The organism is Spirosoma lituiforme (assembly GCF_054776635.1).
This window is the reverse complement of the sequence record NZ_BAAHBO010000002.1, coordinates 461098-518768: the sequence shown is the minus strand read 5'-3', so window position 1 is coordinate 518768 and position 57671 is coordinate 461098. Positions and strand designations below refer to the sequence as shown.

The window sequence follows — 57671 nt, the reverse complement described above, 5'->3', positions numbered from 1 at the left end:
TGCCGTAGGTTAGCAGGAAGAGAGAAAGAAAGCTGAAAGAAATTTTAAACATGCTTAAGGGGGTGTCTTGCCAAATGAATGAAGTAAGCTTTTGTCTTAAAGCTTAACGGATACTCAATTTTACCGTAATCGTTGATTTGCCCGGTCAATTTACGAAACAAACCCGTCATTCTGAATCGGCCTGGCTGTAGTCATTATCGCGCAAAGCTTATCGTAATGAACATTGCCGAGCTATTGAGCCTTACTTACTACAGCAGCCCAGCCTATTCGGTGGGCTGGTTATGAATAATACAACCAAAAACGAAACGATGAGTAAAATAGCCCTAGTGGTTGGCGCCAGTGGCATTGCCGGCAGTAATCTAGCCCAGGAACTGATTCGTCAGGGGTGGATAACGTACGGCCTGGCCCGCAACCCTAACCGCGAAATCGAGAATTTACGTCCGGTTGCCGCCGACCTGCTTCAACCGGATAGCCTGCAAAACGCGCTGGCCGACATTAAGCCGACGCATGTGTTTTTTACGAGTTGGATGCGCCAGGAAACCGAAGCTGATAACATCCGGGTCAACAGCGCTATGGTGCGTAATTTGTTAGCGGCCCTGCAACCCCAGAAGTCCATTCAGCACGTTGCGCTGGTTACGGGGCTCAAGCATTATCTGGGACCATTCGATGCTTACGCAAAGGAAGGGTTTCTGCCGCTAACGCCATTGCGCGAAGAGCATCCCCGGCTGGATATCGAAAATTTCTACTATGCGCAGGAAGACGAGGTCTATGCCGCAGCGTCGCAAGCCGGGTTTACCTGGAGCATTCACCGCCCCCACACGGTCATCGGCAAAGCCGTTGGCAACATGATGAACATGGGAACGACGCTGGCCGTGTACGCCACGATCTGCCGCTATCAGGGACGGCCCTTCCGGTGGCCTGGCTCGGAAGCTCAGTGGAACGGCCTCTCCGATGTGACGGATGCCCGCGTACTGGCCAAACACCTTATCTGGGCGTCTACTACCGAAGCCGCTCAAAATGAAGCCTTCAACATCGTAAATGGGGATGTCTTCCGGTGGAGTTGGTTATGGCAACGGATCGCAGATTGGTTTGGGATAGAAGCGGTAGGCTTCGAGGGAACCATTCAGCCATTGGAGGCCGAACTGGCAAAGGATGGACCTCTCTGGCACGAAATCGCTACCAGGTATAACTTGACGGAACCCAATCTGGACCGGATGGCATCGCCCTGGCACACCGACCTTGACCTGGGCCGCCCCATCGAAGTGATGACTGATATGTCGAAAAGCCGCAAGCTTGGCTTCACCGTCTACCAGCGGACAGACGAATCATTTTTTGACTTATTCGAGCAATTGCAGAAAGACGGGTTACTGCCTAATCTGAAGAATCTGGGTGATTGATAGCCTACCGCATTGGTGTCTGTCAGGCAAACGTGTTCGCACGCAGCCCGTGTCTCCACCATAGCTGTTAGCGTAACGTGAGAGGAATGTCCGTGGGTCGTGTCCTCACGGCCCATCTGTTCCGTAGGTAATTCTGGCTGGCCGCAACGGCAGACTGGCATAAGTGGTTTGCGCGGGTACTCTATTGTCGGTATCCGCACAAACCATGGCGTACCCGCGCAAATTTATTAACCACAGCGAGATAGATAAAATAGAGTTGTAAGGTACTATACATTAGTCGTTTATGCTTTTTATTTTCTGTCTCGCTTTGGTCATTACTTAACTCCCGATTCGTATCCAGACTATGTAACCTCTCAAACATTTTAGTTAGTCAGCTCTTTATATATTAAAATTCAATTAAAGAGATGATTAAGATAGGGTACCACTCGTCGCACGAGCAGTTTAAACCCAGTGAGTTACTAGCCCGAATTCAACAGGCCGAGCAGGCAGGGTTTACAGCCGGTACCTGCTCCGACCATTTCCACCCCTGGAGCGACAAACAGGGCGAAAGCGGTTTCGCCTGGAGTTGGTTAGGCGCGGCTTTACAGGCCACTTCGCTTAGCTTCGGTGTGGTGAATGCACCGGGCCAGCGGTATAATCCGGCCATCATTGCGCAGGCTGCGGCTACGCTGGCCGATATGTTTCCCGAGCGTTTCTGGATTGCCGTGGGCACAGGCCAGTACCTGAACGAACACATTAATGGCGAACGGTGGCCATCCAAAGCGGATCGTAATACCCGGCTTAAGGAGTGCGTCGACATTATGCGTGCCCTCTGGAATGGCGAAACCGTAACCCACCGGGGACTGGTTACCGTAGATGAAGCCCGCTTATACACCCGTCCCGCTATCAAACCATTGATCGTCGGAGCCGCCGTTACCAGTAAAACCGCGGAATGGGTAGGGAGCTGGGCCGATGCACTAATCACTACATCGCGCCCGCATGAAGAGCTTAAAGAAGTCGTTGATGCGTTCCGGCAGGGAGGTGGTGCCGGCAAACCCATGTTCCTGAAAGTTCAGCTGTCGTACGACCCCGACGCCAAAAAAGCGGAATCGAGTGCGCTCGAGCAATGGCGGGGCAATATCTTTCCCAACAGCGTTATGACGGAATTGCGAATGCCCAGCTTCTTCGATGATGCGGGTGACCTTGTCGATGTCGCTTCGTTCCGCAAACTGGTGCGCATATCGGCCGACCTCAACCAACACGCCGACTGGTTACTGGAAGATTTGTCGCTTGGTTTCGAACAGATTTCGCTGCACAACGTCAATCGCCAGCAACAGGGTTTCATTGACGACTTCGGTGCGCAGGTTCTTCCCCAGCTTTACGAACAAAACGCTTAGTCCCGACCAGACAATTACATTGGACTGCCTGACCTGCTCTCCTGAGTAATTCGGGCGAACGCCATCAACACTCAACTTGAATGAAAAACAACAATACGAACGAACAGATACGACTGAATCAACAGTGGAAAAAAGAAGAAAACTGGTACAAATGGGGCCCTTATCTCAGTGAACGTCAGTGGGGAACAGTCCGGGAAGACTATTCCGCCGAAGGTAATTCCTGGGAAGCATTTCCCCACGAACACGCCCGGATGCGTACGTACCGGTGGGGCGAAGACGGACTGGGCGGCATCTCCGACGAAACGCAGACACTATGCTTCGCGCTGGCGCTCTGGAACGGGCAGGACGATTTTTTGAAGGAACGCCTGTTTGGGCTGTCTAACGGCGAAGGCAACCACGGGGAAGACGTCAAAGAACTTTACTACTACCTCGACAACACGCCGACCCACAGCTTCATGCGGATGCTCTACAAGTATCCGCAGACGGCTTTTCCCTACAAAAAACTAACCAGCCAGAACAAGCGCCGGAAGGTAACGGAGGGAGAATACGAAATTCTTGATACGGGTTTGTTCGACAACAACCAGTATTTCGATGTGCAGGTGGAATACGCCAAAAAAGGCGTTGATGATATACTGATTCGGTTAACGATTACCAATCGGTCGAGCAAAGCGGCTCCGTTACAGTTGCTGCCTACATTATGGTTTCGGAACCGGTGGTCGTTTCGGGAAGAAGAAACCCATCCCCAGATTGAGCGGGTAGAGTCGAAGCAAAACGGGTTAAGTCAGGTGCGTGCTGTTCACGAACGGTTGGGTACCTACACGCTCAGTTTTCAATCGGCTGATGCGGTTCTGATGACCGAAAATGAAACGAACATGGAGCGGGTTTTCGGTCGTGAAAATACATCGCCCTTTGTTAAAGATGCGTTTCACGATGCCATCACAACGGGCCACCTGGAGCCATTTAGCGAACAGCCAACGGGTACTAAATGTGCGCCCGTTTATAACCTTACCGTTAAAGCCGGCGAGACGATTGTGGTGCCGCTTCGGCTCCATAAAGATGACCTGACGGATCCACTGGGCAATGACTTCACGGCCACGTTTGCCACCCGGCAGCAGGAGGCCGATGCATTCTACGCTCCCCTGACAGCCGAAAATTCGGCCGATGATGCCCTGATCAAACGGCAGGCGTGGGCCGGACTGATGTGGTCGAAGCAGTACTATCACTATAATGTTCGGCGCTGGCTGGAAGGCGACCCGGGTTCGCCCATTCCGCCCAGCGAACGCTGGCGGGGCCGCAATTCCGACTGGCAGCACCTCGATGCGGAGCACATCATGATCATGCCCGACAAGTGGGAGTATCCCTGGTTTGCGGCCTGGGATCAGGCTTTTCAGGCCATTGCCGTTGCGCCCATTGACCTGGAATTTGCCAAGCACCAGCTGTATCTGCACGCCGACCCTCGTTATCAGTCTCCCGATGGTCGTCTGCCTGCTTACGAGTGGGACTTTTCGGCTAATAATCCGCCCCTTCGTGCCGCCATCAGCTGGTTGTTCTACGCCCAGGAACTGGAAATAACGGGCAACAAAGACTATGAGTTTTTGCTGACGATGTTCAAACGGCTGCGTCCAAACTACGAGTGGTGGAATAGTCAGGTCGGCGGAAAATACGATGGCTTGTTTCAGGGCGGTTTTCTCGGACTCGATAACATTAGCCTCTTCGATCGGAACGATGATATTCCGGCGGGCGGAACGCTGGATCAGGCTGATGCTACCGCCTGGATGGCTACCTATACGCTTTACATGATGCGGATCTGTGTCGAGCTGGCCAAGCATGACCCGGTTCAATTCGAGCCGCTGTGCTGTTACTACTTCGATTACTACATCCGCATTAACAAAGCGCTGCAGGAAGTGGCAAAACTCTGGATCGATGATACTGATCCGGACACGAATAACGGCTTTACGTACGACGTGCTGCATCTGCCCGATGGCAAGGAAATTCCTATTCTGCTGCGGTCAATGGTAGGTCTTTCCCCCCTTTTCGCGGTGATGTCACTCGATCGGGAATCGGCTCGTGCGTTGCCGTCATTCTATCAGAAAATCCAGTCCTATCAGGCCAATCCAGTTTCCGATAATCCCTGCTATTGCGTACTGGAGAACAAGGAAGAAAACGATACGATCTTTTTCAGTCTGCTCTCTGCCGACCAGCTGAAGCGACTGTCTGCGTTTATTTTTTCGGAAGATGAACTGCTGGCACCCGGCGGCATTCGATCGCTGTCAAAAATATACGAGAAGCCGTACACAATGACGGTGAAAGGGAAAAAGCACGAGATTCATTACACCCCCGGCGAATCGGATACCAACATGTATGGTGGCAACTCCAACTGGCGCGGTCCCGTCTGGTGGCCCATGAATTTCTTCATTGTGAAAGCACTACAGGAGTTTGGTAACTACCACGGTGAGAACGTGCAGGTGGCTTTGCCCTTCGGCAGCGACAACCAAGGGTCGTTAACGGATGCCGCCCAGTTTCTGTCCGATCGTTTGTGGCAGATTTTCCGTCCTGATGAAAACGGCCGGCGTCCGTATAATGGGTCGGACACGATTTATGCAGAAGATCCGAACTTTAAGGAGTTGATCCTGTTCTACGAACACTTTGATGGCGATACATCTCGTGGTTTAGGAGCGAGTCACCAAACAGGGTGGACTGCCCTGGTGGCCTGTATTTAACCAGGGGACTTCCTGGCTTTAGTCGAAACCGAAACGCTATGAAATTTGATGCCAATACAATTTTTCTGAATGATCTGGATTGGAGTCTGGCTTTCGAGATTATTGTCAGGACGCTGACTATGTTTACGTTCATCCTGATATTCCTGCGATTATCGGGTAAGAAGGGCATACGTCAGCTCTCCATCTTTGAAGTAGCCATCATCATTGGGCTGGGGTCGGCAGCGGGCGACCCCATGTTCAACGCCGACAGTGCTATTCTACCGGCTCTGCTGGTCTTCGTTACCATTCTGCTTTTTTACCGCCTGATTACCTGGCTGGCCTCCCGGAGCGAACGTTTCGAGAGTATTCTGGAAGGAGACCCCCTCTACGTGATCGAAGAGGGGGTTTTTGTGCTGATAGAGTCCAGCGATCAGACGTACGCCAAAGACGAGTTTTTTGCCGAAATGAGGCAGCAGAACATTGAACACGTAGGGCAGATCAGAATCGCCATTCTGGAAAGCAACGGGACTGTGAGTTTCTTTTATTACGCGGACGAAGACGTCAAACCAGGGTTGCCCATTCTACCGAAGATATACCAGAGAAAGCGGAACCTGCTGGCCCACCAGGGGCAATACGCCTGCACGACCTGCGGTCAGGTACAGGACTTGCCACCGGGTACACATACCTGCCCGCGCTGTCAGGAAACCGAATGGGTGGAAGCCATTCAGACGTTACGAATCGCGTAATCAGAATAAAGCATGGGTTCCGAGTCATAATTTTGCGCTGACAAATTAATGACTTCGTTGTGCTAAAAAGCCTGATAGACCAGTTGCTTCCCGGCAGTCAGTTTAATCTGGCGCACCGCCCCGGTTCCTTCAAATCCGTAACCCATTCCTACAATGTGAGCGGGGTGCTTTGGGGGGGGTAACTGATATGCCAATCGATCGTTGACGTAAAAATGAAGCCCTCGTGTATTGCCCTCGCAGCGCACCTCTACCCAATCGCTGAACGAGGTACCAAAGGGTGATAAATTCGCCGATTGACCGCTGACCAGTGTATCGACAGCAAAAAGCGTCAACGAAGCGATACACCCGCTTCGACTTAATGGAATACTGATGGCACTGGTTTCGGTGAAAAGGGCAATAGACGTGCGCTGACAAATACCGGCCCCTTGCCCGTAGTTGTTTTTAAGCTGACAGCTGAAACTGAAATCGTTGACATTTACGGGTTTAAAATTACCCACGTTGTAAAAATGAACGGCCGGAGGGTCAGGCTGTAAGGCAATCTCATTGGCCCGAATGGTTTCTGTCGACACGCTCAGTTCCGTTGACTTATCCGGTAGAGAGGCCGGTAAATAAACGGGTACAGGCTTACGATCAATTAAGCGAAGCCATCCCTGGGTAGGGATCAGCAAAGCGTGTTTACGCACTACCTTATTACCCACCAACAGGCGGGCTTCGTACGTGCCCGGATAATAGTAGAGCGACGTAAATTCGTGAGCCTGTCTGGCCACCCGTTGCCGCCGGGCGGGATCCCAGCTTTGTTGAATAGCCACCGAATCAGTTGGAGCCGCCGAGGCATCGTAGGTGAAGACTACCGAATTGGGAATACTTCGGGTGATGGGGCGGCTGGAAAATGTATAAGCCGGAGGCTGATCTGGCTGGCGGGTATAATGAATCCCGGACATAATCAGTAATCCGGTTCCGAATAAGCCACTAACCACCTGGCTCACCTGTCGCCAGTTAACCCGACGCACTGGTTGGGGCTTTGCGTTCTGTGGCTCGGTAGGCGGAGTGATGGCCGGAAGCTGATCGACATACTGACGGAAGGTACGCCAATCGGTGTATCCTATAAATTGAGCCAGGGTGTTCAGCGTCGTCACACTGGGCAAATGATCATAGCGAACCCGTCCCCACAATCGGCGTAGCGTACTGGCACTTAGCCGGACCTGTGTCTGGTCGGCAATGCGCTCGCTCAGCACCTCGAAGTCGGCGTTTTGCCAGTCGTCACCGGAGCCCCAGTTCAGCCTGGCTTCAATCTGACGTCGGCAGTGTTGCCAGTAAGGATCTTCTGTTTGCATTCAGAATCAGTATGATACGATTTGATACAACTTGAACAACCGTTGATTAAGCGTCTCCCGGTGAGCTTTTCTATGTTTGGCCTAAGTCAATAATGGCTAAAGATAAATAATAACCGATAAGCCCCCATGAACCGTATTCTGCTGATGCTAGTGCCTAGTATCTGTCTTTGTTTATTCAATATATGTGCCACGATAGCGCAGTCGCCAAAGCTCGCTAAAAAGACGTCCGGTAGCGTTAACATACCCATGGAGGCCGCCTATTGGACATTCGATTCCAGCCAGGTCGAATTTAGTACGCACCGATCGGTAAAAGCCGTTCGGGGTAAAAACAAGACGCCTTATCAGATCTTCCTCAACGACCACCAATTTACGGATGGCACCATTGAGTTTGACGTTGAGTTGCTGGGTGTTGGCTTTCCTGGTATTAATTTTCGTATGTCGGCAGATCGGAAGAACGGCGAAAACGTATACATCCGCGCCTTTGGTCCGGTACCGCCCGAACTGCGCACGACCCTGCAGTACGCTCCTATCGTTGATGGGGTGAGTATGTGGGATCTTTACGACGACTACCAGACGGGTGCTGTTATTCATCAGTCTGGCTGGAACCATGTCAAACTGGTTGTTTCCGGGCGTCAGATGCGTGTCTATGTCAATGACATGAGTCGGCCAAGTCTGCAAATTTCTCAGTTAGATGCTTCGACAGATAGGGGAGGCATCTCGCTTAGCGGCAATGTGATCTATGCCAATCTCAGAATCGAGCCTGCTACGCCGGTAAAACAGTCATTGCAGGACGACGATAACCTGGTGGCTGCTGATACGCGCTACTTAAGGCATTGGCACGTGAATGGAGCCATCGACTTGCCTTTTGGCAAAGAGCCGGTCTTCCCACTTCCCAGCATGTATGGCACCCGAAATACAACCGACATTCCGGATAGTACAGCCAATTGGATACCTATTCAGGCCGATCGGCGGGCGATGGTCAACTTGTCCACCCGCTACGGCGGAGTGCCGAATGATGGGCGTCGGCTGGCCTGGCTAAAGACGACACTGTACTCGGATCAGGATCAGCAAAAGACGCTACAGCTCGGTTTCAGCGACGAAGTGTGGATGCTGGTGAATGGACAAATCGTTTATGTCGATAAAAATTATTTCGGCACACCCAATGCCAAGAACGAAGGTCGGTGCACGCTGGAAAACGCTAGTGTTCCGTTGGCGCTGAAAGCTGGTAAGAATGAAATTCTGGTTGGGGTAGCGCATTACTTATATGGCTGGGGCCTGATTGCCCGCCTGGCCGATACCAGCGGAATTCGATTTACCAGCCATAAGTAGAGCGAAGCGGACAACGGCCCATTGATTGGTCAGGCGTTTAGCGCCATAATCAACGTTAGTATCCCAATGATCAGACACAACGGCGAATAATAGGCTGTGTCATTTCGGCCGAATGCCGTGTGTCTGATCGTTTTGAAAAAGCCAACGTACCTGAAGTCGCCAATGGACCTCAGCAGAAAAAGCCCGGCAATAAGCCACAACCCATACTGATCAAGCCATATCGGAAGAGGCCACCCAAGCCGGGCTGCTTTCTGTATGATGAATAAGCCAATGGCCAGCAACCCAATGGCCACAATAAACGTAGGGCCAGCACCGGGCATGACGGCTGCTGTCTGGTCATCCTTCGTGGGGAAAACGGCCTGACTGGCCCAGCGGCCGCCAAACCCCCAGTAAGCATGAAGGACGGACAAAAAAAGAAAGATGGCGAAAAGTAAACTTCCGATCAACAGGTTCATTTGTTTGCAGGGTAAGGCCAGCGAAAGGTGACCATAGCCGGGCAAATAAGACTGGCTGGTCACGGCTGAAAGGTCAGCCCAAAATAAGTGTATTAAGTTATTTTTTTAGTCTATTAATGGGATTTTTTGCGCAAGTCGGCATCAAAGGTTAAGGGTGTTGCGCTTCAGACGAGCAGAAACCATAAAGTACAATAACTATTCTGGCCTGACCGAAACAGTTCCGATAACAAAAAGTTAAAAAAGCATAGAGCTTACGTTACATAGGCGGCTTTTCGTCTTGCGTTTACATCCGGCTCCAGAACACGCTCAACAAATGAATGCTAGAACAACGTACCTCATCGACGGGGCTGGTCGACGCTGGTTTTTGAAACAGTCGACCGCACTGGCAGGCCTGTTTGTCGTGCCGCCCCTGCGCTTGTCCGCTACTCCGGTCACCGAAGAAAATGCCGAATTGCTGCCAGCGGGTAAGCGGTCCATTACGCTCAAGGTAAACCGCAAAACATACAAGGTAGATGTGGAGCCGCGCGAAACGCTGCTGGATGTCCTGCGCGAACGCCTTGATTTGATAGGGACTAAAAAAGGGTGCGATCATGGCCAATGCGGAGCCTGCACCGTGCACGTCGACGGCCGGACGGCAAATGCCTGTTTGCTCCTGGCGGTGATGCAACAGGGTCGCGACATAACGACTGTAGAAGGGCTGGCACCGGGCAAAGATCAGTTACATCCTCTGCAAACGGCCTTTCTGGAACACGATGGCTTTCAATGTGGCTTCTGTACGTCGGGTCAGCTTATGTCGGGGGTGAACACCATCCGGGATGGGCACGCAAAATCGCGCGAAGAAATCAGCGAGTGGATGAGTGGCAATATCTGCCGTTGCGGAGCGTATGCTGGCATTGTCGATGCCATAGAATCAGTACAAAAAGGAGGACAGCGCGCATGAAAAATTTTGATCTAGTGCAGGCCAACCAGCCCGCCGACGCGATAAAGCTCGTCGGTACGTCACCCGCCAGCCGGTTCATTGCGGGCGGAACGAATCTGGTCGATCTGATGAAATACGGGATCGAGAGTCCCGATACGTTGGTCGACATTAGCCGGTTGCCACTGGACACAGTAGCCAAAACGGCAACGGGTCTGCGCATCGGTGCGTTGGCCCGGAACAGTGACGTAGCCGCTAATAAACTAATTACCGACCAGTTTCCTTTGCTGGCGCAGGCGCTACTGGCGGGGGCCTCCCCCCAGCTTCGCAATATGGCGACGATGGGCGGAAACCTGATGCAACGGACCCGCTGCTATTACTTTTATGATACCAGTACGCCCTGCAACAAACGGAATCCGACGCCCAACGCCGGACCGAGCGGCTGTGGAGCTATTGGTGGATTCAACCGGATTCATGCCATCCTGGGGACTTCTTCCAGTTGCATTGCCACGAATCCCAGCGATATGAACGTGGCCTTGAGTGCGCTCGATGCCGTTGTGCAGATCCAGGGGCCAAACGGTAACCGGTCGGTGCCACTGATCGATTTTCATCGCCTGCCGGGCAATACACCACAGCGCGACAACGTGCTGGAAACCAACGAACTGATTATCGCTATTGATTTGCCGACTCCTCGTATGGCGGGTAAATCACACTACCAGAAAGTACGTGATCGGGCTTCCTATGCCTTTGCGCTGGTATCGGTGGCTGCCCGGCTGTCTGTTGACAATGGGATGATTCGGGACGTTCAACTTGCGCTGGGCGGAGTGGCTCACAAACCCTGGCGAATGCCCGAGGTTGAAAAACAGGCCGTCGGTCAGCCTGCTACCGAAGCCACATTTCGGGCGATAGCCGGACAACTGCTGGCGGGAGCAAAACCGCAGAACGACAACGGATTCAAGATTAAGCTGGCCGAAAATACCATCGTTCGCTCCCTACAAACGGTGATGTAATATTCGGTGACAGGATTAACTGGATAGACAGGATTTTTCGATTTAACGGGCTATGAAGTAAATCCTGTCCATCCAGTTAATCCTGTCAAAAACCACTCAACAGTATGGCAAAGAAACTCATTGGTGATCCGATTAACCGGATCGAGGGTAAAGAGAAAGTAACCGGCGTAGCCCGCTATTCGGCTGATATAAAACGGCTTAACCTGGTGCACGGTGTGCTGGTTATGAGCACGGTTGCCCACGGACGCATCCGGCAGATTGATACGAGTGCAGCCCTGAAGGTCCCCGGCGTGGTAGGCGTCATGTCGCACGAGAACGCGCCTAAAATAGGGGGGATGGATAAAAATAAAAATTCGACCCAGGCTACTGACCGCGTGCTGCACGTGTTTCAGGACAACCAGGTGCATTACAACAATCAGCCGATTGCGGTCGTGCTCGCCGAAACGTTCGAAGCGGCTACCGAAGGGGCTGACCGAGTGCGCGTAACCTACGATGTGGAGGCTCTCAAACCCGAATTGCCCGCTAACATGGACAAAGCCGTTAAGCCCGAACGACTGCCTCGTGGCGACGATCAGGTGGATACGCAACGGGGAGACATGAAGGCGGGCATGGGTGAGGCAACGGTTCGCTTTGAAGAAACCTATCGGACACCTACCCAAACCCACAATGCCCTCGAACCGCATGCGCTGGTGTCGTACTGGGAAGGTGACAAGCTCACTATGTACTCAGCTACGCAGGGGGTGTCATCGACGCAGAAGCGGGTCGCTGAGCTGTTCGGCATACCCAAAGAAAACGTGCGGGTTATCTGTCAGTACATCGGCGGGGGCTTTGGCAGCAAGGGTACCGTTTTCTCGCAGAATATGCTGGGGCCACTGGCCGCTAAGTTCATCAAGCGGCCTGTTAAGCTGGTGCTCAAACGGGAACACATGTATGGCATGGTGGGATCGCGCTCGGCCACGGTGCAGCGGTTTTCGCTGGGAGCCAAAGCCGATGGGCAATTTACGGCGATGGGGCATTACACGATTGCCCAGACAGACGATTTCGATGACTTCGCCGAACCCGCTGGTGTCATCAGCCGTATGCTTTATGCTGTTCCGAATCAGGAGACGACGCACAAATTTATTCGGGCCAACATTGGCCTGACCTCACCCATGCGGGCACCGGGCGAAGCACCGGGAGTATTTGTTCTCGAATGCGCCATTGATGAAATGGCCTCGCTGCTGAAGATGGACCCCCTGGCGTTGCGGCTAAAAAACTATGCCGAAACGGACCCGCACCGGAATTTGCCGTATACGAGTAAATCGTTGCGGGCGTGTTACGAACGGGGAGCCGAGCAGTTTGGCTGGTCGAAGCGAAACGCCGAGCCCCGGTCCATGCGCGACGGGAATCACCTGATCGGTATGGGGATGGCGACGACCGTTTATCCCGTTAACCGGGGTGAGTCATCGGCGAAAGTACAACTGAACGCAGACGGAACGGTACGGGTCGAAACGGCGACGCAGGATCTTGGCACCGGTACATTTACGATCATTACCCAGCTGGTCGCCGAAATTTTCGACATCTCGCCCGATCTGGTCACCCTGGCCGCAGGTGATACGCGTTTCCCGGAAGCCGTGGGATCGGGGGGCTCACGCACCACCGTTACAACGGGTTCGGCCGTAGTGCAGGTTGCGAAAGAGGTATTGACGAAGGCCAAAAAGATGGCCCTGAACGATACCAAGTCACCGCTTTACGCCACGCCTGAGTCGGAGATTATGATCGAGAAAGGCCGGCTTTACCGAAAGTCGGACCCACGCAAGGGTGAATCGTTGAGCAGTCTGCTGAAACGAAACGGTAACAAACCGCTGGAAGAAATGCAGGAATCGAAGGCGGGTGCGGAGAAGAATAAATACTCGACGTACGGGTTTGGCACCATCTTCGCCGAAGTACGAGTTGATGAAGCGCTTGGCGAAGTGCGCGTATCCCGGCTTCTGTCGGTGGTATCGGCGGGAAAAATCGTTAACGAGAAAACGGCCCGCAGCCAACTGTTGGGGGGCATGATTTGGGGACTGAGCATGGCATTGCACGAAGATACCCTGCGCGATCCTCGCACGGGCCGCATCATGAATCCCAATCTGGCCGAATACCACGTTCCGGTCAACGCCGATATCAAAGATATCGAAAATATTTTCATTGCCGAGGACGACGAACTAGTCAATCCGGCGGGGGTAAAAGGCATCGGCGAAATGGGGGTTGTGGGGTGCGTGTCAGCCATTGTCAATGCCATTTACCATGCTACCGGCAAACGCCATCGCGACCTTCCCGTCACGCCGGACAAGGTGCTGGCATAGCTGCGTTGCCTTACCAATCAGTAGATAAACGGAACATACTATAAGCGAACGCTGAACGTATAGCCTAACGAGTAGGGTTAACTGACAGAGAGAGGGCTACGCTTCTCGCCCGCCCACTTTCTGCTCAGTATACCTAATCCTCTTTGCATGGCAAATTTTCAGACCGTTATCTTCATCTTCACTATTTTGATCGGCTTGTCGGCCATTGCCGATAAAATCAAACTTCCTTACCCGATTTTGCTGGTGGGTACCGGTCTGGTCATGGGATTTGTGCCCTTCCTGCCCAATCTGGCCTTGGATCCTGAAGTCGCACTGGTCATTTTTTTGCCGCCACTGCTCTACGATGCTGCTTCCAGAACAGCCTGGCAGGAGTTTACCCGGTCCATCAAACCCATTGCTACCCTGGCCGTTACGCTGGTCTTTTTTACGACAACGGCTGTGGCGGTGGCGGCCCATTACGCCATTCCGGGCTTCAGTTGGCCCATGGCTTTTGTATTAGGTGCCATCGTGTCACCCCCGGATGCGGTAGCGGCCAGCAGCATCATTAAAGGGTTGGGATTGAACAAGCGGGTTATTGCCATTCTGGAAGGAGAAAGTCTGCTCAACGATGCCTCCGCCCTGGTAGCTTATCGCTATGCCGTGGCGGCTGTCATGACGGGCAGTTTTGTGCTTTGGCAGGCCAGTCTGCAATTTCTGGTGCTGGCTGGGGGCGGACTGCTGATCGGTGGTGTGCTGGGCTGGCTGATAACCGTGGCGCTCCGGCGAATACACAGTGCAACGATTCAGACCAGTCTGACTTTGCTGGCTCCTTACGTAGCATATCTGGCCGCCGAGCATGTGCATACATCGGGGATTCTGGCCGTCGTTAGCGCCGGACTCCTGATCACTCGCCTTACCCCGGAGGTTTTTTCGCCACAGGCCCGCCTGGAATCCAGGGCTGTCTGGGACACGGCTATTTTTCTGCTCGAAGGGGTCGTCTTTATTCTGATTGGCTTGCAGTTGCCGGCTATTGTGGCCGATTTACGCGACTACGGGGCAAAAGAGCTGTTTATCGACAGCGTTATCATCAGCGCCGTTACCATCATTATCCGAATCCTCTGGGTGTTTTTCAGTACCTATTATCCTCACCTGCTGGGTTGGTCGAAGGGGTCTGATTCAACCGATTCCGATACCAGTGAACAACCCAACGAAGTCGACTGGCGGAACGTGATGATTGTGGCCTGGACCGGAACGCGGGGCGTTATTTCCCTGGCAACGGCGCTGGCGCTTCCGCTCACACTGGCCAACGGACAGGTATTTCCCCAACGACCGCTGATTCTTTTCTTGGCCTTTGTCGTTATTCTGGCTACGCTGGTATTACAGGGGATGACCCTGCCCCTGCTGATTCGGCTGTTGGGCGTTGAGGCTCAGAACAATCAGGCGCGGGAAGATCAGGCGCTGGAGTTCCTGCTGGCCAGCCGGGCGTTGACGTATTTGAAGGAAGAGTTTCCAACGACCCTGCCTATTCCATTAAAACAAACGCTTGCCCGGCGGTATCAATTGCTGGTCAACGAACTGGGTGCCGTACTCGATAGGGGGGGCGATTCGGAACAGCCGTCGTCTGGTCAACAGACAACCGAAGAGCGATCACTAGTCAGTGAACTGCGCGCAGCTGAACGGACGCTCGGTGAATACCAGCAGGCTTTACTCGTTGAACTGGCCCGGGAAAACCGCTTTAGTGACGAGGTGCTCCGAACGGCTGAACGTCGACTGGATCTGGAAATGGCTCGGCTGGATGCGTCCGAACAAGCCGCCGGAGAATAGGGGGTGGTCAGAACTTCAACGGCAATGGACTGCTTATTTTCTGGCTGCTTTGGCTGCGTTCTGAATCAGTAAGCTGGCTAATTGGGAGGCTAGCTGGTTTGGAATCGAATGCCCCATTCCGTTGATCAACGTAAACGAAGCACCCGGAATCTGCTCTGCTACGTCCCGGCCTGCATCGACCACAACGAGCGGGTCTTCACTGCCGTGAATGACGATTGTGGGTGCCTTAATTGTTTGGAGCTTAGCCACGCGATCGGCGTAGAAACCCGCCAGCGAAGCCGCGCTCTGACGACTGGTACCCGCCGGATAATAAGATCGCTTGACATCTGCTTCCACCTGTTGCTTTAGCTGGTTCGGCGTAAGCGAGTACGTAGTTCCCGATAGGACAAATCGGGTCTGGACCTCTTGCCCGATGTAGGCCGCGGTATCTGTTGGGGGGGCGGGAGGGGGGATCTGCGCAAACAGAGCTGGCTTAGCTACCAAAGGAAATGTTGCTTTGCCGCCACCCGACATAATACTGGCCAGGGATAATGCATGGTCGGCGTGGTTGTAAGCGATTCGTTGGGCAATCATGCCCCCCATAGAGGCACCAACCAGATGAGCCTTTTTAATTTCCAGCGCATCCAGTAAGCCCACGGCATCGGTTGCCATGTCATCGAGGGTGTAGGGTAGTGGGGGCCTTTGCCTGCTCTGTAGCGCTTTCGAAATAGCGGTCCAGTCCGGCTGTCCTGCCTGCTCTAGTCTGGTCGACAGACCAGCGTCCCGATTATCGAATCGGATAACACGGTAGCCCTGCTGAACCAGTTGCTCACAGAGTTCAATGGGCCACATGGTAAGCTGAGTGCCTGTACCGGAAATCAGTAGGAACGTTTCCGCGTTTTTTGGGCCAAAACTTTCGTAAGCCAGACGAATACCGTTGGCCTGAACCTGACCTGGCTGAGCGCTCACCGTGGTTGATGTGGAGGCTAGGCCTGTCAACAGTAAACAGATAATTAACCACGGGCTGAGCTTACTATTCATGGGCGTTAAGGCTGCTTACGAGAAGACTCTTTGAGGTGATCTGTTAGTTTAATGGCTATCTGATTCAGTTAGGTATATACATTAGGTACCATGCGCATCAAACTTTCCAAAAAACAAGATAAGTTCAAGATAGTGCTATGTAACGAATTAAAAAAGAGGTTCTATAAAGTAGTCATTGGCTTTTGTGTGCTTATTACACATTGACTACTCCATCCTAATCGCTCATGAGAAAAACTGTACTGCTACTGGCCTGTCTGAACGGCCTGCTAACCGGCGCGGGAGCGCAAACTACGCCCCCCAAACGGCCACTCCCCATCATTGACGTGCATGTACACGCCATGAAAGTGAACCCAAGTTTCGCCGTGGAGATGTGTCCCTGGTTTCTACGGGACATGCCGGGTGGCGATCCTAATCAGCAAATGCGTGCTTTCCTGAACACCGAGTGTGCGGAACCCCTGCAACCGGCAAAATCCGACCAGGAAATGCAAACGGCGGTGCTGGGCACGATGGCACGTCTCAACATGACGATCGTTGCCTTTGGCGATCCTGTGATTCTGCGAAAATGGAAAAAAGCTGCTCCGGGCCGCGTCATTGCGGGTATAGGCGTCAGTTCGCCCAACGAGATGACCGTACAGGCCTTCACCGATTCACTTTCGTCGGGATTTTACCAGGTGATGGGTGAAGTTGCTCCGCAGTATCAGGGCCTGTCGCCCAGCGACATGAGTCTGGACGGCTATTTTGCTGCTGCGGAAAAGTTGAACATACCCGTCGGCATCCACATGGGAACGGGCGGCAACGGCATGGCGAACCTGTCCCAGTCGAAATACCGGGCCTCCTTGGGAAGACCTTTCCTGCTGGAAGATGTACTGGCTCGTCACCCGAAGTTAAAGCTGTGGGTGATGCACGCGGGTTACCCCATGATCGACGAGATGATTGCTCTGATGGGAGCCAATGCGTATGTCTATGTCGATCTGGCGGGTTTTATCTGGAGTTACCCGCAAGCTGAAATTCACGCCTACCTGAAGCGACTGGTGCAGGCGGGTTTCGGCAAACGGATTCTCTACGGAACGGATTTACTGGTGTGGCCCAAGCTTATCGAAACCTCCCTGAGCGTCATTGAAAACGCCGACTACCTCTCGTTCGATCAGAAGCGTGACATCTTGTTCAATAATGCGGTTCGTTTCTTTCGGCTGGATGCCAGTAAGTTCAACTAGTGAAATAAATCAAAGAAAAGACCAATACTGCATACTATGTCCATGGTTCGTGAGGATACGAACCGCTCATGCGTCAGCCAATTTTCTTCTGACAGGTGGGCCGCGAGGACACGAACCACGGATGCAGTCTTTCGCAGAGTTAAACAAAACGCCGGGCCACAGTTTATGAACTGCGGCCCGGCGTTTTGTTTAACTGTATCTATTGTCAGTCGAAAAAGAATTACCGCTGGTCTGGCTGATAAATCTTGACCATTCCGTCGCCTTCACTGCTCACAATCAGCATGGTGCGCCCGTTGGGGCTGTTAGCCGCCGACACAAACAGGACGCCTTCCGGGGCGTCGCCCGTTTTGAAGAGTTGCAAAAACTGCGGGGCTGATGGGTTACTGACGTCATAAACCGCCACGGCATCGGCCCGCTCCATGCCGACAAAAGCAATCGGCTTGTTGTTGATCAGCCCTACTGTAACGCCCTCCGGCTCTATGCCTTTATCGTCCGACCGATCATCGTCGTACAGGTTAGCCGCAATGACTTTTTCTTCCAGGGTTTTGCCTGCTTCGTACACCCGCTGTCCGGTTGCCGCATTATAAATGCTGAACCCCCGACCGCCAAATCCGACCAATTCTTTGTACACGCCGTTGCTGTTACCGGCCGTATTGGTTACCCGCAGGCGGCCAAAATTCGCGTTTTGTTTCAGGGTAGCTGCGTTCGGGAAAATGGTGGCATCGAGCGCAAGGTTTCCAATACGAACCTGCTCATCGAAGGCTGTGTACTCGCGGGCATCACCTTCGTCAGCCGTGATGACGTAGTTGGCATTGTTGGCGGAGAAGTACGAAATCGCGTCGGGCAGAAAAAAAGACTTGACGGGACCCGTTCGCAGGCTGATTTGGTTATCGCGGTCGCTGGGATCGATGGCGTTACCGGCCTGGCTGAACTCCTTTGTGCCGAAGGGTACGATGCGCCGGATACTACCCGCAACGAGATCAATTTCCGCCATGCCGTTGTTTTCCTGAAGCGTTACCCAGGCGGTTTTCGAGTCGGGTGAGATGGCTACGTATTCCGGCTCAACATCCTGGGCCAACGATGCGTTTGGGCCGAATACCCGAAAGCCCCCGGCTGCCAGCTGCGTCTGTGACCCCGCAAACGATTCGAAGGTGAGGGTGCGTACACTATAATTGTCGGCTACGTTAATAATCGACACCGAGCCAACGGGGTCCGTTTTGTAGTCGGCAGATGGCTCTCCTTCGTTGGCGGTAACGATATAAGCCCCGTCGGGACTAAACGTAACCATGTCTGGCAAAGCCCCTACCGGAACCTGCTTGATGGTTGCCAGCGTGCTGGTGTTGACCACAAGAACGCTGCCGTTCTGCTGTTTGTTGGTGGCCTCCAGCGCCACCGCCAGCTTGCCCCCGCTAACGGCCACACTGTTGGCCCCCCCGCTCAGCGACGAAACGTTGATGGCCGATTCTTTTGTCACCGCTGGGTACGCTGACAGGTTCAGAATATCTACTTTCGGGGCTGCTTCGTTATTAACCACGAACAGCCGTTTACTGATGGGATCGTAAGCCGCGATCTGGGCGGAGGCCGTTCCGCCCAGATCGGCAGAGGCTATTTCTTTGAACGTTGCGGGATCTTCAGAAACCGGGTTCAGGCGGTGATCGTCAACGCAGCTTTGCGCTAACAGGGCCAGTAGTACAACGGTAGCTAGTCTTCCAGTATTCATCATAGCATTAAAATGAAATTAAAGAGCAGCGAAAGTAACGGGATGATGAAGACCGGACCGACCGAATCCGTAAGCATAATAATTATTTAACGAAGAAGCCCGAAAGATCGCCAGGCTTATCCGGGCCAGGTCGCCCCGGTGCACCGTGTTGGTTTGGCCCGTTTAGACAACTGGGTAAACGCTGTTATCAATCTATTAAGAATGATCGACTGGCCATCTCGGCAAGTAGCTCCAGGTTACCTTTAGTGAAAATATGGCCTGTATAGTAGCCTGGCCGCTTTCGTCCGGTAAGGTCAACAACGGCTTCTCCGTATGTAGATTGCCGGAGTTTTTATTACGTCAATGCAAAAACAACTACTTTCCGTTCTTACCTTCTGGATTGGCTGGACTACGCTGGTCAGTGCTCAGTCAGGTACAGTTTACTCGCCAGCACAGGCGCACTCGCACAACGATTACGAACAGACTATCCCCTTCTGGCAGGCGTATGACCAGGCGTTTGGCTCCATCGAAGCGGACATATACGCCCGGAATGGACAGCTGTATGTAGCCCACGACTCGGCCAATATTACCGCCGACCGGACGCTTGACGCGTTGTACATTAAACTCATTGTCGAGAAAGTACGCGCCAACAAGGGCAAGATATACGCTGATACCAACTACGGCCTGCAATGGCTCATCGACCTGAAAACCCCGGCCCGCTTATCCTTACCGCTGCTGGTCCGTGCGCTGAGTGCTTACCCGGATATTTTTGGGGCTGGTGGCGTGGTAAAAGTGGTGGTCAGTGGCAACGTACCCGCACCGGACCAATTCAGCCAGTATCCCGACTGGCTTCAGTTCGATGGACGCCCCGAGATGGCTTATACACCCGAGCAGCTTGCGCACGTGGGTCTGATCAGTCAGGCATTTCCGTATTACACCCGCTGGAACGGAAAAGGGTTGATTGTGAAGAAAGAACGGGCCAGGATCCAGGCTATTATTCAGCAGGTTCACCGGCAGGGTAAAAAAATTCGGTTCTGGGCAACTCCGGATAACATTAACACGTGGAAAACGCTTATGAACATGGGAGTCGATTACATCAATACCGATCAGATTGCTGCCCTCGGGCACTTTTTGAAGCAACGCCAGACGGCTGAGTATCAGAATCCCACCCCGTATACGCTGTACCAGCCAACGTACCGGAACAATGATTCCCGCAGCCGGGTTAAAAACGTGATTTTACTGATTGGCGACGGGATGGGCCTCGCCCAGATTTACGCGGGCCTTACCGCAAACCGGGGTGACTTGAACCTGGCCAAACTGCTGAATATCGGGTTTTCCAAAACCAGCGCGGCCGATACTTACATCACGGATTCGGCGGCCGGTGCCACGGCCATGGCGACGGGGCACAAAACGAATAACCGAGCCATTGGGGTCGATTCGACGGGAAAAGCCCTCCCGGCCATTCCGGCGCTGATCAAAAAATGGAACATGGTTAGCGGGGTAATTTCGGCAGGTCCGGTGACCGATGCGACGCCAGCGGCTTTTTTTGCGCATCAGCCCGACCGTATGTTTGAGCGGGAGATTGCGGCTGATTTCCTTCAGGATCCGGTTCAGATTCTGATCGGGGGTGGTTACCGGCACTTCAAGGATCAGAACATCCTGGATACCCTACAGCAGCAAGGATACCAGATCGGTACAACCTTTGACCAACTGGACCGTCTGAAACGCCCGTTTGTGCTACTCGACGATCAATCGGTCGTTGCCGTTAACAAGGGGAGAAAGGACTTTTTACAACGAAGCCTCCAGAAAACACTGCACGAGCTGGCACCGAATAAAGCAGGGTTTTTTATCATGGCAGAAGGCGCTCAGATCGATTACGGTGGACACGCTAATAACATGCGGTATGTGGTGGAAGAAATGCTGGACTTTGACCGCACCATTGGGGATGCGATCCGTTTTGCCGACGCAAACGGCGAAACGCTGGTCATTATCACCGCCGATCACGAAACGGGCGGACTAAGTCTGCTGGATGGCGATCTGAAGCGCGGCTACGTGGATGGGAACTTCAGTACCAACGACCATTCGGGTATTATGGTGCCTGTTTTTGCCTACGGTCCGTACTCGCTGGATTTTCGGGGCGTTTACGAAAACACCGACATTCAGCATAAAATTATGGCCATTCTACAGAAGTACCAGGCTGGTCAGGGCAAGCACGCGAGTGCTGTTATTCACTGATTGTGAAGACTATTGCTCTAGTTTATTTTATCGTTCTTCTAATCTTAAATTGGTTGTGTAATCTGATTGCAGTTGGCACGTGTAGGCTCTTTACTGTGAAAAAGAGAAGCAGAAAGGGACCCGTATGCTTATTGATCCATATATCTAATTCAAAATAATTCAGGCCATCGGCCCGGTTACTAAAAAACGTTTTCTACATTTGCCGTGCTAACAAGCACAAGCTTTAGGGGTGCCCAACCGGGCTGAGAGATCACCCTTTGAACCTGAACAGGATAATACCTGCGGAGGGAAAAGCGAGAATGCAACTTTTTTGTGACAGCGTTTCGTGCGGTTTCTCCGTCCGGCCTGTTGGTTGCCATTCGGTAGTTTCTTTCCCCGTTTTCTTCGTTGGGTTTTCTCCTGTAGCGGGTGTCTGTAGCGCAACTACGCACACGTCTATGACCGTATTCGTCAATAACCAGTCTGTTGACACGCAACCGACGGCTTCGCTCAAAAGCCTGCTCGCCGAATTGGCCCTTGTCGACAAAAAAGGCATTGCTGTTGCCGTCAACAACAGCATCATTCCCCGCACCGACTGGGAACAGGTTGGCCTGTCCGGCAGTGACAAGATCACGATTTTACAAGCTACTCAGGGAGGATGACCATGAACCAGAAAGCCGAGCAATTACCAACCGGGCAAACCATTACGCGGCAGCCGCTAACGGGGTCCCGGAAAATTTACGTACCGGGTCAACTGCACGACATTCGCGTCGCCATGCGCGAGATTACGTTGTCGGATACGATCGCACACGGCGGCAGCCGCCATGATCGAACGCCCAATGCGCCCGTCACAGTTTACGATACCAGCGGGCCCTACACGGACCCTGCCGTCGAAATTGACCTGGAGCAGGGGCTTCCCCGCCTGCGCGAATCGTGGATTCTGGACCGGGGCGATGTCGAACAACAAACGGCGTTTTCGTCCGGTTACGCCAACCAGCGACTAGCTGACCAACGGCTGGATGCGCTGCGGTTTGCGCACATCCGCCATCCGTTGCGGGCCAGGGAAGGCCGTAATGTCACGCAGTTGTACTACGCCCGGCAGGGGATCATTACCCCCGAAATGGAATACATCGCCATTCGGGAAAACCAGCGCATCGACACCCTCAATGATGATTCTGGCCTCTGGCAGCAGCATCCGGGCAATAGCTTCGGGGCTAACACACCGAAAGGATACATCACCCCCGAATTTGTCCGGCAGGAGGTAGCGTCCGGGCGCGCCATCATTCCCGCCAACATCAACCATCCGGAAATCGAGCCGATGATCATTGGCCGTAATTTTCTGGTCAAGATCAACACCAACATCGGCAACTCGGTTGTCTCGTCGAGTATCGAGGAAGAAGTAGAAAAAGCCGTGTGGAGCTGCCGGTGGGGTGGCGATACGCTGATGGATTTATCGACGGGGAAGAATATTCACGAAACCCGCGAATGGATCATCCGCAACTGCCCGGTACCCGTGGGAACGGTGCCCATTTACCAGGCGCTCGAAAAAGTGAACGGCAAAGCCGAAGCGCTGACTTGGGAAATCTTTAAGGACACGCTCATTGAGCAGGCCGAGCAGGGCGTCGATTACTTCACGATTCATGCCGGGGTGTTGCTGCGGTACATTCCGCTAACGGCCCGCCGGGTAACGGGAATCGTGTCGCGGGGGGGGAGTATCATGGCCAAGTGGTGTCTGGCCCACCACAGGGAGAATTTACTGTACACCCATTTCGAGGAAATATGTGCCATCATGAAGGCCTACGACGTGTCGTTTTCGCTGGGTGACGGCCTGCGACCCGGTTCCATTGCCGACGCTAACGATGCTGCGCAGTTTGCCGAACTGGAAACGCTGGGTGAACTCACCAAAATAGCCTGGAAACACGATGTACAGGTTATGATTGAAGGGCCGGGCCACGTGCCGATGCACATGATCAAAGCCAACATGGACAAGCAGCTCCAGCACTGCGACGAGGCCCCGTTTTATACACTTGGGCCGCTGACAATGGACATTGCTCCCGGCTACGATCACATCACATCGGCTATTGGGGCGGCTATGATTGGCTGGTTTGGTACGGCCATGCTGTGCTACGTGACCCCCAAAGAACACCTTGGTCTGCCTAATAAAAAAGATGTGAAAGACGGCGTGATCACGTATAAAATTGCGGCTCACGCGGCCGATCTGGCTAAAGGACACCCCGGTGCGCAATACCGGGATAATGCCCTGAGCAAAGCCCGGTTCGAGTTTCGCTGGGAGGACCAGTTCAATCTGGCCCTTGATCCGGATACGGCGCGGGAATTTCATGACGAAACACTACCCGCCGAGGGGGCTAAAACGGCTCATTTCTGTTCCATGTGCGGTCCCAATTTCTGCTCGATGAAGATTACGCAGGATGTACGCGACTATGCTGCGCAAAACGGGATGGTCGATGAAGACGTTCTTGAGAAAGCCATGCAGGCCAAATCGAAGGAGTTTGCCGAGCAGGGTAGTCAGCTTTATCTATAGAATGAACATCAGTCCCCTACACTACATTGTTACCCAACCCGCGCAGGCCGATACGGCTTGCCGGGCCGGGGCCGACTGGATACAGCTTCGGGTGAAGAACCGGACGTATGCCGATTGGAAAGCGCTTGCGCTGGAAACCCTGGCCGTATGCCGCCAGCATAAGGCCCGCCTGATCATCAATGACAACCCGTACTTGGTAGGCGACATTGGAGCGGACGGTGTACACCTGGGGCAGGAGGATATGCCCGTTGCTAAAGCCCGTACGTTGCTGGGTGCGACATGTCTGATTGGCGGGACCGCCAACACGGTAGAAACCATTCGGGCCCACCACCGCGACGGCGTCGATTATGTTGGGCTGGGACCGTTTCGGTTCACCTCGACCAAGGAAAAATTGAGCCCTGTTCTTGGGCTGGACGGGTACCGGCGTATCCTGATCGCACTGACTGGTCAACACATTTCGCTTCCTGTCATTGCTATTGGCGGAATCACCATCGACGATGTGCCCGCCTTAATGCAGCTTGGCTTTCAGGGAATTGCGGTGTCGTCGGCTATCACGAATGCACCGGACCCTGTTGCGCAAACGCGCCTGTTTTTAATGCATCTGGCTTCTTTAACCGCTGAACTCAACGGGAATGACTACACAACCGCTAACGATTGCCGGTAAAACGTTCGGGTCCAGGCTATTCACGGGCACGGGTAAATTTGGTTCGGCCCGCCTGATGGAAGACGCGTTGCTCGCTTCGGGGACGGAGCTGGTGACGGTGGCCCTTAAACGGATTGATGCCTACAATGATCAGGATGACATGCTGATGCATCTGGCTCATCCACAGATGAGTCTGCTGCCAAATACGTCCGGTGTCCGTACGGCCAAAGAAGCGGTATTTGCGGCTCAGATGGCCCGCGAAGCGCTGGAAACAAACTGGCTGAAACTGGAAATTCACCCGGATCCAAAATATTTATTGCCAGACCCCATCGAAACGTTAAAAGCCGCCGAAGAATTGGTAAATCTTGGCTTTGTGGTGCTGCCGTACATCCATGCCGACCCTGTTTTGTGCAAACGGCTGGAAGAGGTTGGGGTGGCCGCCGTGATGCCGCTGGGCGCTCCCATCGGCACGAATAAAGGCTTACGAACCCTCGATTTTCTGGAGATCATAATTGAGCAGAGCCGGGTTCCGGTAGTGGTCGATGCGGGGCTGGGTGCGCCCTCCCACGCGGCTGCGGCCATGGAACTGGGAGCCGATGCTGTACTGGTTAACACCGCTATTGCGGTCTCCGATAACCCTGTGCAGATGGCGCAGGCGTTTAAACTGGCCGTTGAGGCTGGCCGACTGGCCTACGAAGCCCGGCTGGCCCGCCCGTCTGCGCTGGCTCACGCCAGTAGTCCGCTCACTGCTTTTCTGGATGAATGATGACGAGGAACACCTGGTTTGACACGCACGACTGGAACGCTATCCAGCACGACATTTACGCCACCACCGCCCGGCAGGTTGAGCGGGCACTGGGCAATACCCGGCGCACCCTCGATGACTTCAAGGCCCTGATCTCGCCGGCGGCCCAACCGTATCTGGAGCCAATGGCGCAACTCAGTCACCAGCTCACGCAAAAACGGTTTGGTAAAACGATTCAACTGTACGCGCCCCTGTACCTTTCCAATGAATGCCAGAATATTTGTACTTACTGCGCGTTTAGTCTCGATAATCGCATTAGCCGTAAAACGCTGACCGACAGTGAGATCAGGCAGGAAGCGGGAGCATTGAAGGAATTCGGGTATGACCATGTGCTGCTGGTAACGGGGGAGGCAAACCAGACCGTTGGTGTCCCTTACCTAAAAAATGCCATCCGGTTGTTGCGACCCTACTTCGCCCATATCTCGATGGAAGTGCAGCCGCTGGACCAGCCGGACTACGAAGAGCTAATTTTGGAAGGGCTGAACACCGTACTGGTTTACCAGGAGACCTATCACCAGGAAACCTACAAAACGCATCACCCGAAGGGTAAAAAATCGAACTTCCTGTACCGGCTCGAAACCCCCGACCGGCTTGGCAAGGCAGGCGTTCATAAGGTCGGTCTGGGTGCCCTGATGGGCCTTGACGACTGGCGGACCGATAGTTTTTTCACGGCGGCTCACTTGCAGTACCTGGAACGTACGTATTGGCAGACGCGCTACAGTATCTCGTTTCCGCGCCTGCGCCCGATTGATCAGCTGCAGAACGATATCATTACTTCGAAATCCTTTGATCGGTGTATGTCTGATCGGGATCTGGTACAGTTGATCTGTGCCTATCGTCTGTTCAATGAAGAAGTTGAGTTATCCCTGTCCACGCGCGAAACGCCCCGCTTCCGCGATCACGTGTTAAAGCTGGGCATTACGGGTTTGAGTGCCGGGTCAAAAACCAATCCGGGCGGCTATGCCGTCGAACCGCAGTCGCTGGAGCAGTTCGAAATTTCGGATGAACGCAGCCCGGCAGAAATGGTAGCCGTTATCCAGCGGCAGGGCTACGAGCCCATCTGGAAAGACTGGGATCAAACACTGATGGGGATATGACGGAGGGAGAACGGAACCGGTACGACCGGCACATCCGGTTGCCCGAAGTGGGTCTGACCGGTCAGCAGCAGCTGAAACAGGCCCGCGTAGCGATCGTTGGAGCCGGTGGACTCGGCTGTCCGGTGGGGCAGTACCTGACGGCTGCGGGTGTGGGTACGATGGGCATAATTGATGGCGATGTAGTAGAGGAAAGCAATCTGCAACGGCAGATTCTTTTCTCCCCCGAGCATATCGGACAGCGGAAAGCGGATGTCGCTTCGCTTGTTCTGGCCCATCAGAATCCTTATGGTCAAGTGGTGAGCCACCCTGTTTTTCTCCATGCTAAAAATACCCTGTCGATCCTGAGCAGCTACGATATTGTCGTGGATGGGTCGGATAATTTTGCGACGCGCTACCTGGTGAATGATGCCTGTGTGTTGCTGAAGAAGCCACTCGTATTTGGATCGATTTATAAATTCGATGGACAGGTGAGCGTTTTCAATTACGAAGACGGGCCCACCTACCGTTGTCTGTATCCTGAACCGAGCGATCTGGAAGCCTGTGGCGAGGTGGGCGTGCTGGGTGTATTGCCAGGCCTGACCGGTTGCTTGATGGCAAACGAAGTGATCAAACTCATCACCGGTATCGGTGATTTGCTTAGTGGTACACTGCTGGTCTTCAACGCGCTGACGGTTTCGTTCAATACGTTTTCGTTCCCGGCAAATCCGGCGAACAAAGCCATCACGGCGTTACCTGAATCGGTGATAGCGTGTGCAGATACTATTCCGGAGATCACGGCGCAGGATCTGCAAACGTGGTTGTCCGTAACTGACGCGCCCGTGCTGATTGATGTCCGGCAACCGGATGAGTACGAGCGAGCCAACCTGGGCGGGCTGCTGATACCGCTGGCGGAACTAGTCGGTCAGCTACAGTTGATTCCGACGGATTGTCCCGTTGTGGTGCACTGCCAGTCTGGCGGGCGGAGCCGACGAGCCGTCGAATTACTAATTGCTCATGGCTATAAGAACGTCGTCAACCTACGCGGGGGGCTCAACGCCGTTAAGGCGCTTCAATACGGAGACTGGCCCTGATCTTTAGTAAGGCATCGACGGGATCAGGGGCTTGCCAGAGAGCACCCATCAGGGCGGCTCCATCAAAACCAGCTAATCTTACGGCGTTTATGTTGTCGGCATGAATGCCGCCTAACCCAATTAGGCGGGGTAGCTGAACCGATTGCTGGCGGATCGATACGATTTGTTGGTCGATTTCAGCTAAGCTGACCGATGGCCCATAACCGGGCTTGCTGATGCTGGAAAAAATCGGGCTATAAAGCGCAAGTTCAGTCTGTCCAGATAGGGTAGGCCAGTCGTTGAGCCGGTGAATACTGGTGGAAAAGCACCGGGTGTGCCCAGGAAGTTTACGCCGGTCTGATTCTTTCAAATGCCATCTGAATGGGTGTTGAATGTCATTGGCAGAAGGTGCCGACACCAGTAAGACTTCCTGAACAGAAGACGATAATGTCATCGCATCCTTCGGGTTGGCGGGGGCGCGCCAGTAGATGAAATCAAGGCCATTCACTAAAAGATCGGTCAGCGTCTGGCTGTCCTGGCTTTGTGGGCTACCATCGGTTATTCCAATCAGCAGAAACGGGTTTGCGGGCATCATAAAAACCTGTTTTACGCTGGTTGTTGCGCTTCGACGGCCAGCAAATACACCGCCATTGACTCCCCGATAGTCGCAATCCATTGGTCATAATCCGTAATGGCCTGCTGGCGCTGGCTTTCGGTAATGTACCCGGCATCGACCAGTTGAGGGCCGCGCAACTCGGCCACTTCGGACCATAAACGGCTGGCTACGCTAAAATCAGAATCGCCTTTCTGGGTTCGTTCAACTTGTTCAGTTACCTGCACGGTCGGGAAGCCGATGCCGTACATCATCTCTGCCAGGTTGTCGGCGATGGCATTGTCGAAATCCGCATCCTGCCGCCAGCGTAAAAAGGCGTCATAGAAGAGTTGCATCGCTTTGGGTGGATCGGGCGTCCATGCGATTTTTTCGTGGTTGAAGTCAAGAATCGCCAGATGACCCCCGGGTTTGACCAATCGCTTCATGTTTGCAAGAGCCACTTTGGGCTGGGCCAGCCACTGCAGCGTACGGGCGCAGGTGACCAGATCGAAGCGTTCGTCGGTATCAAACGAGTAGACATCGGCTTGCTGAAAGGCGAGGCCGGATATAGCATCTGCGTGTTGGCCGGCCTGCTCAATCAGGGCTGAACCAGGATCGATGCCCAGCACCCGACCCGTAGGTCCGGTTTTGCCGGCGATACTGCGTGTAATGGCACCCGATCCGCAACCCACATCGAGTACTGCTAAACCGGGTCGTAAATACTTGAGCAGGTTACGATTTGCGTTCTCGACGGTCCGGCGTTCCAGAACCGGGTTGTGGGCTTCGGGCATCTTCGCCCGGTCTGTAATGGATTGATTAATCATAACCAAGGGAAATAAAAACAGGTCGCGTTAACGCGACCTGGGTCTTTTGTTGTCATTCTGACCAGTCCGATGCACGTAATAACGGTTTACTTCCTCGTCGAGAATTGGTAAATGGTTGTGGTCTTATACGTTTGACCGGGCTTCAGCTCGGTTGTTGGGAAGGCCGGATGGTTTGGGGAGTCGGGGTAATGCTCCGTTTCGAGGCAGAGCGCAGAACGTTTCTTGTACGCGAACCCTTCCCGACCAACCACCTGTCCATTCAGGAAATTGCCGGTATAAAACTGAACGGCTGGTTCTGTCGTGCGAACTTCCATCACGCGCCCGCTGGTGGGTTCGTAAACGGTGGCTGCCAGTTTAAGCGAATCGGCAGGTCCGTTCAGCACCCAGCCGTGGTCATATCCGCCACCGTATTTGATCTGGGTATCGGTTGAGTCATTGATGCGGCTACCCACCACGGTTGGCTTCAGGAAGTCGAACGGTGTACCGGCTACGGGCTTCAGTTCGCCCGTTGGAATCAGGGTCTGGTCGACAGCGATAAACTTGTCCGCGTTGAGCGTCACGACGTGGTCGAGAATGTCGCGTTTGGCACCACCCGTCAGGTTGAAGTACGTGTGGTTGGTCAGGTTCACGACCGTTGGCTTGTCGGTCGTTGCTTTGTAATCGATCTTGAGCGCGTTGTCCTTCTGCAAGGTGTACGTTACTTCGACGGCCAGATTACCGGGGTAACCTTCTTCGCCATCTTTAGCCGTATAAGCCAGTTTGAGAGCGGGTTCATCGCCGTTAACCGGGGTAGCGGTCCAGAGTACTTTATCGAAACCTACTTTACCGCCGTGCAGGTGGTTGCCCATGTTGTTGATGAACAGGTTATACTCCTTACCCTCAAGCGTGAATTTTCCTTTGGCAATGCGGTTGCCGTACCGGCCAACCAACGCCCCAAAAAACGGGTTGTTCTTCACGTAAGCCGACAGAGAATCCTGCCCTAAGGTTACGTCTTCAAATTTGCCGTCTTTATCGGGTGTTTTCAACCCAACGATGATGCCGCCATAATTTGTGATCTGGGCCGTCATACCCGACGCATTGGTCAGCGTGTACAGATCGGCCTCCCGGCCATCGGGGAGTTTGCCGTACACGGTTTTCTCGATGCCCGGCTTCGATTCGTCGGTTTGATTTTCTTTCTTGGATGAGCAGGAAGTCATAGTTAAGCAACTGGTTAACAGGGCCAGCGATAAAAGTTGAGGCAGAAGCTTCATAAAGGAGTAAGGTTTACCATAAAACATATCCCTACGTAAAGAGTGGTGGCGGGGTTTCATACTATACACCCTAGCAACCCTGCCCGTAGTAGGCGTTTTTTCCGTGTTTCCGTTCGTAGTGTTTCAGCCGTAGCGTATCCTTGATCCGGGGCGTGTCGGGGTTGATCTGAAGCGTCATATAGGCCATCCGGGCCACTTCTTCCAGCACGGCTGCGTTATAGACCGACTTCTCGGCGGTTTTTCCCCAGGTGAACGGGCCGTGATTTTGCAGCAGGACCATCTCGACTTCCTTGTGCGATAGCCCCTTTTCCCGGAACACGTCGAAAATCTGGTTGCCGGTTTCGTGTTCGTAATCGCCCTGAATCATTTCGTCGGTCAGCGCCGGTGCGCAGGGAATATCCTGATGGGTGTGGTCGGCATGGGTCGTTCCGAAGATGGGGATGTCCATACCCGCCTGTGCCCAGGCCACAGCGTAGGTGCTGTGGGTGTGTGTAATGCCGCCAATGTCGTTCCAGGTTTTATACAGCAACGCGTGCGTTTTCGTATCCGACGAGGGGCGCATGGTTCCGGCGACAATCTTCGCGTCGTAGTCGCAGATCACGATGTCTTCGGGTTTGAGCAGGGCATATGGCACCCCGCTGGGCTTGATGGCAAACACGGCTTTGTCGCGATCGACAGCGCTGACGTTGCCGAAGGTAAACAGCACCAGCCCCAGCTCCGGCAACTGCATATTAGCCTCGTAGCATTCGTTTTGGAGGGATTTGTACATGGTTAAAGAGCGAATGAGTGAATGAGCGAAAGAGCGAAAGCTTCCGTCCGAAGAAAGATGCACCGCTGAACAGTCGCTCTTTCATTCTTTCGCTCTTTCACTCTTTGAACCGCTCTTTACATTTCTAATACCACCACCGATACCGGGGGCAGCGTAACGGTTAGTTCATCGCCGGTTAGTTTGGCACCGGAGAAGGGTGCGGGTTTCACTTTGTTCGGCTGGGCGAAAGTGTTGTAGTCCTGCACTTTTGCCGACGTCAGGATACGGCCTGATACGCTTTTCGCGCTGATCCCTTTCAGGTTTACCGTGATCGTCTGAGGCTTTCCGGCGTCGATGTTGACCAGCGAAATGTGCGTTTTTCCAGCCTTGTCGCGCGAGGCAGAAACCGATACCGCGGGGAGTTTATACTCACCCACTTTGTAGTCGTCCGCTTTCACGCTGACGGGCAGCATCGTCGCATCCTGGTGAACGTTATACATTTCCAGCACGTGATAGGTGGGCGTCAGCAGCATTTTCGGCCCATCGGTCAGAATAACGGCCTGTAGTACGTTGATCGCCTGCGCGAGGTTAGCCATTCGAACCCGTTCCGCGTGTTTGTGGAAAATATTGAGCGTAGCCCCCGCCAGTACGGCGTCGCGCATGGTGTTCTGCTGGAAAAGAAATCCCGGATTCGTACCCGGCTCAACGTTGTACCACGCACCCCACTCGTCGACGACCAGCGCGACCTTTTTCTTCGGGTCGTACTTGTCCATGATGTCGGAATGCTTCTGCACGAACTCGTCCATTTTCAGGGCCTCGTTCATGGTGTGGGCGTAGTCGGTTTCGGTAAATTCCGTGGCCGACCCTTTCGCGTTTTCACCCCAGCCGAACACGGAGTAGTGGTGCATCGCTACGCCTTCGAGCATGTTGCCGGGAATATTTTTCATAAGCGTTTCAGTCCAGTTGTAATCATCCGAACTGGCTCCTGATGCGATACGGAAGATCTTTTCCTTGCCGACCTGCCCATTCATGAACGTGCTGTACTGCCGGTAGATATTGGCGTAATAGTCGGGTTTCATGTTTCCTCCACAACCCCAGGCTTCGTTGCCGACACCCCAGTACTTAACGTTCCAGGGGGTTGACCGCCCGTTCTGCTGCCGCAGCGCCGACATGGGACTGTTGCTCGGGAAATTGACGTACTGCACCCATTCGCTGAGGTCCTGCACGGTACCGCTGCCGACGTTACCGGCCAGATACGGCTCGGTTCCCAGCAGTTCGCACATGTTCAGGAAGTCGTGCGTACCGAAGCTGTTATCTTCCGTGACACCGCCCCACCAGGTATTGACGATTTTGGGCCGTTTGGCTTTCGGACCAATGCCGTCTTTCCAGTGGTACGTATCGGCGAAGCAGCCGCCCGGCCAGCGCAGATTCGGAATTTTCATCTTCTTCAGCGCATCGACCACGTCGAGCCGCACTCCGTTTTTATTCGGAATGGTTTTATTGTTATCGCCGACGTAGAACCCGCCGTAGATGCAGCGGCCCAGGTGTTCGGCGAAGTGCCCATAAATATGTTTGTTGATAACGATTTTGCCATCACCAGCATCAATGGTCACCTTGTTTTGTGCCGAGATACTAAGCGCAAAACAGGCAAAGGCTAGGGTAAGGAATTGTTTTTTCATAATGGTTTCATGGATGAAAAGGCTTTCGCTTATTCATTCTGTTTCCGTGGTCCGTATCTTCACGGGTCATCTATCCGGCAAGCTGGCGTACGAGCGGTCCGTGAGGACACGGACCACGGAACCGAAAAACGCTCTTTCGCTCATTCACTCCGCTTCGGCGACCGTCCGCGGCTGCGGTCCGATTTCGCGCTTTATTTATAGTACACCTCGCTCCAGCGTAACTCGTTTTTCAACTGGCGGAGGTTGGTATTCCGGTCAATGACGACCAGCTCGACCCCGAAGATGTCGGCGAAATCCTCAATGTGGTCGGTTGTGAGGTTTTGGCTGTACACCGTGTGGTGAGCACCCCCAGCCAGAATCCAGGCGGCACAACCCGTTTGCATATCGGGCATGGGTTTCCAGATGGCACGTGCTACGGGTAGTTTCGGAAGTGCTTCCGGTACGTCGATGGCTTCGACTTCGTTGACCAGCAGGCGGAAACGGTTACCCATATCGATCAGCGATACGTTGATGGCCGGGCCAGCCGGGGCATTGAACACCAGCCGGACGGGGTCGGCCTTACCTCCGATACCCAGCGGATGAATTTCGCAGGTGGGTTTATCGGCGGCAATGGACGGACAAATTTCGAGCATGTGCGAACCCAGCACCAGCGGATTGGATGGATCAAAATGATAGGTGTAATCCTCCATGAACGAGTTGCCGCCTTTAAGGCCAGCCGCCATCACTTTCAGCGTGCGGACCATAGCGGCTGTTTTCCAGTCGCCTTCTCCCGCAAAGCCATACCCTTCGGCCATTAACCGTTGGGCTGCAATGCCGGGTAACTGCGCCATGCCGTGTAGGTCTTCGAACGTATCCGTAAATGCGGAGAAATTGCCGTCTTTCAGAAAAGCCCGCAAGCCCAGTTCAATCTTGGCTGCATCCCGGAGCGAACCGTGCTGAGCCCCGCCCCGCAGCAGCGAATCCATCAGCGTGTAGGTGTCTGCGTATTCGGCTACCAGTTGGTCAATGTCGCCATCGGCTATTTGATTGATTACCGAAACCAGATCGCCAATACCGTGCGTATTCACCGACATGCCAAAGGTTATTTCAGCGGCAACTTTATCGCCATCCGTAACGGCCACCTGCCGCATGTTGTCGCCAAAGCGAACGACCTTCATTGTTTTCAGTTCGTAAGCCGCTACCGACACGCGACACCAGTCGGCCAGTTTAGCCAGCACATCATCCTGCTCCCAGTAGCCAACAACGATCTTGCGGTTCAGGCGCATTCGGGACATGATGAACCCAAACTCCCGGTCGCCGTGGGCCGATTGGTTGAGGTTCATGAAGTCCATATCGATGGAGCTCCAGGGAATGTCGCGGTTGAACTGGGTGTGCAGGTGGAGTAGTGGCTTTTTAAGCACGGACAAGCCCCGAATCCACATTTTGGCGGGCGAGAACGTATGCATCCAGGTGACAATGCCCACGCAATTGGGGGCTACGTTGGCCTCCTGGCAAATGGCATAAATCTCATCCGGCGTTTTCACAACGGGCTTATACACTACCCGTACCGGAATTTTCGGCGACTTGTCGAACGATTGCGCAATGAGTTGCGAGTGCTCCGCTACCTGACGTAACGTTTCTTCGCCGTATAGGTGCTGGCTCCCCGTAACGAACCAAATTTCAAACTGTTTCAGATCAAGCATTAGTGAAAAAATGTTTTTATGTGGTGGTGTCAGTTTTAAGAAATTGACACCACTAACCTTACTTCATTATTGACGATACTCACTTCCCTTCGACAAAAGCGCCCAGGGCCAGGTATTTCTGATAGAGGGTTTCGTAAGTAGCCACGTACGCTGGCCGGGGGTGGTATTCTGCATCGAATCCTGAGCCCATCGCCTGTTGAGCCGCTTCCATGGTGGGGTGAACGCCAGCCGCTACGGCCGCACACATGGCGGCTCCCAAAGCGCAGGCCTGATCGGCGCTGGCAACCTGAATGGGTTTGTTCAGCACATCCGCAAGGGTCTGCATGACGAACGCCGATTTTTTGGCGACACCACCAATCGCGATCACTTTTTTGATCGGAACGCCTTCCTCAATAAACCGATCGACGATGCTGCGGGAACCAAAGGCGGTCGCTTCCACAAGGGCTTTGAACACTTTTGCCGCATCGGTACCAAGGTTTAGGCCTGAAATGGCTGCCTTGAGGGTGTGATCGGCGTCGGGTGTTCGCCGACCGTTGATCCAGTCCAGCGCGATACTATCTGTCGGTGTAACCGGCAGGTTGGCCGCCTGCGCCGATAAGTGCGGGATCAACTGACGACTCATTGTATCAGCGGCTTCGTTACCCAAAAGGTCGCGTACAGGTCCTGTAATCAGTCGGGAAAACCAGGCGTAGAGATCGCCGAATGCCGACTGGCCCGCTTCCAGTCCCAGCATTCCCGGTGCCACGGAGCCGTCGACCTGGCCGCAAATGCCCCGGATAAGCCGATGCCCGATTTCCTCATTGGGAGCCATCAGGATGTCGCAGGTCGAGGTGCCAATGATCCGCACAAACGCATAGGGTTCTATTTGAGCGCCGATAGCGCCCATGTGCGCATCGAAAGCCCCGACACCGACCACAACATTGGTCGAAAGACCCAGTTTTTCGGCCCATTCGGCAGACAGATGACCTATCGGCTGATCGGATGTGTACGTATCCGTGAACAGACGATCCCGCAGCCCGTCCAGCAGCGGGTCCAGTTTGGTTAGAAAATCATTAGATGGTAATCCGTCGAACTCGCTATGCCAGAGTGCTTTATGGCCAGCCGCACAGCGTGATCGCCGAATGGTAAGCGGGTTGGTATTGCCCGTCAGTACGGCCGATATCCAGTCGCAGTGTTCAACCCAGGAGAAGGCGTGTTGCTGAACGGCTTCATCGACCCGCAGCGTACGCAGAATCTTGGCCCAAAACCATTCCGAAGAGTAGATGCCCCCTACGTATTTGGTATAATCGACATCCCAATGGTGCGCCAGCGTATTGAGTTCTTCCGCTTCGGCATTGGCCGTATGGTCCTTCCACAGAATAAACATACCATTCGGATTTTCGGCGAAGTCCGGGCGAAGAGCCAGGGGCAATCCTGTTTCATCGACCGGGCCAGGCGTCGAACCGGTTGTATCGATGGAGATGCCGACAACCTGTTTCCGAACCTCATCGGAAACACCGGCTAAAGCCCCATTGATCGTTTCGGTCAATCCTTCGAGGTAATCTAGGGGGTGCTGCCGGAACTGAGATTGAGCGGGCTCGCAATACAGCCCCTGTTTCCAGCGACTATATTCATGAACGTGGGTGCCAATCGTTTCGCCGGTTTGGGCATTGACTACCAGCGCTCGGACTGAGTCGCTACCAAAATCCACGCCAATAACGTAAGAGTTGTTCATTGCTAGACTAAGTTCATGACGCCGACGAAAGGGCTTATCAGCTCATGTGGTTAAATCGAAAAGGGGTCTTTTGAGAATGGTGTTTATCTGACACAATACTAGCGCATTCTTAGACTATTTCCATGAGAAAACGTGATTATTTTTCTAATTCGGCTAATAGAGGGTCAGTTCGGGAAAGAAACTTACATAGTCGGTTAGGTATTCCTGGTACTTGGTCGTATTTAACCGATACAGTTGTCCTTTTTTGGTTACCGACGTTGTATCTTTCTCGCCCGTACCGATCAGCAGATCCGTGGACAGAATTTTCCGGCTAAAATTTCGGCGGTCTAGTTGCTTGGTATAGATGGCCTCGTACACTTTTTGCAGCTGCGGAATGGTAAATTTTTCGGGCAGAAGTTCAAAGCCGATGGCGTGTAGAGCTGCCTTGTATCGCAGTCGATGAAGTGCCTGCTCAACCATCGCATCGTGATCGAAAATCAGGCTCGGCTTCTCTTCTAAATTTACCCAGGAAGCGTTGTGCGCCCGAATGGCATTGATGTCCTGATCCTGAATATTGACCAGCGAATAGTAAACAACCGATATGGTCCGCTCGACCGGGTCGCGGGATATGGCGCCAAACGTCTGAAGTTGTTCGAGGTAAGTGTTGGTCAGGCCGGTGAGATCGTATAAAATACGCTGGGCTGCTGCTTCAAGGTCTTCGTTGTCGTGTAAGAAACCACCCATCAGCGACCAGCGGCCCTGCTCTGGTTCCATATTGCGTTTGATGAGTAGCAATTTCAGTTGTTCGCCATCATACCCGAAGATGATGCAATCCAGAGCTACCAGAATTCGACTGGGATGCGTATAGTGAATCATTCGCCGTTGCTGAAGATAACTACCTGTTCTGATCAGCCTACGAAGTACTAATTAGAACAACATTATATACCTGCTAAATAGGTATAACTAGTTTGTTCCTCAAACCTACTGACGTTACCCGACAGAATTTAATCTATTGACTGATTAAGTTGCAGACCGACGATTGCGTACGTAGTTCGTTTAGGGGGAAACAGGCTGAGTGCCCATGGCTCGTGATGACATGAGCCATGGGCACTCAGGCAAATTTGGCTGACGCATGAGCGGTCCGTGTTTATGCGGGCTTGGGCGTAAAGGTAGCTACCAGCTTAACCAGAGACGCTACTCGATCACGCAGGGCATCGGGCGACAACCCCTGACCGGAGAATAGCTGCGAGCCGATGCCAACCGCCGTGACACCTGACCGAAACCAGGCCGACAGGCTATCAATGGTGGGTTCAACGCCCCCCGTTACCATTAGTTTCAGACCGGGCATGGGGCCTTTAATGGCCTTGATGAAGTCGGGCCCAACAACATTACCCGGAAATACTTTGACAATTCCGGCTCCCAGTTGCGTTGCCTGATAAATCTCGTTCAGGGTAGAGCCCGCCGGCATCCAGGAAACACCCCGTGCCCGGCAGACGTCCCCGACGGCCGCCGTGGTAACCGGTTGTACCACAAAATCGGCACCGGCATCCAGAAACTGTTCTGCATCGTCGGCTGTCAGAATGGTGCCGATTCCCATAGCCATATCAGGGCAGTTTTCGCGGACGTATCGGATTAAACCCGTAAAAACGGACAGGGCCTTGTCGCCCCGGTTGGTAAATTCAAATACCCGCAGCCCGCCGTCATAACAGGCCTGCACAATGGCTTGTGCATGGGCTTCGTCGGGGTGGTAGAAAACGGGAACAATGGGGTGGTTAATAACCAGGTTAAGGATTTGGTCGGGCGTGAAGGCTGACATAAAGCGTTAGTGTAAAGGGGTTGATTCGTAAATTCTGTTTGTAATACCGGCAACAGTTTGTCGGGTGGCGTCACCGAACTCCTGCAATTTACCAAAGGCAGCTTCAGCCGCGAAATTAACGACTTGCTGAGGACTATGCTGGTGATACAGACCGTAGATCAGTCCCGCCATGAAACAATCGCCACTGCCTACCCGATCAACGACTGAATCCGTCAACAATTCGGGGGAAACAACTTGACGGCCCTCGGTAAACAGGGTCGTGTAGTAGCGAAGCCCCGTCGGTGGTGTGTCGAAACGAAAGGTGTTCGCCACTACTTTGCAGCGCGGAAACTGTTTCTGGATAGCCTCCGAGGTGGCCTGCGCGTGGGCTACGTAATCGGACTGTCGGCCTTTGGTATGGATGTGTTCATCGACCGGAATGCCCAATAAAGCATTGGCGGCCCATATATTTCCCATCACGACATCACAGTACGCCACCAAATCGGGCATAACATCGGTCGGGGCCATGCCATACTGCCACAGCCGCGCCCGGTGGTTCAGGTCAATCGAAACGGTAATGCCTCTGGCCGAGGCTACTGCCATCAGCTCCCGGCAGGCCTCTGCTACATTGGCGTTCAGAGCGGGACTGATGGCGCTCACGTGTAGCCAGGCCGTATCATCGAGCACATTGTTCCAGTCGACGCTGCCGGGCAAAAGCTCAGAAAACGATGAATAGGCGCGGTCATAAATCACGCCCGCATGCTTGAGATCGGTTCCCTGGGGCAAATAATAACTGCCAACCCGCTGCCCGGATCGAACAATACCGGATGTATTGATACCCTGGCTGTTTACATATCCGATGATGTCATCGGCCAACGCATTTTCCGGCAGAACGGTGCTGTAGTTTACCGGAAGGCCCCAGTTGGACAGTGCCGTTGCCACGTTCAATTCGGCCCCACCAACGAATACCGGCATCGTTCCCTGCCGAATCCATTCGCCGTCGGCAACGGGTGAAAAGCGTAGTAATAATTCGCCGAAGCAGGAAATTCTGGTCATATCTACTAGTCAGGAAATAAGCGAACGAGTGGTATTTTAGTGGACCCTTGCCGGTCATTTATACCCAATAGAGTAATTATTGGCTCGTTCATACCCATTTGTCAGTCGAAGACGAAGTAACGTGATTCATGGATGGTATGAACGGGAAGTAACAGGTTAGTGAATTGGCTTTTGCGCAGAAGTAACTTTTGTCTATGTATAGCCTCTGGTTGCGCAATAGCTCATAAGTGTAATCAGTGCGTTTCGCATCGGGAAACAATGCGTTTGATTTTTTTACGCAAACGTTGTCGGGAACGTTGCCAACTTGCCTGCTGTAACAAATACTTATCGTAGGGTGCAGCGACTTGTTGGCTAATTCTATGAAATCGGTCTACTTTTGCAGCTTCTTTTTTTTGTATTTTCCCAATACAGCTTTTTTTTCAAAGTAGTCAGACAGTCATGCTGTAGCCAGCCTGGGAAAATACTTGACCGGGTCTTGTGTGTAAATAAGACCTATTAGTTAGACCAATCCATTGCATCTATTAGCCTCTTTTCTCCTGTACCTGCTGTTATCTGTACCTGCTTCCCCGACCAACGCAGGCATACTGTCAATCAACGAGTCGTCCACCCGACTTCCTTCGAAAGCCGGTCCCGGTAAGCACAGCCGCCCTAAACCGCAGCCCCGAAAGAAAACGGAGAAGAAACGCCAGCCCAAAAAGTCTCCCAGAAAACAGTCGATCCGGCCGAAAAACAGGCGCGTTGTGCGTTCGGCTAAATCGGCCAGAAAAGTCCGTTCAACGGCCAAACCAGCTAAATCGGCCAGGCCTGTCAGGAAAGCGGCCGTACGGACAGTGAGTAAAACGCTGGCCATTATGGGACCTCGATACGCGACCATTCCCATATTGGACAATCAGCTTGGCGGGGCCGTTTATTACCTGGCTTCGGGGCATGGTGGCCCTGATCCGGGAGCAATCGGCAAGTATGGTTCCCAGCGCCTGCCCGAAGATGAATACGCGTACGATGTCACGATCCGGCTGGCTCGGGTGCTTATTCAGCATGGCGCTACGGTATATATGATTGTTCAGGACCATAATGACGGTATTCGGGATGGGGCCGTGCTGCCCATCGACTACGACGAACGAGCTTATCCCAACTTGCCCATTCCCCTCGATCAGACAACCCGGCTGCGGCAAACAACGACGGCCGTGAATCGGCAGTTTGCCCGGCACAAAGAGCGCTATCAGCGGTTTATCACGATTCACGTAGATAGCCGAAGCAAAGGGGAAACGATTGATGTCTTTTTTTACCATCACCCCCAGAGTAATATTGGGCTGAGGCTGGCCCGTCAGATTCACCGAATGTTTCAGGTCAACTATAAACGCTATCGGCCGGGGCGGCCTTACATGGGTCGGGTCAGTAGCCGTGGAACGTTATACGTAGTCAAAAACAGCCATCCGCCAACCGTATTTATTGAGTTGGGCAATATCCAGAACTCGCTCGACCAGCGTCGGTTTTTGCTGGCCCAGAACCGCCAGGCGCTGGCCAACTGGATGTGCCAGGGTATGCTGCTGGACTATAAAAAGCGCTAATAACTTCTCCCTTGCGCCGTCATCAGACATTAAATGTTGATAAATAGTCCTGCTAAATTCACAATTTTTTAGCGTCACTACCTTTATTGTCAGAACCATGTGTATTTTTGACACAAAGGTTCTGCGTACGTCGTTGAGCGATTGTGGATGGCGCGAGGCTCCAGCCTCGTGTCGACTATACTCCGGCCTCCGGCCAGTATACACATGAGTACTAGTTGTTATTTGCCGATTAGTTGATGCCGGCCAGAGGCCGGGCAATACTAGGCACGAGGCTGGAGCCTCGCGCCATTAGCGCCATCAATCCAGTTTTATTCCTTTACTCCTTACTCGTTCATGAAAACACGCAAATTAATTCGTCTAGTCAATCTTCGTGGTTTCGGGATTGCGCTCGGCACCGCTGTGACCCTGTCGGGTGCACTGGCCCAGATGCCCCAGCGGACTCCCACGCCCAACGACACGCTGAAATCGCCGAATGTGCTGGCTGATAAACGGGTGGCTATTCAGATTTACGCCCCCAAAGCCAGCGAGGTAACCGTGAGTGGCGATTTCTCATCGACCAACAAACCCGTCAGCCTCGTTAAAAACGAGCAGGGAGTATGGTCAGCGGTGCTGGGGCCACTGCGCCCCGATTATTATACCTACACCCTGATGGTGGATGGTGTACGGACGATGGATCCTAAAAATCCGGTGGTCAAACAGGGTATCAGCACCCTCGAGAATGTGATGGCTGTGCCGGGTGCCGAAACCGTATTTGAGGATAACCGGGCGGTTCCTCATGGCGAAGTGCGGGAGGTCTGGTATTCGTCGAAATCGTTGAACAGGATGCGTCGGATGCACGTGTATACGCCACCCGGTTACGAAAAAGGCAGCGGAAGATACCCGGTCTTTTACCTACTGCATGGGGGGGGCGACGATGATTCGGGCTGGAACACGGTAGGACGGGCTGGTTTCATCCTGGATAATTTATTGGCTGCCGGACAGGCAAAACCAATGATTGTGGTCATGCCGAATGGCAGTATGCCCATGCCGCCCACCACGGGGCAGACGAACCCAATGCAGGGATTAAGCACCATGCGCGATCTGTTCGCCAACGAGTTTCTCAACGATGTTATGCCTTACGTGGAGAAAACGTACCGCACCTTGCCGAGTCGGGAAAATCGGGCACTGGCGGGCTTGTCGATGGGTGGTTTTCAGACACTGGACGTGAGCCTGACCCGGCCCGAGTTATTCGATTACGTAGGCGTGTTCAGTTCGGGCTTTTTCGGTCCGGCAATTGATGAAGCGGAGACCAAATATGCTAAAGCCCTGAATGATGCGTCCTTCAATAAAAACAAGAAACTCTTCTGGGTTGGGATTGGCAAAGATGACTTTGTGATGGATGCGAACAAGAAAACGCTGGCGCTCCTCGATAAGCACAAGATCAATTATCAGTACAAGGAAACGGCGGGTGGGCATACCTGGATTAACTGGCGGCAATACCTGAACGAGTATGTTCCCTTGTTATTCAAGTAAATTAATCCATCTCCTTCATGCGTTGATTCAGTGTTGACTGTGGTTCTGAGTCGGCGGCTTATTCTTATGAAACAATTTCTACCATTACTCCTGCTAAGCCTGCTCGGCGCACCCCGTCTGTCAATCGGCGCTAAAGTCGATTCGCTGGACATCCCTTCGGCGGTCATGCAAAAGAACCTGCGGGCAGCCGTTGTTTTACCCAACTCGTACGCTAAAGGCAAAGCGACTTATCCCGTGTTGTATCTGCTGCACGGCGGTGGTGGGCGGTTCAGCGACTGGTTGTCGAAAACGCCGGACAAACAACTTCTGCAAAACCTGTCCGATCAATACAATCTCATTATCGTAACGCCCGAGGGCGAAACCCTGAGTGGCTATCTGGACAGTCCTATCCGGAAAGACAACCAGTTCGAAACGTATATTACCAAAGAGGTTGTCGAAAAGATTGATAATACGTACCGGACCATTCGGGATCGTAAGGGGCGGGTAATTAGTGGATTAAGTATGGGTGGACATGGGGCCTTGTACCTGTCGGCCCGCCATCCGGACCTGTATTGCGCGGCTGGTAGCATGAGTGGCGCCGTTGATCTGGACCGTAAAAACTGGAAACTGACGCCCGAATTCGCCAAGCAGATTACCCCGCAATTTGAACGGATTCTGGGTCCGGCCGGGGCTACCCCCGATGTATACGCGGCTAATTCGGTGGTGAATATGGTCGATAAAATAAAAGCCAATGGCCTGAAGATCATTATCGATTGTGGCGTCGATGATTTCCTGATTGAGCCCAACCGGGAGTTGCACCGGCGGCTTGTGTATAACCAGACGCCCCACGACTATACCGAACATCCGGGTGGGCATACCTGGGAGTATTGGGAGAATTCACTGCCGTCACATATGCTGTTCTTCCATAAAGTCCTGAAAGAAAACGGAGTTGTTACGCCTTGATCGGCGAGGTAATGATTTTGGTAACCGGTTAACTCGTTAGGCTATGAAACAAGTCATGCTTCTCTTCCTGATAACTCGTTCGCTTTCGGCATTTGGGCAATCGCTGATCGTCAAAACCGATAACGGACGCATTGAGGGAACGATCAATAAGTCGGGCGACGTACGGATTTACAAAGGTATCCCGTTCGCGGCCCCGCCGGTCGGAAATCTGCGCTGGAAAGCCCCGCAACCCGTTGCCAACTGGCGCGATGTTCGGAAATGTCAGGTCTTTGGCCCTAGCCCGATGCAGGCGAAACCAGCGCCTTTTATGTACTGGTCGTCGGAGTTTCTGATCCCGGAAACGCCCATCAGCGAAGACTGCCTGTACCTGAATGTGTGGACCGGGGCCAGAACAGCGACCGAAAAACGCCCGGTCATTGTCTTCATTCCCGGTGGTGGTTTCCGAAGCGGGGGAGGGGCCTGCCCAATTTACGACGGGGAATCGATGGCGAAGAAAGGTATCGTATTTGTCAACATCAACTACCGGCTTGGCGTGTTTGGCTTCCTGGCCCACCCCGAACTGTCGGAAGAGTCGGGGCATCACGCATCGGGCAATTACGCCCTGCTCGACATGATTGCCGCCTTACAATGGGTTCGAAAAAACATAGCTGCACTGGGTGGCGACCCCAACAACGTCACTATTGCCGGGCAATCGGCGGGGGCATTCGCGGTCAACTTCCTGACGGCATCACCCCTGGCCAAAGGACTTTTTCAGAAAGCTATCGCCGAGAGTGGCGGCAGTTTTGTGGTCAGCCCCATTCGGCCCAACCTGACCCTACAGGGCGCGGAACAACAGGGTGTGTCGTTTGCTAAGTCTCTGAATGCAAATTCATTGCGTGACCTTCGGGCGTTGCCGGCTGATGCGATTCAGAATGCGAAAGGGGGCCTGAGTTCACCCATTGTCGATGGATATGTTACGCCCGAGCCGATTATGGACAGCTACGCGAAGGCTCGTCAGAGCGATGTTCCGCTCATCGTTGGCTGGAACAAAGACGATAAAATCATGGGCCCTCCCGCCAAAGCCGAGACCTATCGGGAACAGGTAAAGAAGCGATTTGGTGATCGTGCCGACGCCTTTCTGACGGCTTACCCCGCTGAGAACGACGCTGAAGCCGCTCAGTCGCAAGGCAATAGCAACCGGGATGAATCCTTTGGCATTCAGGACTATACATGGGCTAACATGCAGGCCAAAACGGGTAAGGCCCCCGTGTACATGTATAATTTCGACCGACAGCTACCCGCTGCCACGCCACAAGCACAGTTTGGAGCGTTTCACTCGGGCGAAATCGTGTATGCCTATAACAATCTGCATACGCTTGACCGGCCGTGGGAGCCTATCGACCAGCATATTGCCGATGTGATGTCATCGTACTGGGTCAATTTTGCCAGAACCGGCAACCCCAACGGAAATAATTTGCCTGACTGGCCAGCCTACACGCCAACCACTGAACAGGTAATGATCATCGACAAAACCATCAACAGTGCTCCTCTCCCAACAAAGCCACAACTCGCCTTTTGGGAGATGTTTTATGGCGTAATAAAGTAAATTCATAATTGAGTTCATTCGTGGTGCAGAACAACGGAAGAGGCCATCCGAGCGCTGGCCATTCTTGTGTATCAGACCGTCATCTTGTAACTTGGAGTAACCGTAATAACATGAAGAAACAACGTATCTGTATAGGTTTGCTGGGCCTGTTCTCGGCGTCCGTTGCGTTTGGCCAGAACTGGACCGAAGCCAACATGGGGAACTGGACGAAAGTAACCAACAAAGGAGGAAAAACGCTAGGCTACGCGCCCGGTTCGGGTGTAAAGCTGATAACGGAAAAAGGAGTTGCGTTCAAAGACCTGAACAAGAACGGCAAACTGGATAAGTACGAAGACTGGCGCTTACCCGTTGATGTGCGGGCGAAAGACCTGGCCTCTAAATTGACAGTCGACCAGATTGCCGGACTGATGCTGTACAGCAAACACCAGCCCATTCCGGCTGCGGCCGGTGGTCCGTTTGCGGGTACGTATAACGGAAAAATATTTGCTCAAAGTGGGGCTAAAGTAGCCGATCTGTCCGATCAGCAGAAGGAATTTTTAACGAAAGATAACCTGCGGCACGTCCTGATTACGTCGGTGCAAAGCCCCGAAGCCGCAGCTGAGTGGAACAACAATGCACAGGCGCTGGTCGAAAGTCTAGGCCTGGGTATTCCCATCAACAGCAGTTCCGATCCCCGGCATGGTACCCGGGCCGATGCCGAGTTCAACGCCGGAGCGGGCGGGGCCATCTCCATGTGGCCGGGGTCGCTGGGGTTAGCCGCCACCTTTAATCCTGGGTTAGTGCAGCGATTCGGGCAAATTGCCGCTACTGAGTACCGGGCACTGGGTATTGCTACAGCGCTTTCTCCCCAGGTTGATTTAGCCACCGATCCCCGCTGGAACCGTGTCAGTGGCACCTTTGGCGAAGACCCCAAGTTGGCGACCGACATGGCGCGGGCCTACATTGACGGCTTTCAAACCTCGACGGGGGCCAATGAGATCACCGGCGGGTGGGGCTACCACAGCGTTAATGCGATGGTAAAACACTGGCCGGGCGGTGGTTCGGGAGAGGGAGGGCGCGATGCGCACTACGGCTATGGCAAATACGCGGTTTATCCGGGCAAGAACTTTGAAACCCATTTCAAGCCCTTCCTCAACGGGGCCTTCAAGCTGAAAGGGAAAACGGGAATGGCCTCCGCCGTCATGCCTTATTACACGATCTCATTCGATCAGGATAAAAAGTACGGCGAGAATGTTGGAAACAGCTACAACAAATACATTATCCATGATTTACTGCGGACCAAATACAAGTATGATGGGGTAGTGTGTACGGATTGGCTGATTACGGCCGATGAGACCGCCGTGGATGTGTTTCTGACGGGCAAATCGTGGGGCGTCGAGAAGCTTTCTGTGGCCCAGCGGCACTACAAAATACTCATGAACGGGGTCGATCAGTTTGGCGGTAACAATGAATCGAAGCCGGTTATCGACGCGTATCAAATGGGCGTTCAGGAACGTGGTGCCGCGTTCATGCGGAATCGGTTCGAGCAATCGGCGGTTCGGTTGCTGAAGAACATTTTCCGGGTGGGGCTTTTCGAAAATCCCTATCTGGAGCCACAGGTATCACAGCGGTCGGTGGGCACGGCCGAATTTATGAAAGCCGGTTACCAGGCGCAGCTGGAATCGGTGGTGATGCTGAAAAACAACGCCAGTGCGTTACCGCTGACCAAAGGGAAGACTGTGTACATTCCGAAACGATTCACGCCAGCGGGCCGTAATTTCCTGGGTATGCAAATTCCCGAAAAGCTGGATTACCCGGTTAATCTGGCCGTGGTCAAAAAATACTTCACCGTAACCGACAATCCGGCCGAAGCGGACTACGCGCTGGTGTTTATTCAAAGCCCCAATTCGGGTGGAGGCTATGACTCCGACGATGCCAAAGCGGGCGGTACGGGCTATGTGCCGGTTAGTCTGCAATACGGAAATTATACCGCTCAGGGCAGTCGTGATCCCAGCATGGCCGGTGGTGATCCGCTGGAAAAATTCACGAACCGGACCTACAACGGGAAAACGGCGAAAACTATCAACACCTCCGATCTGGGTATGGTAACCGAGACATACACTAAGATGAACGGTAAGCCGGTGATTGTGTCATTGCTGGTTTCGAACCCCACGGTTGTCCGAGAATTCGAGGGCCAGTCAAACGCTATTCTGGCTCACTTCGGTGTGCAGGACCAGGCGTTGCTGGACATTCTGACGGGTGCGCATGAACCCTCAGCGTTGTTACCCATGCAATTCCCCGCCGACATGAAAACCGTTGAAGCACAGGCCGAAGATGTTCCCCGAGACATGACGCCTTACAAAGATTCCGCAGGAAATCTATATGATTTCGGGTTTGGCCTGAACTGGAAAGGTGTTATCAGCGATGCCCGTACCGCTACCTACAAAAAACCAGGTCAGTAGGGGTTGCCATTTCCCCGGTCGGTGTCTTCACGGACCGGGGAAATAGCCTTAATCGAATGGCTACGACCCGCTTACAACCTTGAGTACGTGAATAACTTTTCTAATAACAAAGCCCCGACTCAGAGTTGAGTCGGGGCTTTGTCTAACTGGTTGTAAACCGTTGGTTTATTTTAAAATTGGCTCTAGAGCGGCCCGGTTTTCCTTGAGCCAGTCGTGGATGTCGGTGACGATTTCGCGGATGCCCAGTTCCGGCTTCCAGCCCGTTATGTTGGTCACGTTGGTGTTGTCGGTAATGTAAAGACGGATGTCAGCGGCCCGGTTCTCGGCGACCTCTGTAATGGGGATGGTTTTGCCCGTTACTTCCTGGCAGATTTTGGTCAGTTCCTGCAACGAAGCGCTGCTCTGCTGGCCACCACCTGCGTTCAGAATCTGGCCGTTGACCGCATCCAGATGGTGCAATTCCCAGTCAATCAGTCGGTAGAGGTCAGCAATGTGCAGCATGTCGCGGGTTTGTTTGCCCGTGCCGCCGTAGCCGATGTAGGCCAGCTTCTGCTCGAAAAAGTGTTTGGCGATCCAGAGCACCATGACCCCCTGATCGACTTTGCCCATTTGCCAGGGGCCGGTAATGACGCCACAGCGATTGATAACCGTCTTCAGGCCGTAAAACTCGTTGTATTCCTGAATCAGCAGTTCTGATGCCAGCTTGGTGGTACCATACAGCGACCGGGCACCGTCGAGCGGAAAATTCTCGGCAATTCCCCGCGACGATACGCCCGGTACGGGCTGGTCGTCGGTTAACACAAAACGGGTATCGGCTTCCTCGAAATTCAGGGTTTCGATGGTTTTGATCGGATACACCCGGCTCGTCGACAGAAAGATGAAATTGGCTTTATGCTTCAGCGCGTAGTTGAGACAATTGACGGTACCAAATAAATTAGTGTTGATCAGGTAGTCGGGCGTACCATCCAGACCGGCCAATACGGACGGTTCGGCCGAAGCCTCGATTACGGTATCTACGGCGGGCAGCGCGTCGAAATCTTCTTTATTCCGGATGTCGCCATGCAGAAACTCAATGCCAGCGGCTTTCAGCCGGGCCAGGCTTAATTCCGATCCCCGTCGTTTCAGGTTGTCGAGGGCAAAGATCTGATACTGCGGGTAATTCTGCTTCAGCGAGATTGCCAGCGATGAGCCCACAAACCCGGCTCCACCTGTGATTAATAGCTTCATAAAATAAAGAGTGAAAGAGTGAAAGAGCGAATGAGTGATGGAAACGGGTAGTAGTGTTTACCGCTCTTTCATTCTTTCGCTCTCTCACTCTTTAAATTAGGAGATAATACGTTTGAGTTGGACGTTTTCGACGGGGCGGATAACCAGCGGTACTTTTTCGACCTTAACTGAACTGCTGTCGAGGCCGAACCAACGATCTTCGGGCGTGGTGAATCCTTTTATGGTAAAGTATAAGTTCATGATAAACCGTTCGCGGGCGGGCAGTTCGTTTTCGAACGACAGGAATTTTTCCAGCACAACGAAACGGAAATCGCCGATAACGTTCTGACGGCTAAGGGATTCGTAGCGGCTTGTAATATCCACTTCTTTATTCTTAACCATGTCTTCGATGACTTTGCGGAAGAACAGGTTAATGCGTTGTTCAACCCGGAAACCCAGCTTAAAAGTTACTTTGTAAGCATCGTCCGGGGAGATGGTGTTCACTTTGTACTCCATCGTGTACGGGTCATCCGTTGTATCGACGTGAACAAACCAGTAGATGTCAGCGCGTTTGGGTCGTTTCTGAAAGATCGAGTAAATAATTTTCGACTCAATCTCCGACTGCCGGGCGGCATTGCTCATGAATACAATGTGCGTGGCGTATTTGGGAATACTGATATCCCGGCTCAACTCTTTGATAGCCTGCGTATACTGGTCGATACGAACGTATTCGGTCAGCCGGAGTTTGATCTGGAAAGCTTGTAGCCAGATATACATAATCCCGGCTATGGCCGCGCCAATCATCACGGAAACCCAGCCACCGTGCGGAAATTTGATAAGGTTAGCGATCAGAAATGACCCTTCGATACCCAGATAGACGGTCAGAAAGACCACCACCCACCATGCCTGGTATTTGTGTGTATAGAGATAATACGAAAACAGCAAGGTTGTCATCAGCATCGTCAAGGTAATGGCCAGTCCGTAGGCCGCATCCATGTTCGATGACTCCCGGAAATAAAGAACCACCCCTACGCAACCCGCCCAGAGCAGCATGTTTACGCTGGGCACGTATAACTGTCCTTTCTGCACACTTGGGTACCGTAGCTGAACTTTGGGCCAGAAGTTAAGGCGAATGGCTTCACTAATGAGTGTAAAAGAACCCGTAATGAGGGCCTGGCTGGCAATAACGGCTGCGGCAGTAGCAATGACAATACCGATGGTCAGGAACCAGGGGGGCATTACCTCATAAAAAGGAATACGATCCTTCAGCACCTGTCCCTGAATGCTCAGCAGCCACGCACCTTGACCGAAGTAGTTGAGAACCAGGCACGATTTTACAAATATCCAGCTCACCCGAATGTTCGATCGGCCGCAGTGACCCATGTCGGAATACAAGGCTTCTGCTCCCGTCGTACACAAAAAGACTGATCCCAGAAGCCAGAAGCCACCGGGGTATTCGACGAGTAACCACCACGCGTAATAGGGATTGACGGCGGCCAGAATACCCGGTGCCTGCGCGATCTGGATGATACCGAGCGTACCGAGCATCACAAACCAGACAAGCATAATGGGGCCAAAGGCCGTACCGATTACGTTTGTGCCAAACGCCTGAATCAGGAACAAAATGGTCAGGATGGCGATGACAATCTCAACAATTTCATTGGGCGTAATGGCCGGATAAAGCAGGCGCAGCCCTTCTACCGCCGACGAAACCGAAATAGGGGGGGTAATGATCCCATCGGCCAGCAGCGCCGACCCCCCAATAATGGCCGGGAGCGTAAGCCACCGGGCGTGCCGCCGAACCAGGGCGTACAGGGCAAAAATACCCCCTTCACCCCGGTTATCAGCCCTTAAAATCAAAACGACATACTTGACGGTTGTTTGCAACGTCAGCGTCCAGAGAACGCAGGAGAGCGCACCACGAACAATGTCAGCCCGAATAACATTTCCGGCCCCGATAATTGCCCGGAGCGTGTACAGGGGCGACGTACCAATATCACCATAAATGATGCCCATGGCCACCAAAAGACCGGCAGCTGTAACAGTGTCTATATGCTTCTTATCTTCCATAAAATAGGCTAGCGCCTTCTTGTCTTACGAGCGGGTGGCGAGTCAAAACGGCGCAAAGATAACCGATGTTTACACCGTTTTGACGCGTGTATGGCCGAAAGTTATGCCCGGTCGGGTTATACGAAATCAGGCGGGCAGTTGTCTGGCTAATTTCGATGGAAGAAACTACGGACTTGCCAAAGGAATATCTTGATAATCAACAGGAAACAGTATTTTGCTGAATGTTTATGGTAAAGGGTAATACGTAAACTAAAGTGACAAAAAGTGTGGCTGGTATCGTTGAATAGCCTTTTTGACGTTGGCAAAGTTGAAAAAGATACGCCTTCGAAGCTGAAAAAGTAACCGGCCATTGATAAAACCAAAGGCCAATCTGCATCGTAAGTATCTATATAGTTTTAGTGCGGATTTTGGTTCTGTTTAATTAGGTGTGTTTTGTAGACGGCCCGTTAGCTTAACGGGCCGTCTCTTTGTCGAATAAATAATTAGTATACTTAAAAAGAGATATGTAAAAGAAATACATTACCTTCGCTTCATATACCTGATCCGCTACCAACTGGCAGACTTATCAGCATCCACACCCATGAACGACAGTCAGTTTTACCAGCTGATTGATAACTTAAGCCAATTGCCAGCCTACACAATTGGACGAAGTATCGACAATCAACTGGTCTTATCTCAGGGTAAGGTTAGTGGCTATCATGCCCGGTTGATTCAATGCACGCCAACCAGCTTCGTTCTAGAAGACCTTAGCAGCAAAAATGGCTCGTTTGTCAATGATGTACGGATTACTCGTAAGGTAGTCGACAAGCAGGATAAATTACGGTTTGCCGATACCGTTCTCACCATCGACGAAATGCTGGCTTCGTTAAAGAGCGAGCCCTCCAAGAGCAAACCGCAGGCCGCGCCGGTGGTGACAAAACCGCCAGCCCAACCAGAGGCCAGTGCCCTTGATTATACCCGCGCCTTCGCCGATTTGCAACAGGTGTACGCCCAATATCCGAAACTTAAAAAAGACTGCCGCAATCGGGAGAAAATGATTCGGACGGGTAGCGTTATCCTGTCATCCGTCGTCGGCATAAGCTCGGTGCTGTCGACGGGGGGAGCCGCCTTGCCTTTGCTTCACATCATGTCCGGGGCGGGGCTCAGTATGCTGGTGCCTACCCTGTGCTCCACGCTTTTATCGACCGAAGAGAAGCTGGAAGTTATCGACAAAGAATACCGGGAGAAATACCGTTGCCCCAATCCGGCCTGCCGCGACCCGTTCGGTCCTCGGGAGTGGGAACTGCTCGCTCAGCAAAAGAGCTGCCGCCGTTGCCAGGCCATTTGGGTCAGTTAAAAAAAGTTTTCTCCAGCGCACTTACCTTTTTTGGGTACTCCCTATTCATACACATCAAGCAAGACGTAAATCCTGTATCAACCATGTCGCCATTTTCCAATCAGTCCGATTTGCCAACCGATACGTATTCCATGACACCAGCCAACTCGTCCGCACCTAAAACTGGCGCAAACGCCAATCCGAAAAAAGTATCAGCTATTGCTGCCGCTACTTTATTGTTAGGCGGAGCCGCTTGGGCTGTTATTGATAAGAGTAAGAGTTTTGCGGGCGCGCAGGAATCACCAATTGACGAAGCACAAGAAACGGTAGAAACTATCGGTGTACAAATACCCGAAGATATTAACGTAGCTGGAAAGGTAACCGACAACATGTCGTACGAGCAGGCGTTTGCCACGGCTCGTGAGGAAGTTGGTATGGGCGGGGTGTTTAGCTGGCATGGTAACTGGCACAATACCTTCGAAAAGGAAGAATGGGCTGGTCTGCCGTTGGAGCAACGCCAACAATACACTGAGGATATTGTTGGCGAGAAACTGCCCGTTAAGCCATACGTATCGACCCAAACGGACGCTACTGTTACTTCTGCTTCTACTCCTGAAAATCAGTTGCCCGCAGAGCCCGAACCGACGATTATTGAAGGCTACCTGAACGGCCAGCGCGTTATGGGTCTGGATTACGACCAGGATGGTGTCATCGATACGCTGGTACTGGATGCCAAAGACGGACACACCTACCGCGTGGTCGATGCCAATGGCGATCAGGGATTGGATACCCTCTATCGGTTCGATTCGCTCAATGGTGAACTGGTTGAAATCGAAAAACTGGAGGAACCGTTCGTATTGAGTAACGATCAGTTCAATGAAGAACTGGAAGCCAGCATGTCGGAAGACGTCATGGTGTATATCCTTGAAACGGATATTGAGGAACCTGCTGAAACGTCTGTCGCTGAAACGCCCACTACCGAAACACCTGTCTTGGAAACGGCTACCCCCGAAACGACAGAAACGCCTGATGTACAGAGTTTTCGTGACCACGAGATGGAGGAGTACAGAGCCAATGAGAATGAATACCTCACGGATTCCAATGAGCGCGACGATACGTACATCAACAACGGGGATGTCCGTGACATGCACGAGTAAACCCCATGAGTGGATTTAAAACAACGCTGATCACATGCCAGCAATGCGGCCGACGGATTATGGTTCGGGCGGCCGATGCCGAACGTGGTTCGATTGTCTGTTCGCACGTTGGCTGTGGGGCGGTTAATGCATTACAAGGCGCTTTTCAGTATGACGAAGCCATTGTGCAGGGATTGCCCTCATTCGGTCAGCTGACCTACCTGGGCGACTCCGGAGCAACCTACCCGCTCCGGTTCGGCAGCAACGGTATCGGCACTTCCGACGCCAATGCGGTTCGGGTAGAGCGGTTTGTTCACAACGGGCGCTGCTTTATCAGTCGTCGGCACTGTACGCTGACGGTTACGTTCGACAAGTGGAAAGGGCAGCTACGGTACCACCTTCAGGATGGCGCTCCCGAGCCGGGCTCTCCGGTCAATCAGCCCAGTCTGAACGGCACACTGGTTGACGGTGTACCCATGCTGAAAGCCGAAATCATTGATGTTAATGATCAGTCAATAATTACACTGGGGGGGCTGGATCGGTTTCGTCTGACGCATTTTTCGATACCATCCACCATGCTCGAAACCTATAAGGTCGCGCTGGATTATAACCCGGACCGCACCGAATAATTTATGCATATTCAATCCGCTTTTCCCTTTGCCTTTACGCATATCGGCCAGCGCAGTACCAACCAGGATACCGTGTATCCGGCGGTGGGTACGGCAACCGACAAGACCCAGCTTTTTCTCGTTTGCGATGGTATGGGCGGTGCTGACAAGGGCGAAGTAGCCAGCCACCTGTTGTGTACGGCGATAAAAGACTATGCCTTGGCGATGAATGAGCCTGTTTTTGACCAGGTGCATCTGAACGCTGCACTGGATCGGGCGTATGACGCCTATGAGGCTTATTTTGAGCAGCATCCGCTAGTGAACCGCATGGGCTCTACGCTCGCGTTACTGCAGATTCATCAGTATGGCGTTACCGTAGCGTACCTGGGCGACAGCCGGATTTATCAGCTTCGGGCGGGTAAAATCATTTTTCAGACCCGCGATCATCGACAGGTGAACGAGATGGTCGAGTCGGGTATCATTACGGCCGCTCAGGCGTTGTCGCATCCGTGGCGCAACCGGCTGAGCCGGGCGGTGGTAGCTAGTTCCGATGATAAAAAAGGCCAGTCGTCCCGCTCGGTTCCCGAGGTGGTTACCCGGACGGATATTCAGGCCGGCGATTATTTTTTCATGTGTACCGATGGGGTACTCGAACGGATGGACGACTACGTGCTGGAGACGGTACTGGGCAGTAACCTGCCCGATCTGACCAAAATACAGTCGTTACAGTCCATGTGTGGCGACGAAACAAAAGACAATTATTCGGGCTATCTGATCGGCATTAGTTACGTAAAACAAGCCGAGCCGGTCCACTCGCCCGATTCCCTGACTAATTATGCTGATTAATGTACTGGTCTGTTTGACGTTGTTCTTTGGGCATCCGGCCAGGGCTGTATCCGGAAATACCTATGCGGTCGTCGTAGGCATTTCCGATTATCGGGCCCTCTCGTATGCATCGGGCGATTTACGGTTTGCCGATCGGGATGCCGGGAAGATGGTTACTTTTTTACGCAGCAAGGCGGGGGGGAATGTCGCCGGGGCAAATATCCGGCTCCTCACCAATCGGCAGGCAACCCTGGCCGAGGTCAAGCAGGCCTTGCAACTCTTTCGGAAGGCGGGTAAGAACGACCGGGTCATTCTGTACTTTTCGGGACACGGTGTACCCGGTAGTTTTGCGCCGTACGATGCCCGTCCCGGCGATCAGCGGACGATGCTATCGTATCAGGCCATCAAAACGGCTTTTCATGATTCGCCGGCCATCACCAAACTGTGCATTGCCGATGCCTGTATGTCTGGCGGAATGACGCAACCGAAAACCAGCCGCCCGTCCATCGAGAGTAAGACCAACGATGGCAGTAATGTCGCGATGATACTGGCCAGTCGGTCCACGCAGTATGCCGTTGAAGATGGCCAGCTGGCGGGGGGCGCTTTCACACACTTTCTGATCGAGGGCCTGACCGGGCAGGGCGATCTGGATGGCAACCGGATTGTAACGATCCGGGAGTTGCACCGGTACGTGGGGCCGCAGGTCAGGAAACGGACCAGGGGTCGTCAAACACCGATGTTCTACGGGCGCTTTTCGGATGGTTTGCCCTTATCGTATCTGTAGATTCAGGAAGCGCCGTGCCACGGGTCGACTCGTGGCACGGCTCTTTCATTATTGGCTTATTAATAAGAGATATGCCTCAAACCTTTACGTCATTTAAGGACTTTAAACAACGATACCCCATCCGTCCCAACGACGATGGGGCTTTGCTGGGTAGTGGCTCGTACGGGCGGGTCATAAAAGTGGAAGATCAGCTCGAGACCGAATGGGTCGCCGTTAAAATAAGCGAGTTCAAAGGCAACGATACCAAGTCGCTGAAGGCGGAGGTCGAGCTGGCGCAGCGCGTACCCCGGCAGGCCAATATTGCCCGGTACGATGCCTGTTACCGGCTCGAAACGGACACCAGCGTGAGTGACTTCGCCATCATGAAGTACTATCCGGACGGTAATCTGGTCGATCTGTTCCAGCGTGTCGCGTTAACACCTGCCCAGATATACGACATTACACAGGGCATTTTGCTGGGTCTCCAGCATCTGCATCGTAACCGGATCGTTCACCGCGACTTCAAACCGGCCAACATCCTGATCTCCCGCGATAATGCCGGTCGGTTTATTCCCAAAATAGCGGATTTTGGCTTGAGCAAGCTGGTGAGCGACGACGAGCTGGACAGTTCCGACTTCGATCTGAGCGACGGGCGGGGAACGCCATCCTACAAAGCACCGGAGCAGATTGAAGGGAGCCGGGTGAGTTTTAACCTCGATTTATGGGCGTTTGGCGTCATCCTGTACGAAATGATGACGGGCGAGAAGCCTTTCCGGTCCGACCTGCGCAACAGCAGTGAGCAATCCGTTCGGCGCGAAATCGAGAAGAAAATCATGACCGTTGAATTGCCTGACCGACTGAATCAGGTTGTTGAACCGTACCGGACGATTATTCGGCGATGTCTGGTGCGGGACATCCACGAGCGTGCGCGCAAGGAGCAGGAGTTACTGGATTTGCTCGATGCAATTCCGCAACTGATTGCCGAAGCGAAGGAACTGGTCAACAGACAGGAATATAAACTGGCCATTGCCCTGTATGAGCAGGTTCTCGCTAAACGTGAAGCCCATCCCGAGGCTCAGCAGGGGCTAGAGCAGTGTGAACTGGGCCTACAGCGCCAACACCAGGCTAACTTACTGAAGGAAGCCGACGACCTGATGTACCAACGGCTTTTTGCGCAGGCCAAAGACCTGTACGAGCAGGTGCTGCAACTAAATCCGGTTGAAGAAACGGCCATGCGTGGGCTGGCTTTGTGCATCGAAGCTCTCCGCCCAAAAACACAGGTACCGGAACCCGAACTGACGGATGTTTATCAGGAGGAGCGCACCGACGTTTACGTACCGACCCCTGAGCCGGTTGCGAAGCCTGCCAGACCGGTAGCCGTTCAGGAAGCAAAGCCAAAGCGCGAGCCAGTACGGGAAACGAAACCCGTTTCCGTACCACTGAAGAAAGCCCCCGTCAACCCCGTTAGCCAGCCACCTGTTCTACCGCCGGTTAATCAGTCCATTCTTGTCGATCCGGTTGGTCGTTCGTTTCCCTGGCGGGTCGTTGCGCCCATAGCCCTCGTGGTCGGGGGCCTTGTGCTGTACATGAATCTGCCAGGTAACAACCCGGTAACGCAAGTGCCAACGGGTAAACCAGAGAGCACATCAATGGCTACAGTGGGACCAACAATTCGGTTAACTCCAACACCGGAGAAAGGATCGAAAGAGATAAAACGAGTAGCAGGTGAATCGGAAAGTGAGATGGAGACACGAATAGACGTAGCTCTGAAGAAGGCGCAACGGTTCTACCAGCAGAAAGATTACATGGGTGTTATTACTATGACCAACAGCGCCTTAAAGCTTGACCCTAGCCGTCGGGATGTAGTTGCGCTACGTGCCGCTGCTCTAAAGGCTGTAAAAGAAATACCAGAAAAAACATCGGAGGAGAAGAAAGCGGAAGCACCCGTTACGGGAACGACAGAAGCGCCGAAGGGTACGGAGTCGGATAAGCCAAAGCCTGTAGAACCCGTCGCCGAAAGCCCTAAAAATGCGAAGGCAGAAGCGCAGGATAAATACGATCAGCTAATAGAAAACGGCCAGAAAGCCATTGCGAAGGGCAACAACAAGGCGAAAGCCATAACTGATTTTGCGGAAGCACGCGCGCTGGCAAAAGAACATGACCTGACCACCAGCAAAGCCGAAGCCGCTTACACCACCTACATGGCGACCGCCAACAGAATCTTCGACCGGGACGAGTTTGAGGGCGCTAAAGACTGGTATCAGGTAGCCAAGTCGCTGAAAGACACCGAAGAAGTTCGTCGGAAAATTAAACTATGTAACAACCAGTAACCCAATCTTATGCGTAAACCAGTACATCTTTTTATCCTTGCCTTATTGCTATCGTTCGCGCTGGTGCCTTCCGTCAAGGCACTGGGCCGGACGTCGGTTGCCGTCATTGTCGATGACGAGTATGATCGGTACAAAAAACGGGGCGACGCCCTGTTTAAAGAAGGTAAATACCAGGAAGCCCGCCGGCAGTATCAGAACTGCCTGGAAGTGCCCGGCTTCGAAAATGACCCCTACGCGAAGGAGCAGATTCAGGAATGTACGACCGGCATTGCTTTGCGCCAGCAGGCCGACGACGCTGTGCTGCAGGGAAAAGGCGCGGACGCCGTCAAGGCTCTGGATCAATTGCTGAACCTGAACCCCGACGACCTGATCA

47 protein-coding genes and 1 riboswitch (2 of these 48 only partly in view) are annotated in these 57671 nt (G+C 53.1%); of the genes, 29 read left to right on the top strand and 18 right to left on the bottom strand.

Going from position 1 to position 57671, the window contains the following annotated elements; all coding sequences use genetic code 11:
• Positions 1–52 carry the beginning of a DUF7133 domain-containing protein gene (locus tag ACYU87_RS10595; RefSeq protein WP_461134037.1) on the bottom strand. It extends 2573 nt beyond the left edge of the window, so 52 of the gene's 2625 nt are visible here — the first part of the coding sequence; the start codon lies at positions 50–52; its stop codon lies beyond the left edge, outside the window.
• Positions 53–308: 256 nt separating this feature from the next.
• On the opposite strand from ACYU87_RS10595, the gene ACYU87_RS10590 reads away from it, so the two are divergent.
• The 4 genes from ACYU87_RS10590 to ACYU87_RS10575 all read left to right on the top strand — a co-directional run bounded on the left by ACYU87_RS10590 (position 309) and on the right by ACYU87_RS10575 (position 6218).
• Complete coding sequence (locus ACYU87_RS10590) at positions 309–1397, top strand: SDR family oxidoreductase (RefSeq protein WP_461134036.1); 1089 nt, start codon at positions 309–311, stop codon at positions 1395–1397.
• A 404-nt stretch (positions 1398–1801) separates the two neighbouring features.
• On the top strand, positions 1802–2773 hold the full coding sequence (locus tag ACYU87_RS10585) for a TIGR03885 family FMN-dependent LLM class oxidoreductase (protein ID WP_461134035.1): 972 nt from the start codon (positions 1802–1804) through the stop codon (positions 2771–2773).
• 80 nt (positions 2774–2853) lie between these two features.
• Positions 2854–5493 carry an MGH1-like glycoside hydrolase domain-containing protein gene (locus ACYU87_RS10580; RefSeq protein WP_461134034.1) on the top strand — a complete coding sequence of 880 codons (2640 nt, stop codon included), beginning with the start codon at positions 2854–2856 and terminating at the stop codon, positions 5491–5493.
• Positions 5494–5531: 38 nt separating this feature from the next.
• On the top strand, positions 5532–6218 hold the full coding sequence (locus tag ACYU87_RS10575) for a DUF421 domain-containing protein (protein ID WP_461134033.1): 687 nt from the start codon (positions 5532–5534) through the stop codon (positions 6216–6218).
• 62 nt (positions 6219–6280) lie between these two features.
• Here ACYU87_RS10575 and ACYU87_RS10570 read toward each other — a convergent pair whose 3' ends face one another.
• Positions 6281–7552, bottom strand: coding sequence for a hypothetical protein (locus tag ACYU87_RS10570; protein ID WP_461134032.1), 1272 nt, complete (start codon positions 7550–7552; stop codon positions 6281–6283).
• A 246-nt stretch (positions 7553–7798) separates the two neighbouring features.
• Between ACYU87_RS10570 and ACYU87_RS10565 the strand changes: the two genes are divergently transcribed.
• Positions 7799–8881: a LamG domain-containing protein gene (locus ACYU87_RS10565; protein WP_461134031.1), complete on the top strand. Its 1083-nt coding sequence runs from the start codon at positions 7799–7801 to the stop codon at positions 8879–8881.
• A 29-nt stretch (positions 8882–8910) separates the two neighbouring features.
• On the opposite strand, the gene ACYU87_RS10560 is transcribed toward ACYU87_RS10565, so the two are convergent.
• Positions 8911–9399, bottom strand: a complete 489-nt coding sequence (locus ACYU87_RS10560) for a DUF3995 domain-containing protein (protein ID WP_461134030.1) — start codon at positions 9397–9399, stop codon at positions 8911–8913.
• Between the two features lie 250 nt (positions 9400–9649).
• Here ACYU87_RS10560 and ACYU87_RS10555 point away from each other — a divergent pair, with 250 nt between their 5' ends.
• From ACYU87_RS10555 to ACYU87_RS10540, 4 genes are all read left to right on the top strand, one after another.
• Entirely contained in the window at positions 9650–10276 is a 627-nt protein-coding gene (locus ACYU87_RS10555; RefSeq protein ID WP_461134029.1) for a (2Fe-2S)-binding protein, read from the top strand.
• On the top strand, positions 10273–11262 hold the full coding sequence (locus tag ACYU87_RS10550) for an FAD binding domain-containing protein (protein ID WP_461134028.1): 990 nt from the start codon (positions 10273–10275) through the stop codon (positions 11260–11262). Before ACYU87_RS10555 ends, ACYU87_RS10550 begins: the two co-directional genes overlap by 4 nt.
• A gap of 104 nt (positions 11263–11366) precedes the next feature.
• Positions 11367–13592, top strand: coding sequence for a xanthine dehydrogenase family protein molybdopterin-binding subunit (locus tag ACYU87_RS10545; protein WP_461134027.1), 2226 nt, complete (start codon positions 11367–11369; stop codon positions 13590–13592).
• A gap of 147 nt (positions 13593–13739) precedes the next feature.
• The gene (locus ACYU87_RS10540) at positions 13740–15395 is read left to right on the top strand and encodes a Na+/H+ antiporter (protein ID WP_461134026.1); all 1656 of its coding nucleotides are present in this window, start codon (positions 13740–13742) and stop codon (positions 15393–15395) included.
• A gap of 33 nt (positions 15396–15428) precedes the next feature.
• Here the strand turns inward: ACYU87_RS10540 and ACYU87_RS10535 are convergent, their stop codons facing one another.
• Positions 15429–16415 carry an alpha/beta fold hydrolase gene (locus ACYU87_RS10535; protein ID WP_461134025.1) on the bottom strand — a complete coding sequence of 329 codons (987 nt, stop codon included), beginning with the start codon at positions 16413–16415 and terminating at the stop codon, positions 15429–15431.
• A gap of 224 nt (positions 16416–16639) precedes the next feature.
• Between ACYU87_RS10535 and ACYU87_RS10530 the strand changes: the two genes are divergently transcribed.
• Complete coding sequence (locus ACYU87_RS10530; RefSeq protein WP_461134024.1) at positions 16640–17629, top strand: amidohydrolase family protein; 990 nt, start codon at positions 16640–16642, stop codon at positions 17627–17629.
• Positions 17630–17849: 220 nt separating this feature from the next.
• Here ACYU87_RS10530 and ACYU87_RS10525 read toward each other — a convergent pair whose 3' ends face one another.
• The gene (locus ACYU87_RS10525; RefSeq protein WP_461134023.1) at positions 17850–19352 is read right to left on the bottom strand and encodes a choice-of-anchor I family protein; all 1503 of its coding nucleotides are present in this window, start codon (positions 19350–19352) and stop codon (positions 17850–17852) included.
• Positions 19353–19691: 339 nt separating this feature from the next.
• On the opposite strand from ACYU87_RS10525, the gene ACYU87_RS10520 reads away from it, so the two are divergent.
• From ACYU87_RS10520 to ACYU87_RS10490, 7 genes are all read left to right on the top strand, one after another.
• On the top strand, positions 19692–21563 hold the full coding sequence (locus ACYU87_RS10520) for an alkaline phosphatase (RefSeq protein ID WP_461134022.1): 1872 nt from the start codon (positions 19692–19694) through the stop codon (positions 21561–21563).
• A gap of 215 nt (positions 21564–21778) precedes the next feature.
• Positions 21779–21870: riboswitch (TPP riboswitch) on the top strand.
• A 130-nt stretch (positions 21871–22000) separates the two neighbouring features.
• Positions 22001–22204, top strand: coding sequence for a sulfur carrier protein ThiS (gene thiS, locus ACYU87_RS10515; RefSeq protein ID WP_461134021.1), 204 nt, complete (start codon positions 22001–22003; stop codon positions 22202–22204).
• Positions 22205–22206: 2 nt separating this feature from the next.
• The gene (thiC, locus tag ACYU87_RS10510) at positions 22207–24084 is read left to right on the top strand and encodes a phosphomethylpyrimidine synthase ThiC (RefSeq protein WP_461134020.1); all 1878 of its coding nucleotides are present in this window, start codon (positions 22207–22209) and stop codon (positions 24082–24084) included.
• Between the two features lies 1 nt (position 24085).
• Positions 24086–24748 carry a thiamine phosphate synthase gene (locus ACYU87_RS10505; protein ID WP_461134019.1) on the top strand — a complete coding sequence of 221 codons (663 nt, stop codon included), beginning with the start codon at positions 24086–24088 and terminating at the stop codon, positions 24746–24748.
• Positions 24717–25493, top strand: coding sequence for a thiazole synthase (locus tag ACYU87_RS10500; RefSeq protein WP_461134018.1), 777 nt, complete (start codon positions 24717–24719; stop codon positions 25491–25493). Before ACYU87_RS10505 ends, ACYU87_RS10500 begins: the two co-directional genes overlap by 32 nt.
• The gene (thiH, locus tag ACYU87_RS10495) at positions 25493–26629 is read left to right on the top strand and encodes a 2-iminoacetate synthase ThiH (RefSeq protein ID WP_461134367.1); all 1137 of its coding nucleotides are present in this window, start codon (positions 25493–25495) and stop codon (positions 26627–26629) included. Before ACYU87_RS10500 ends, thiH begins: the two co-directional genes overlap by 1 nt.
• The gene (locus ACYU87_RS10490; RefSeq protein ID WP_461134017.1) at positions 26626–27699 is read left to right on the top strand and encodes a ThiF family adenylyltransferase; all 1074 of its coding nucleotides are present in this window, start codon (positions 26626–26628) and stop codon (positions 27697–27699) included. Before thiH ends, ACYU87_RS10490 begins: the two co-directional genes overlap by 4 nt.
• Here the strand turns inward: ACYU87_RS10490 and ACYU87_RS10485 are convergent.
• From ACYU87_RS10485 to ACYU87_RS10435, 11 genes are all read right to left on the bottom strand, one after another.
• On the bottom strand, positions 27668–28273 hold the full coding sequence (locus tag ACYU87_RS10485; RefSeq protein WP_461134016.1) for a thiamine phosphate synthase: 606 nt from the start codon (positions 28271–28273) through the stop codon (positions 27668–27670). The genes ACYU87_RS10490 and ACYU87_RS10485 overlap by 32 nt on opposite strands.
• 11 nt (positions 28274–28284) lie before the next feature.
• On the bottom strand, positions 28285–29094 hold the full coding sequence (locus ACYU87_RS10480; protein WP_461134015.1) for a class I SAM-dependent methyltransferase: 810 nt from the start codon (positions 29092–29094) through the stop codon (positions 28285–28287).
• An 86-nt stretch (positions 29095–29180) separates the two neighbouring features.
• Entirely contained in the window at positions 29181–30344 is a 1164-nt protein-coding gene (locus ACYU87_RS10475) for an aldose epimerase family protein (protein WP_461134014.1), read from the bottom strand.
• A gap of 70 nt (positions 30345–30414) precedes the next feature.
• A complete protein-coding gene (locus ACYU87_RS10470) occupies positions 30415–31113 on the bottom strand; it encodes an L-ribulose-5-phosphate 4-epimerase (protein WP_461134013.1) in 699 nt (232 codons plus the stop codon).
• A 116-nt stretch (positions 31114–31229) separates the two neighbouring features.
• The gene (locus ACYU87_RS10465) at positions 31230–32771 is read right to left on the bottom strand and encodes an alpha-N-arabinofuranosidase (RefSeq protein ID WP_461134012.1); all 1542 of its coding nucleotides are present in this window, start codon (positions 32769–32771) and stop codon (positions 31230–31232) included.
• A gap of 191 nt (positions 32772–32962) precedes the next feature.
• Positions 32963–34453, bottom strand: coding sequence for an L-arabinose isomerase (araA, locus tag ACYU87_RS10460; protein ID WP_461134011.1), 1491 nt, complete (start codon positions 34451–34453; stop codon positions 32963–32965).
• Positions 34454–34532: 79 nt separating this feature from the next.
• Positions 34533–36167: a ribulokinase gene (locus tag ACYU87_RS10455; RefSeq protein ID WP_461134010.1), complete on the bottom strand. Its 1635-nt coding sequence runs from the start codon at positions 36165–36167 to the stop codon at positions 34533–34535.
• 153 nt (positions 36168–36320) lie between these two features.
• Entirely contained in the window at positions 36321–37022 is a 702-nt protein-coding gene (locus ACYU87_RS10450) for an NUDIX hydrolase (protein ID WP_461134009.1), read from the bottom strand.
• A gap of 271 nt (positions 37023–37293) precedes the next feature.
• The gene (locus ACYU87_RS10445; RefSeq protein WP_461134008.1) at positions 37294–37962 is read right to left on the bottom strand and encodes a beta/alpha barrel domain-containing protein; all 669 of its coding nucleotides are present in this window, start codon (positions 37960–37962) and stop codon (positions 37294–37296) included.
• Positions 37963–37968: 6 nt separating this feature from the next.
• Entirely contained in the window at positions 37969–38997 is a 1029-nt protein-coding gene (locus tag ACYU87_RS10440) for a sugar kinase (protein WP_461134007.1), read from the bottom strand.
• A gap of 499 nt (positions 38998–39496) precedes the next feature.
• Positions 39497–39847, bottom strand: coding sequence for a hypothetical protein (locus ACYU87_RS10435; protein WP_461134006.1), 351 nt, complete (start codon positions 39845–39847; stop codon positions 39497–39499).
• A 1-nt stretch (position 39848) separates the two neighbouring features.
• On the opposite strand from ACYU87_RS10435, the gene ACYU87_RS10430 reads away from it, so the two are divergent.
• The 5 genes from ACYU87_RS10430 to ACYU87_RS10410 all read left to right on the top strand — a co-directional run bounded on the left by ACYU87_RS10430 (position 39849) and on the right by ACYU87_RS10410 (position 47045).
• Positions 39849–40565 carry an N-acetylmuramoyl-L-alanine amidase family protein gene (locus ACYU87_RS10430; RefSeq protein WP_461134005.1) on the top strand — a complete coding sequence of 239 codons (717 nt, stop codon included), beginning with the start codon at positions 39849–39851 and terminating at the stop codon, positions 40563–40565.
• 426 nt (positions 40566–40991) lie between these two features.
• Entirely contained in the window at positions 40992–42077 is a 1086-nt protein-coding gene (locus tag ACYU87_RS10425) for an esterase (protein WP_461134366.1), read from the top strand.
• Positions 42078–42143: 66 nt separating this feature from the next.
• The gene (locus ACYU87_RS10420; protein ID WP_461134004.1) at positions 42144–43019 is read left to right on the top strand and encodes an alpha/beta hydrolase; all 876 of its coding nucleotides are present in this window, start codon (positions 42144–42146) and stop codon (positions 43017–43019) included.
• 43 nt (positions 43020–43062) lie between these two features.
• Positions 43063–44604: a carboxylesterase/lipase family protein gene (locus ACYU87_RS10415; RefSeq protein ID WP_461134003.1), complete on the top strand. Its 1542-nt coding sequence runs from the start codon at positions 43063–43065 to the stop codon at positions 44602–44604.
• 110 nt (positions 44605–44714) lie between these two features.
• The gene (locus tag ACYU87_RS10410) at positions 44715–47045 is read left to right on the top strand and encodes a glycoside hydrolase family 3 protein (protein ID WP_461134002.1); all 2331 of its coding nucleotides are present in this window, start codon (positions 44715–44717) and stop codon (positions 47043–47045) included.
• A 165-nt stretch (positions 47046–47210) separates the two neighbouring features.
• Here the strand turns inward: ACYU87_RS10410 and ACYU87_RS10405 are convergent, their stop codons facing one another.
• Together ACYU87_RS10405 and ACYU87_RS10400 are read right to left on the bottom strand one after the other, a co-directional pair.
• Positions 47211–48272: an NAD-dependent epimerase/dehydratase family protein gene (locus ACYU87_RS10405; protein WP_461134001.1), complete on the bottom strand. Its 1062-nt coding sequence runs from the start codon at positions 48270–48272 to the stop codon at positions 47211–47213.
• 96 nt (positions 48273–48368) lie between these two features.
• Positions 48369–50321, bottom strand: a complete 1953-nt coding sequence (locus ACYU87_RS10400; RefSeq protein ID WP_461134000.1) for a KUP/HAK/KT family potassium transporter — start codon at positions 50319–50321, stop codon at positions 48369–48371.
• 580 nt (positions 50322–50901) lie between these two features.
• On the opposite strand from ACYU87_RS10400, the gene ACYU87_RS10395 reads away from it, so the two are divergent.
• From ACYU87_RS10395 to ACYU87_RS10365, 7 genes are all read left to right on the top strand, one after another.
• Positions 50902–51657, top strand: a complete 756-nt coding sequence (locus ACYU87_RS10395) for an FHA domain-containing protein (protein WP_461133999.1) — start codon at positions 50902–50904, stop codon at positions 51655–51657.
• 83 nt (positions 51658–51740) lie between these two features.
• Positions 51741–52793 (top strand): hypothetical protein, encoded by a 1053-nt coding sequence (locus ACYU87_RS10390; RefSeq protein WP_461133998.1) that lies wholly within the window; start codon positions 51741–51743, stop codon positions 52791–52793.
• A gap of 5 nt (positions 52794–52798) precedes the next feature.
• Positions 52799–53401 carry an FHA domain-containing protein gene (locus ACYU87_RS10385; RefSeq protein WP_461133997.1) on the top strand — a complete coding sequence of 201 codons (603 nt, stop codon included), beginning with the start codon at positions 52799–52801 and terminating at the stop codon, positions 53399–53401.
• 3 nt (positions 53402–53404) lie between these two features.
• A complete protein-coding gene (locus ACYU87_RS10380) occupies positions 53405–54226 on the top strand; it encodes a PP2C family protein-serine/threonine phosphatase (protein ID WP_461133996.1) in 822 nt (273 codons plus the stop codon).
• A complete protein-coding gene (locus ACYU87_RS10375; protein WP_461133995.1) occupies positions 54216–54989 on the top strand; it encodes a caspase family protein in 774 nt (257 codons plus the stop codon). Before ACYU87_RS10380 ends, ACYU87_RS10375 begins: the two co-directional genes overlap by 11 nt.
• A 71-nt stretch (positions 54990–55060) precedes the next feature.
• Positions 55061–57298 carry a serine/threonine-protein kinase gene (locus ACYU87_RS10370; protein WP_461133994.1) on the top strand — a complete coding sequence of 746 codons (2238 nt, stop codon included), beginning with the start codon at positions 55061–55063 and terminating at the stop codon, positions 57296–57298.
• 9 nt (positions 57299–57307) lie between these two features.
• A protein-coding gene (locus ACYU87_RS10365) for a tetratricopeptide repeat protein (RefSeq protein WP_461133993.1) crosses the window boundary here: on the top strand, positions 57308–57671 show its 5' end (the start). 536 nt of this gene lie beyond the right edge of the window; 364 of the gene's 900 nt are visible here — the first part of the coding sequence; it begins with the start codon at positions 57308–57310; its stop codon lies off the right edge, out of view.

Excerpts from the sequence above, each read along its gene's own strand:
- thiH (WP_461134367.1), top strand. The coding sequence starts at position 25,493 with ATGACGAGGAACACCTGGTTTGACACGCACGACTGGAACGCTATCCAG.
- ACYU87_RS10405 (WP_461134001.1), bottom strand. The coding sequence starts at position 48,272 with ATGAAGCTATTAATCACAGGTGGAGCCGGGTTTGTGGGCTCATCGCTG.
- ACYU87_RS10380 (WP_461133996.1), top strand. The coding sequence starts at position 53,405 with ATGCATATTCAATCCGCTTTTCCCTTTGCCTTTACGCATATCGGCCAG.
- ACYU87_RS10455 (WP_461134010.1), bottom strand. The coding sequence starts at position 36,167 with ATGAACAACTCTTACGTTATTGGCGTGGATTTTGGTAGCGACTCAGTC.
- ACYU87_RS10465 (WP_461134012.1), bottom strand. The coding sequence starts at position 32,771 with ATGAAAAAACAATTCCTTACCCTAGCCTTTGCCTGTTTTGCGCTTAGT.
- ACYU87_RS10470 (WP_461134013.1), bottom strand. The coding sequence starts at position 31,113 with ATGTACAAATCCCTCCAAAACGAATGCTACGAGGCTAATATGCAGTTG.
- ACYU87_RS10425 (WP_461134366.1), top strand. The coding sequence starts at position 40,992 with ATGCCCCAGCGGACTCCCACGCCCAACGACACGCTGAAATCGCCGAAT.
- thiS (WP_461134021.1), top strand. The coding sequence starts at position 22,001 with ATGACCGTATTCGTCAATAACCAGTCTGTTGACACGCAACCGACGGCT.
- ACYU87_RS10555 (WP_461134029.1), top strand. The coding sequence starts at position 9,650 with ATGAATGCTAGAACAACGTACCTCATCGACGGGGCTGGTCGACGCTGG.
- ACYU87_RS10450 (WP_461134009.1), bottom strand. The coding sequence starts at position 37,022 with ATGATTCACTATACGCATCCCAGTCGAATTCTGGTAGCTCTGGATTGC.
- ACYU87_RS10430 (WP_461134005.1), top strand. The coding sequence starts at position 39,849 with ATGGGACCTCGATACGCGACCATTCCCATATTGGACAATCAGCTTGGC.
- araA (WP_461134011.1), bottom strand. The coding sequence starts at position 34,453 with ATGCTTGATCTGAAACAGTTTGAAATTTGGTTCGTTACGGGGAGCCAG.
- ACYU87_RS10500 (WP_461134018.1), top strand. The coding sequence starts at position 24,717 with ATGACTACACAACCGCTAACGATTGCCGGTAAAACGTTCGGGTCCAGG.
- ACYU87_RS10505 (WP_461134019.1), top strand. The coding sequence starts at position 24,086 with ATGAACATCAGTCCCCTACACTACATTGTTACCCAACCCGCGCAGGCC.
- ACYU87_RS10575 (WP_461134033.1), top strand. The coding sequence starts at position 5,532 with ATGAAATTTGATGCCAATACAATTTTTCTGAATGATCTGGATTGGAGT.
- ACYU87_RS10375 (WP_461133995.1), top strand. The coding sequence starts at position 54,216 with ATGCTGATTAATGTACTGGTCTGTTTGACGTTGTTCTTTGGGCATCCG.
- ACYU87_RS10440 (WP_461134007.1), bottom strand. The coding sequence starts at position 38,997 with ATGACCAGAATTTCCTGCTTCGGCGAATTATTACTACGCTTTTCACCC.
- ACYU87_RS10410 (WP_461134002.1), top strand. The coding sequence starts at position 44,715 with ATGAAGAAACAACGTATCTGTATAGGTTTGCTGGGCCTGTTCTCGGCG.
- ACYU87_RS10385 (WP_461133997.1), top strand. The coding sequence starts at position 52,799 with ATGAGTGGATTTAAAACAACGCTGATCACATGCCAGCAATGCGGCCGA.
- ACYU87_RS10565 (WP_461134031.1), top strand. The coding sequence starts at position 7,799 with ATGGAGGCCGCCTATTGGACATTCGATTCCAGCCAGGTCGAATTTAGT.
- ACYU87_RS10540 (WP_461134026.1), top strand. The coding sequence starts at position 13,740 with ATGGCAAATTTTCAGACCGTTATCTTCATCTTCACTATTTTGATCGGC.
- ACYU87_RS10590 (WP_461134036.1), top strand. The coding sequence starts at position 309 with ATGAGTAAAATAGCCCTAGTGGTTGGCGCCAGTGGCATTGCCGGCAGT.
- ACYU87_RS10580 (WP_461134034.1), top strand. The coding sequence starts at position 2,854 with ATGAAAAACAACAATACGAACGAACAGATACGACTGAATCAACAGTGG.
- ACYU87_RS10480 (WP_461134015.1), bottom strand. The coding sequence starts at position 29,094 with ATGATTAATCAATCCATTACAGACCGGGCGAAGATGCCCGAAGCCCAC.
- ACYU87_RS10400 (WP_461134000.1), bottom strand. The coding sequence starts at position 50,321 with ATGGAAGATAAGAAGCATATAGACACTGTTACAGCTGCCGGTCTTTTG.
- ACYU87_RS10475 (WP_461134014.1), bottom strand. The coding sequence starts at position 30,344 with ATGAAGCTTCTGCCTCAACTTTTATCGCTGGCCCTGTTAACCAGTTGC.
- ACYU87_RS10570 (WP_461134032.1), bottom strand. The coding sequence starts at position 7,552 with ATGCAAACAGAAGATCCTTACTGGCAACACTGCCGACGTCAGATTGAA.
- ACYU87_RS10545 (WP_461134027.1), top strand. The coding sequence starts at position 11,367 with ATGGCAAAGAAACTCATTGGTGATCCGATTAACCGGATCGAGGGTAAA.
- ACYU87_RS10535 (WP_461134025.1), bottom strand. The coding sequence starts at position 16,415 with ATGAATAGTAAGCTCAGCCCGTGGTTAATTATCTGTTTACTGTTGACA.
- ACYU87_RS10420 (WP_461134004.1), top strand. The coding sequence starts at position 42,144 with ATGAAACAATTTCTACCATTACTCCTGCTAAGCCTGCTCGGCGCACCC.
- ACYU87_RS10585 (WP_461134035.1), top strand. The coding sequence starts at position 1,802 with ATGATTAAGATAGGGTACCACTCGTCGCACGAGCAGTTTAAACCCAGT.
- ACYU87_RS10435 (WP_461134006.1), bottom strand. The coding sequence starts at position 39,847 with ATGGCCAGCGTTTTACTCACTGTCCGTACGGCCGCTTTCCTGACAGGC.
- ACYU87_RS10370 (WP_461133994.1), top strand. The coding sequence starts at position 55,061 with ATGCCTCAAACCTTTACGTCATTTAAGGACTTTAAACAACGATACCCC.
- ACYU87_RS10415 (WP_461134003.1), top strand. The coding sequence starts at position 43,063 with ATGAAACAAGTCATGCTTCTCTTCCTGATAACTCGTTCGCTTTCGGCA.
- ACYU87_RS10520 (WP_461134022.1), top strand. The coding sequence starts at position 19,692 with ATGCAAAAACAACTACTTTCCGTTCTTACCTTCTGGATTGGCTGGACT.
- ACYU87_RS10485 (WP_461134016.1), bottom strand. The coding sequence starts at position 28,273 with ATGATGCCCGCAAACCCGTTTCTGCTGATTGGAATAACCGATGGTAGC.
- ACYU87_RS10550 (WP_461134028.1), top strand. The coding sequence starts at position 10,273 with ATGAAAAATTTTGATCTAGTGCAGGCCAACCAGCCCGCCGACGCGATA.
- ACYU87_RS10525 (WP_461134023.1), bottom strand. The coding sequence starts at position 19,352 with ATGATGAATACTGGAAGACTAGCTACCGTTGTACTACTGGCCCTGTTA.
- ACYU87_RS10395 (WP_461133999.1), top strand. The coding sequence starts at position 50,902 with ATGAACGACAGTCAGTTTTACCAGCTGATTGATAACTTAAGCCAATTG.
- ACYU87_RS10530 (WP_461134024.1), top strand. The coding sequence starts at position 16,640 with ATGAGAAAAACTGTACTGCTACTGGCCTGTCTGAACGGCCTGCTAACC.
- thiC (WP_461134020.1), top strand. The coding sequence starts at position 22,207 with ATGAACCAGAAAGCCGAGCAATTACCAACCGGGCAAACCATTACGCGG.
- ACYU87_RS10445 (WP_461134008.1), bottom strand. The coding sequence starts at position 37,962 with ATGTCAGCCTTCACGCCCGACCAAATCCTTAACCTGGTTATTAACCAC.
- ACYU87_RS10390 (WP_461133998.1), top strand. The coding sequence starts at position 51,741 with ATGTCGCCATTTTCCAATCAGTCCGATTTGCCAACCGATACGTATTCC.
- ACYU87_RS10490 (WP_461134017.1), top strand. The coding sequence starts at position 26,626 with ATGACGGAGGGAGAACGGAACCGGTACGACCGGCACATCCGGTTGCCC.